Source organism: Polyangium sp. 15x6 (genome assembly GCF_029960785.1).
Classification (GTDB): Bacteria; Myxococcota_A; Polyangia; order Polyangiales; family Polyangiaceae; genus Polyangium.
Map to the genome: position 1 here is coordinate 1 of NZ_JASBQE010000029.1, position 56,668 is coordinate 56,668.

Consider the following 56,668-nt stretch of genomic DNA (forward strand, 5'->3'; position numbering starts at 1 on the left):
ATGCCGCCCGCGCCGCCGGTGCCCATCATGCCACCCGCGCCGCCGGTGCCCATCATGCCGCCCGCGCCGCCCGCGCCGCCGGCACCACCCGAGCCGCCCATGCCGCCCGCGCCGCCGGCACCGCCCATGCCGCCCATGCCGCCCATGCCGCCCTGGCCGCTGCTGCCGACCTGACCGAGGCAGAGGCCGGCGCCGCCGGGGTACTGACCCGACGTGTCGCACTTCGCGCCGTCGCCGCCGCAGTCCGCGTCGTTGCAGCAGTAGCGCGCGCACTTGCTGCCGCTGCAGGTCTTGCCGCCCTCGCAGAACGGACCGTTCGAGGCGTCGCACTCATCGCAGAGCTTGGCGGTGTTCGGCGCCGGCCAGCACTGGTAGCCGCCGCCGCTGTTGATGTCACACGCCTCGCCCGCGGCCGTGTTGCAGGGCGCGTTCGTGATCGGGTTGCACTTGATCGTCGCGTCGAGCGTGATGCAGGACCCGCCCGAGGGCGCCTCGGTCGGCGGGTTGCACGTCCAGTCCGGCGGCGGCGGGAAGCACTCCGTCTCGCACGAGCCCTGGAGGCACTGCATCAGGTTGTTGTAGTACTGCGGGTCCATGTCGTTGCAGGAGGCTTCGTCGCCCGTCAGACAGTCGAAGCAGCCGAAGGCGCACTCGCTGCCGTAGCACTCGGCGAGCTGCTCACAGCAGTTCGCCTCGATGCACGTGCCGCACTCGTTCGGGTTGAGCAGGCCCGTGCAGGTCGGGTCGAACGTCGGATCGCACATCCCGCCCGACGACGAGCTCTGCGCGACCGAGCTCGACGAGCTCGACGACACCGTGGAACCCGCGCCGCCCTCGCCCCCGTTGCCGCCGGTGTTCCCCCCGGGGTTCGTCTCGACGGTACAGGCCCACATCGACAGGGCGCCGAAGCCCGCCATCACGAGGAATCCAATCGTTCGCATCCGAAAGCTCCTACTTCACCGACAACGGACGTCGCCGGGTCACGAGAGACCTGGGGTTGGCCCCGAGTGCGGGCCGGGCAAACGCGTGGTCGGCAGACGACCGGAGCGTACGCCACTGGTGGCCCTATATCCGAAATCGTGACGGGAGCGAAGCGGATGTCGCCGGTTCGGGCCGTTCTTCGCGGGACGAAGCGTTCCAACGCGGCAAACCGCGCTACGGCGCGCCGCGTTCGTGCGGTGAAACGCGGAAAATGCGGACCTAAGGTTTGGACTTTCCCGAGTCCGAGGAGCCCTCGGGTGTGCACACGAGGCAGTCGAGGCCCTGGATCTCGATGGAGACCTTCTGCGCCACGCCGAGCCCGTACGGGCAGTGCCGGCACTTCGAGTGGCAACAGTAACCGCGCTTCAGATGGTAGACCGACGTGAAGACGACCTTCTGGTCTTCCTTGTAGAAGTCCACGCCTTCGAGAAGCTGGCTGAACTTGGGAAGCGCTTTCGACAAAGCCACCGCCTCACGGGTCCACGTCGCTCGTTCGATCAAAGCACGAACGAGGACGTCACGGTAGCTCTGTCGAAAATCGGGACTCGTGCGCGGGGAGGGGCGTCTTCAGCGGTTCACGCGCTCGAGGTACTTGCCATCGGCGGTGTCGACCTTGACCCACTCGCCTTCCTTCACGAAGAGCGGGACGTTGATCACCGCGCCGGTCGAGAGCGTGGCGGGCTTGGTGGCGCCGCTCGCGGTGTCGCCCTTCACGCCCGGCTCGCAGACCGTGATTTGCAGGACGACGCTCGGCGGGATTTCGACGCCGATCGGCTGCTCGTTGAAGAGCGTGACGTCGACCATCATGCCGTCGGACAGCCACTTGGCGTCGTCGCCGACCTTGTCGCCGGGGACGGTGATCTGCTCGCCCGTGTTCTGGTCCATGAACACGAAGTCGGAGCCTTCCGGGTAGATGTACTGGAACGTGCGCGTCTCGACGTTCGCCGGCTCGAGCTTCTCGCCCGACTTGAACGTCCGTTCCAGGACGTTGCCGTTTGCCATGTTCTTCAGCTTCACCCGGGTGAAGGCCTGGCCTTTGCCGGGCTTAACGAACTGGAACTCGATGACGGAGAAGGGGTCCTTGCTCCCATCGAGCATCATCTTGAGGCCTTTACGGATGTCGCTCGTGTCCATGCGGGGCGCTTCCTGGTAGCTTGACTTGGGCGCCCCCCTTAGCACAGGCAAGGGGGTGGCGCACAAGGGGCGAGGCGACTACCCCACCCTTCCGACGAAGATCATGGATCAATTCGACGACGAGTTGCGGGAGATCAAGCGTGAGATCGTCGAGTCTCGCGGGCTCATCATCAAGACGAACAACCTGACGAACGCCCTGGCGGCCGATCTCAAGACGATCTCCAAGCGCCAGCTCGGCTTCGAACGGCGGGCTTTCTGGAACAGCGCGAGCGCCAACCTGCTCTTCGTTCTGGTGGTGATCGGCGTGGTCAAGCTCGCCTGGGATGCGCGCATCGACTCCGTTCAAGCCGAGACCAAGCAGGCGAAGGACAAGATCACAAAGCTCGAGTCCGACGTGAAGGAGATGCAGCGGCGCGCGGACGATCGGACGCGGGCGGAGTCGGCGGCCGCGGCGTTCTACGAGCTCGTACGAGCAGGCAGGCGGCAGGAGATCATCGACGGGTTCGAGGCGCTCCGGAAGGAGCCGCTCTCGCGGGCCGAGCTCGCCTTCTTCACGGACGCGGTGGACACGGCGCGCGCCGAGCTCGGCATCAAGAGCTACCAGCTCGGGCTCGACCACCTGCGCACGGGACGCTGGCACGAGGCGGCCGTCGCGTTCGAGGACGCGATCCGGATGAAGGAGAACGCGGCGCACACGCCGTCGGCGCGGCTCAACCTGGCGCGCGCCTACCGCAAGCTGAACCGGCAGCGCGACGCGATCCCGATGCTGATGCAGCTCTCGGAGGCCTCGCCGGACAAGGAGATCACCGACGACGCGATGTTCCTGCTCTGCGAGTGCCTCGTCGACATCCAGGCCTGGAACGACGCGAAGACCACGCTGCGCGCCTTCATCCGCCGCTTCCCCGACAGCCCGTTCCTGAACGACGCGCGGATGGAGCTCGCGGATATCTCACTCAAGCATTGAAGGCGGGATCGTTGGGGCAGCAACGATCACCGGGCGGGCGCCCGGCGCATGTTCACTTGCCGCCGCAGGGAGCCAGGATGGCTCCGAACGTGCCGGAGAGGCAGTCCGAGATCATCGCGCACGGCTGGGACAGACACGCCGTCAACTCGTCGATCACGCTGTCCTGCGCGAGCTCGAAGCCGTAGCAGTAATCATCCAGAAAGGGGTTCCCCTCCATGTTGCACTCCGCGAGCCGCGGGAGGCACGCGGCCTCGAAGGCCTTCGTCGAAGCCGTTTCGGGCATCGTCGCAGCGACGGTCGAAACACAAGAATCCATCGACGTCATGCAATCGCGCTCGACGATGCATTTCTGGCTGGGGGCGACCGCCTCGGCCCGGTAGAGATTCCTGTTGCAAACCCATTTCGCGGTGCATTCCTGCACCTGGCTCGGCTCCGGCATCAGGCCGCACGCCGTGTCCCGATCGAAGAGCGCCTGGCAGAACTTCGAATCATCCGCCGGCTTCTGATCGTTGTTCTCCGTCTCCGGGTCGTCGCTGCACCCGGGGAGACTCATCGCGGCGACGAACGCGCCGAAGGCCACACCAAACATCGTTCGCATCTTCATTTCACAACCCCTTGAACAGATCCATCGGCCGAAATACCCGCGCCCGCCACGCCGCCTCGTTGTGCGGCGCCCCCGCTTCCCACCAATGGTACACGTCCGTCTGCAGCGTGTAACCCACCGAAACCAGGACGTCCCGCATCTGCGCATTCTCGCAGGCGTTGTCGCCGAGCCCGACGTCGTCCTCGATCCCGTCGCCATCCGTGTCCTTGCACTTGGCCTCATTTTCGGCCTGGCCGAGCGCCGGATCGCCGCCACCCGAATCGAGGTAGAGCACCGTCGTGCGATGGCCGTGCGCGGCATACCGCTCGATCATCGTCTCGTTCTTCGACGTCTCGCCCATCTTGCCCCAGCCCATCGTGCCCGAGAGGCTCGCCGCGTACTCGTATTCGCCCGGGAAACGGTCCGCGATGTGGAATGAAATGAGCCCGCCGAGCGACGAGCCCATCGTGCCCACCTTCGGCGGCTCGCCGTATCGATCCGCGACGAGCTTGCGGACCGTGCCGTTCACGAAATCCGCATAGGCGTCGCCCTTGCCGCCCCAGGGCTCGACCATGCCGTCCTCGTCGAGATCGATGATGTCGGGCACGTGCGTGTACTCGTCCATTCGACCGATGCCCGTGTTGTCGATTCCCACGAGCATCATCCCCGCAGGCACGCTGCTTTGCAGCATCCAACCGCCCCACACCGCCGCTGGATCGAACAGGTTCTGCCCGTCGTGCACGTAAAGCACGTGCGTCGCCGCGCCCTCCGGCACCCACACGTTCACCGTGCGCTCCGGCATCTGCGCGTCGCCGATCCGGAAGAATCGATCGAGGTGCGCCGCCTTCGGCGCGACGAGGCTCATTTCCCCGTTGTCGTCGTACGTGTACGAGCGCGCCCACGGGTCGGCCTCCCAGATCGTCTTGTTCGTGAACTTGTAGCGACTGCCCGCTGCCAGCTCCTTCAGGTGCAGAAAGCGAAAGCCCGCGTTGTCGATCTTCATCGGGCTGCCCACCCAGCCGTCGTGATCACCCGCGACGAGATCCAGGCTCGGGTTCGTCGAGACGAACAGATGCCCGCCCTCCACCCACACGGGCCATCCGTCGCTCGCGGCGTACTTGTCCATCGTGCCTTCGAGGTCCGCGCGGAGCTCGGCGAGCAGGCCGTCGAGGCTCGTCGCGGTCGAACCGCCTTGCCCCGCGCCGCCCGCGGCTCCGGTGCCGCCCGCGCCTCCGAGTCCGCCGCCGCCTTGCCCGTTTCCTCCCGCGCCTCCGCCGCTCCCTCCGTCCCCGCAGCCGACGATCATCGCCGCGAGCGCGACGAACGCAGGGAAGAGCATCCACGACCCGCAAACACGAGCACCCGAGGAACGAGGGTTCGTCATGACGTACCGCCTCCCGAAGTAGCGAACGAAGAGCGGGAGTGTGGGCGTGTGGCTCCGCGAAGGCAACGGCCGCGGCGGCGTCAGCGCCGACGTGTTTTGCGTCCCTCGCGCTCCGCCTCCGCGGCCTCTTCCTCGGCGAGTCGCTCGGCTTCGGATGCGTCCTTCGTGTCGCTCACGTCCACGCGCACCTTCGGCGCGCTCGGATCGCTCACGTCCCGCACATCGATCCGCGCGCCCTCGACCTTCAGCGCCTGCGCGCGGCTGCGGATCACGCCCTTCGCGCGTTCGAGCGCGGCGTGCGCCGTCTTGCCCGCCTCGTTCACGTTGCTCGCCGTCTCGCGCATCACCTTGCCGAAGAACAGCGACAACATTTGCAGCACGAAAGGCGCGACCACGCGCACGCCCACGAACACCGCGATCTGCGCGATCGTGAGCCCGAACAGGATGAACCCGGCGATCGGCCCGGGGATCACGTCCGAGCCCCCGTGACGCTCGTACTCGCGCGCCCAGCGCTCTTGCCGCTCTTCCCAGCGCTCTTGCCTCCGCGCCCAGCGCTCGGCCCTTCGTTCGGCTCTTCGCTCGGCCTTCTCGGCTTTGCGTTCGGCTTTGCGTTCGTGGTGCTCGGCCTTCTCCTCGCCCTTCGCCGCGTGTTTGTCCGCCTTCTTCGACGGCGCCTCGCCGAGCTTCTCGACGAGCGGCGCGAGCCTGCTCGCGCGTTTGTCCGGGTCGGGCTCGAGCATGGCCACGAGCGCGGTCACGAGCGCCGGGCGCGCGGATCGACCGAGCGCGGCTTCGACGTCGATGGCGAGGCCTTTGTGCGGCAAATCCTCGGGTTGCATGCCCGTGAGCATCGACACGGCCGTCGCGCCGATCGCGTAGACGTCGGAGGCGGGCATCGCGCGGCCCTGGAACTGCTCGGGCGCCATGAACCCGAACGTGCCGACCACGGTGCTGCCGCCTTGGGGCTTCATCTTGTCGCGCACCGCGCCGAAATCGATCAGGGCAAACGATCCGTCGGGCCTCCTGAGCACGTTGCTCGGCTTGATGTCGCGGTGCACGACGGGCGGCGCGCGGCCGTGCAGGTAGTCGAGGATCGCCGAGGCGTCGCGCAGGAAGCGGATCACGTCGGCCTCACCGAGCGTCGCGCCGCGCTGCTGCATCGCGGCGAGGCTCTCGCCCTCGATTTTCTGCGTGACGAGGAAGAGCTCGCCGCCCTCCTCGAAGTGCTCGACGTAACGGGGCAGACCCGGATGCGACAAGCTTGCGAGCACACGTGCCTCGCGCTCGGCGAGCTCCACCTCTTTCCAGCTCTTCGCGCCGCGCACGCGGAATCGCTTGATCGCGACGGGCTGGCCTTCCTTCTTGTCGACGGCCTCGAACGTCGCGCCTTGCCCACCCTCGCCGAGGAGGCGCACGACCGCGTATCGACCCTCGCGCAGGTTCTCCGGTGCGTCGTTCATGAAGTCCGCGGGCACGGACGATAGCGCGGAACAGCGGCCCGGGTGGCAGGAGATTCGGTGGCCTCCTCTACGGTTCGCCCGGTTGTCAGGGCTCGAAGAACGCTCCGGCCGCGTTCACGTTCTCGCGGGCCCATTCGAGGTTCGGCAGGCCGTCCGTAACATCGGCGGGGGCAACGGCCGGGGCGGCGCGGACACGCGAGCGAGCGCTCTCCTGGAGGTTCGAGCCTCCAACGCTGGAGGCGTACGCCTCCATCTTACGCCTCCGGGAGAGCGTATCTCTGCTGCACATCCCTCGGAAACGGCCTTCTTCCGTCATGGCATGGCCATTGCTGAAGCCAGGTCACACGCGGCCAACGATACACCCGACCGTAGGGAGGATTCCCCCATGATGACCAGCACGCTGCACGAGACCTTCGTCGTCCTTCTGTTCAGCGCAGCCGCCGCCGCCGCCGGCTGCTTGCCCGATTCCGCGGGACCCGCCACGCCGGCGAAGCCGCTCGTCGAGATCACCGAGATTGAGGGCGCGGTGGCCGCCGAGGACCAGAGCGCGCTCGCGGACCAGATCCCGTGCGCGGGCGCGGCCGATTGCCACTCCGACAAACCCGCGCTCGCGAGCGTCGACGCGTGCATTCAAGATTCGGCCTGCGCTGCGAGGCTCGGCAAGCTGCTCCAGGGCCTGCTCGTCGCCGAAGGGACGCCCGTGCACACCGCCGTGGAGACGGGCGACCACCGGCGCGTGGTGGCGGCGCGGGGCTCGCGTGCGCATTGAACGACGCGAGTGGAACGGAGTTCCAGATCGAGAGCTACGACGACGATAAAACCTTCTGCATCGACAAGCCTTCCCTGTTCGTGACCCGCTTCACCACCGCTCCGACTCGTGATAGGAAGGGTCCATGCGAGGACGGAAAACGAATTGGCTTGGGATGGTCGTGGGCGGTTTGTCGCTCGGGCTCGCGCTCGTGGGTGCGTGCTCGGCGTCGGGCGGGAGCGGGACCGGGAACGGCGCGAGTGAAGGCGCGGGCGCTTCTGGCGCTTCGGGGCAAGGCGGCGCGGGCGCGTCGGGCGGCAATGGGCCCGGCCCGGGCGGCAGCGGCGGCGGCACTTTCGTCGGGTCGTCGAGCAGCGGCACGGGCGGCGGGCTCCCGGACGCCGATACGTGTGCGAGCGTCTCGTCCGAGGCGACGGCGGGCAAGCAGCCGGCGGATATCATCATCGCGGTCGACACCTCGGGCAGCATGGACGAGGAGATCGCCGAGGTGCAGGCGAACCTGAACAAGTTCGCGCAGCTCATCACGGCGAGCGGGATCGACGTGCACGTCGTGATGATCGCGGACGCGACGATGTGCATCCCCGCGCCGCTCGGCAGCGGGAGCTGCAATGGAATGGACGAGAAGCTCCCGGGCTACCGGCACGTCGTGCAGACCGTCGCCAGCACGGACGCGTTCCAGCAGATCCTGAACACGTATCCGCAATGGAAGGACGTGCTGCGGCCGAACGCGGTGAAGACGATCGCCGTCGTGTCGGACGACAACTCCGACATGGCCGCGAACACGTTCGTGAACCAGCTCCTCGCGCTCGACCCGACGTTCCAGGGCTTCAAGTTCGACGCGATCGTCTCGTTCGAATCGGGCGAGCAATGCATCTTCCAGTGCGCCTTCGGCAACTGCGCGAATTGCCCGTTCACCTGCTGCAACAAGCAGTCGTTCGCGTGTGAGCCGATCTCGGCGGCGGAGGGCACGGTCTACAAGCAGCTCGTGCAGCAGACGGGCGGCGTCCTCGGCAACCTCTGCACCCAGAACTTCGACCCGGTCTTCAACGACATGGCGACCGCCGTCGTCTCGGAGGCGAAGATCTCCTGCGATTACCCGATCCCGGTTCCGCCCGACGGCACGACGATCGACCCGAAGAAGGTCAACGTCGTCTACACGAACAGCAATGGCACGAAGACCACCATTTACAACGTGCCCACGGGTCAGGCCGATTGCGGGAACACGGGCGGCTGGTATTACGACGTGCCCGGCGCCCCGACGAAGATCTCGATGTGCCAGAATACCTGCGCCGCGCTCCAGGGCGACGCGGGCGGGAAGGTCGAGGTGCTCTTCGGCTGCGAGACGCAGATCAAGCCGCCGGAATGATCGGATTCAATCCTCCGGCGACGCCCACGCGTGGCGCCGGACCCACGTGCCCACCAGCGTCGCTTGCACGACCGCCGCGGTCGTGATCACGAGCCCCACGAAATACTGCCCGAAGAACGGGATGAACCCCACCGTGTAGGCCGCGAGCAGGATGGCCGCCATGCCTGCCGCGGTCGACGCGACGAAGAGCCCGAGGAGCTTTCCGTAGGCTCGTGGCGAATGCGAGACGATCGCTACCCAGGCGACCGGCCAGAGGCCATTGATGGCGTGCCCGGTCATCGAAATCGCGAGGATCACCGCGGGCGTCACCGCGATCCCCACGAGGGTGAGGGCGAGCGTGAGCCACACGTTTCCGGGCAGGAGGATCGCCGAGAGGAGCGCCGGCCAGAAGCCTCCGAGCACGCACACGAGGCCGCGGAGGAACGAAAGAAAAAGATCCCAGCGCGAGGTGAAGCTCGCCGAGAAAGGGAGGCCCGGCGCGTCGCGGCCCACGTGCTCCACGATCTGGAAATACGCGGCGGAGAGCGTGCCGAGGTAGATCACGTTGAAAAACGTGGATATGGAGGCCACCGGGATCGCGGTGAGCCAGTAAGGCACGGCGAGCGCGGCGAGGAGGAGCATGCCCTCCTCGTCGAAGGGGCGTCGCAATGCGAGGGCGAAATCCTCGCGCTCGGGGCGCTCGGGCTCGGGCAGGGGGCTCGCGAGGGCGCCGCAGCGCGGGCACATCGTCAAGGGACGCGGGTTTTGCTCCGTGACGAAGAGCTTTAGGCACGGCGTGCAATGGAGCGCGCCGCATTGCGTGCACGCGTGCGTCGCGCTCGTCCCGGGGTGTGCCTGGCAGGGGCCCGCCATCGAAGGGGGATCGTTACCCGACCTGGGCGGAAAAGGCAATGACGAGCCGTCAGGCGCCGCGCCCGAAACGCAATCGTTCTCCGGGCCGAAGCCGCGCGAGCGTGCCGAGGGACGCGCGTCGCACGACGGCGAGGACCGGATACCCGCCCGTCGTCGGATGATCCGGCCCGAGCACGATGGGCGTGCCGTCCGTCGTGACCTGCACCGCGCCCCGTAACATCGGGACGGGCAGGGCGAGATCGGGCCGATCGCGCGGTATTTTCGCGCCTTCGAGCCTTTGCCCCACCCGATCGCCGAGGCGCGAGACGGTGAACGTGGACGCGAGGAGCACATCGAGCGCGTCCGCGGGAAAACGGCCTCGATGCGGACCTTCGTCGATCACGATCGTCGCGATTTCGTTCTCTGCGGGCGGCGTGGAATGGCGCGAAGGCCGCGCGGCGGTGGATTCCAAATCGCCCACGGGCACGACGTCCCGCCGCCGGAGCGCGCGTCCCGCGGCGCCGCCGAGGCGCGCGACGAGCAAGGTCGCCCGCGCGCCGAGCGCCATGGGTACGTCCATCCCGCCGCGCGCCGCGAGATAACGCACGGCGCGGGGGCCCTCCTCCACGCGGAACGAGTCTCCCTCCGCGAGACGAACGGGCGCCGCGCCGTCCACCGAAAGGATGACCTCTCCCCGGGCCCGCACCGAAAGCGCGCCGAGGGGCACCTCGATCGCCGCTGCACCGGGCGCATTGCCCACGGCCTCGTTCGCGGCCGCGTGCGTCTCCGGATCGAGCGGCCCCGACGGCGGGAGCCCCCGCGCGAGTTGCCCCGCGCGTCCTCCATCCTGCACCGTCGCGCACGCGGGTGCGGCCTCCACGACGAGGGCGCGGATGGATTGTTCATTTGGGACAATCTCCTTCCGCGCCGGCACCGGCTCCGCCTCGCTCACCGGCTCGAACCGCACCCGATCCCCCGGCGAAAACAGAATCGGCGAATCACGGCCTGGATCAAAGAGCGAGGCCCCGGGCGCGCGGCCGAGCAGATTCCATCCCCCGGGCGAATCGAAAGGATAGATCCCGGTGAACGTCCCCGCGATGCCCACGCTGCCCGCCGGCACGCGTGGGCGCGGCGAGCTCCGGCGCGGCAAAACCAGCCTGGGATCGATCGGCCCGCAATACCCGAATCCCGGCAAGAACCCGACGAGCTCGACCGTGACCTCACGCTCGGCGTGCAGGCGCACGACAGCCTCCGTCGATACACCGAGCGCACCCGCGATCGATTCCAGATCCGGCCCATCGTACACCACGGGGATCACGTGCGTTCGTCCGGACACATGTGCCCTCGCCGCGCCGGAAACCGCGGCCGTGATCGTCCGGACAACCTCGTCCGAGCACGCGACGTTCGCCACGACGACCACGCCGCCGCCGACCACCACGTCGCTCCCCGGAAAAACCTCGCGCAACGCAGCGGCCGCCGCATGCGTTCGCGCGGCCCGATCCGGCGCGCTCTCCACGCCGAGATCGACGTACACCGCCGATTCCCCGTACGAAAGGACGCCCGCCCCGCCGCTCACGCCCGCCCCCGCGTTTCCAGGAGCCCCGCCAATTCGAGCCCTCCCCGCACGGCCCGCGCAATCGTGAGCGCGCCGGGCGTATCCCCGTGCACGCAAAGCGTTTCGAACGTGCCCGCGGCCGCGAGGCGCAACGCCTGCGCCCGCGCCGACGCCGGATCCGTGATCAACGCGCCCGCCTGCGTGCGTGGCACGAGTTTTCCCTCGGGCCCGTACGCCCGATCGGCAAACCCCTCGCGCAGATACGCGCGCCCCTCCGCCGCCGCGAGGCGGGCGAGCGCGCCCTCGGGCGGACCCACGAGCGCCACCCGAGCCCCGAGCCCCGCGTCGATTCCCGAGGCGACCGCCGCCGCGATCGCCGGATCCCGCGCCGCATCGTGATAAAGTGCGCCGTGCGGTTTCACGGCCTCGATCGCAATGCCCACCCGCCGCGCCACCCGGGCGAGCGCCTCGACCTGCGACCGCACGGACGCCGCGAGCTCCGCGCTCGTCATCACCACGCTCGTCCGGCCAAACCCGGCCCGATCCGGGTAGGAGGGATGCGCGGCGAGCCGGGCGCCCGCGCGGCGCGCGAGCTCGCACGCACGTTCCATCGTGGCCTCGTCGCCCGCGTGCCCGCCGCACGCGACGTTGACCATCGTCGCGATCGAATAAAGCTCCTCGGGTTCGCCCGGTAGCTCGCCGAGGTCCACGTTCAGTGAGACGGCCATGATTCCCTCACCCTGCCATTCTAGGGATCCGAACGCACCACGGTCCACGTGAGCGCGTGCCAGAACGCGCCCGCCGCAATGCCCGGCTGCGCGCCCACCGCGACGAGCGTGAACGCCCGCCCGTCCTCGAAGTCCGCCTGCGTGAGCCCGCCCCGCGAAAGGGCCGCATCGAGCGGCGACGCCGAGGTCTTCACGATCTGCCCCGGCACGAACGTGAGGATCTCCGCTTGCGCGATCGATCCCCATTCGAACCGCGCGAGCTGCCGGAACGGCGGAACGGGCCCGACCGCCCCCGCCGTGAGCGAGGGCGCGACCTGCTGCGGCATTCCTCCTTCGGTCCCGGGCACGAGCCGCACGTCGACGGAAGGCATCGGCTGCGCCGCGTGCGCGGCCTGGAGCGAGAGTTTTCCCTCGGCCGTCACGCGCGACATGGCCGCGGCGAGCAGCCCCGGATTGGGCGTGTCCGCCGAATACGTCGGGCCACACGCCTCTTTTTCGAGCGGATCGGTATGACCGGGCCCGCCCACGCAGCCCGTCGGCACGAGCAAAAGGCTCCGCTTGGCGACGAACGCGGAGGCCGGAATCACCGCGACCGGCGCCACCACGACGCCCGCCGGCGCATTGCCCTCGGTGAGCGTGGCGCATCCGAGATCCTTGGTTTTCGCGAGGTCGCCGGCGATGACGTGCAGATACACGTCCTCGTCCGCGGGCAAGAGGCTCGCCGGATCGACCCGCGAGGCCGCGGCGAATGCGAGCCCCGACGGATCGGCGGGATACGGCGCGGGATCACCGCCGTCGGGGTAGGGGACGAAGCAGAGCCGGATCGCCTCGTGATCGTTCACGCCATTGACGATCGTGAGCACGGGCGGTCCGTCGGGCTCGGGCACGACCTCGCTTCCGCCCGCGCCGCCGCCGCCGGTGCCGCTCGACGACGAGGAGCTCGAAGAAGCGCTCGTCGACGGCTCTGGCGGCGCGTCCGTGCCTTCCGCGCAGCCGGAAGCGAGGCCAAACGCAAGGGGCGCAAGGGCGGCGAGGAGGAATGTCGTCGGGCGGAGGAGGGCGGTCATGCGCCGAGTTTAGCGCGCGCCGGGGGATTCAGCGTCGGATCGAGTAGAGGAAGCTCGCCTTGGGCTGCCGGAGCCATCGATCGGTGATCGTCTTCTTCAGATCCGCGTACGCGCCGGGCGCGTCCACGTATTTCGCGACGAGCGCCTCGGCCCCGGGTTTGTCGCCGCTGCCCTTGATCTTCGCCACGATCCCCATGAGCTTCTTGCTCGCCGCGGGGAACGCATCGAGCTTCACCGAGAAGCAGCCCGCATCCGTACCATTCTGCGCTTTTTCGTTCGCGTTCCAGACGAGCACGCCCTCGTCGAGCAGAAAGCCCACCTGGATCGCCGCGAGCTGGCTGTAGTTGAGCGGGTGCTTGGCTTCGTCGTACATCCCGCGCGAGATGTGGCCGAAGCCCCAGGCGATGTCTCGCACGTGCGCGAAGTTCGCCTTGGTCTTGTCGATCGTGCCCCGCTCGACGAGCCAATCCGTGAAATAGAGCGCAGCCGACTGGGCCTTGAGCTCCTCCAGCGTGCTCGCGAGCGGCCCGCCGAAGATCTCGCTGTCGATCTTGCCATTCACCGCGTACTGATGCGAAGGCCCGAGGTTGTGCGCCGCTTCGTGCAGGACCGTGCTCATGAGCTGCGGCCCCGGATCGTCCGTGTACGACGTCATGGTCTGCGCGCAGAACAAGGACGCGGCGAGCCCGTGCTGCGAGGCGATGCTGTCCGGGTCGGTATAAAAGTTCGTCATCGCGACCGTGCGGCCGCGCCCCTGGTTGCCCACGGGGCCGAAGTTCGGCAGGCTCTGGCCGATCGTCGCGCCAAACGCATCCCGCGAGTCGCCCGCGTTCAAGATGACCGTGATGAAATCGGGCAGCTTGAAGGAGACCTTCTGCGCTGCATACGGCGGCCCGGCGAGCGCCGCGAGCGCCTGCTCCATGTCCTGCTTCAGCGGATCGAGCTTCTCCTTCCATTCGATCGAGCCCTGGTCGATCCGCGCGAAGCTCACGTGAAAGCCCGCCTTCTCGCTGCACGGCTCGAAATACGTCTCGTCCGGGCCGATGCGTAGATACCATTTCGAGTTGAACGTGCTCATCCGCGCCCACGCCTCGTCCGCCTCGAACCAGCTCCCGTCGCGGAACGCCTTCGCGGCGGCACGCAAATACGTCTGGAACGAGGCCTCGTCCGGATTCGTGATCGCCTCGGCCGCCGCGTCGAGCTCGCGCGCCACGGCCTGCATGTCGTTCTCGTAGGCGCGGTGGTACGGCACGGCCTTGAGCGCGTCACCCTCGCCCGTCACCACGACGAACGGATCCATGAGCGCGCGGGCGTCCGGGCGCGCCGCGAGCACCTTGCAGAAATCGGGATTCGATTGCAGCTCCGCGGGATAGAGCCCCGACGGGACGCGCTTCTGCTCGCCCGGCGGCCGCGGGATCGCGTAGCAATTGACGTCGCCCTTCGTCGGCGGCGCCTCGCATTGCGGGCCCTGGTTCCGATAGAAGAGCCGCCGGCTCGCCGGATCGTCCGCGGGGACCCTCGAGGCGAGCGAGAGCGTGCCGGTCTGCTTCTGGTAGATCTTCTCGACGAGCCGCGCCGCCGCGAGCACGTGATGCACGATCGCCCGATCCTCCTCGGTCGCGGCGCCCGCGTGAAAGTCCGAGGCCACGAGCGTCGGCCGGCCCGCGTCGAGCTCGCGCAGGACGGCCTTGCGGCGCTCGACCTCGCCGGGCGCGAGGCCCTGGAAGCTCGGGCCGTTCTTCACGAAGGACACGATCGAGGCGTACGCCTGGCCGAACGTCGGGTTGAAGCCGCCGGCCGAGACCCAGTGGGTCTCCTCCGTCTGCGTCGGGCCCCAGAGCACCGCGAGCTCGTTCGGATCGAGGGTCTTGTCCTGATCCGCGTCCGCGGTCCAGAAGAGCGGCAGATCGAGGGCGACCGCGGCGCGATTGAAGTCCGCGCGAGGTACCGCATCGAACGTGGCCTGCCAGACCCCGTCCGGCGAGACGGCCGGCGGCGCGCCGCCGCACGAGGCAGTGAGCGCGAGGACCAACGGAAACGCGAGGCGAGGCCAGGAAAAACGCATGCGCCCTTCTATCACGAGAGGCCCGGAAGTAGGCTTCCCAAAGCCCCGTGACCGCACGCGATTCGAAGACGCTCCGCCTCACCCGCTCCGCCGCCGCCTCCGTTCGCCGAGGTCATCCCTGGGTGTACCGCGAAGGCCTCGCACGGCCGCCCAAGCTCGACTCGGGCACGCCCGTCGCCCTCGCGAGCGAGGAGGGCCAGCCGCTCGGCGTGGGCCTCTGGGACGCGGAATCCCCCATCGCAGTGCGCGTCTTCGGCCAGAGCGGGCGCCTCGACGAGCGCGCGCTCGTCGAGCGGATCGAGCGCGCGTTCGCCCGTCGCGAGGCGTTCGTCGGGCCCGACACCGACGCCTACCGACTCTGCAACGGCGAGGGCGACCACGTGCCCGGCCTCGTGATCGACAGGTACGCGCACGTCGCGATCGTCCGCCTCGACGGCGATCACCTCGATCCGTGGATCGACAAACTCGCGCCGAAGCTCGCGCGCTCGCTCGCCGCACGCGGCGTCCGCAGCGTCGCGCTCCGCCGCGCCCGCGACGAGGCCGGCGATCGTCGTATCCGCCCGCTCGCCGGCGACGAGCCCGAGGACCGCGTGATCGTCCGCGAGAACGGCATGGCGATGGAGGTCGACCTCGCGCACGGGCAGAAGACGGGCGCGTTCCTCGATCAGCGCGACAACCGCGCCCGCGTCCGCGCGTTCGGCGCCCGCCGCGCCCGCGCGCTGAACCTCTACAGCTACGCAGGCGGCTTCTCGGTCGCGGCCGCGCTCGGCGGCGCCGCGCACGTGACCTCGGTCGACGTGGCGGCCGCCGCGCACGCGACCGCGCAACGCTCGTTCCGCGCGAACGGGCTCGACCCGGCGAAGCACGCGTTCGTCACGGCCGACGCCTTCGCCTTCCTCGAAGCCGCGGCGCGTCGTGGTGAGAAGTTCGACCTCATCGTCTCGGATCCACCGAGCTTCGCGCCGAACGAGCGAACGAAGCCGCGCGCGCTCGCCGCGTACCGCAAGCTCCACGGCGCGCTCGCCAAGGTCTTGGCGCCGGGCGGGCTGCTCTGCGCGGCGTCTTGTTCGAGCCACGTCTCGGCCGAGGAGTTCCTCGGGACACTCGACGACGCCGCGCTCGGGCGGGACGACCTCTCGCTCGTGGCCATGCACGGCCAGCCGCCCGATCATCCCACGCTGCCCGCGTGGTTCGAGGGCCGGTACCTGAAGTTCGCGGTCCTCGCCTGACGGTTCGTCGAGGCGAACCCGTTGGACGTCCAACGATCAGGCGCGCCGATCAGAAGCCGGGATCACGCACCTTGGGCAGGTTGTCCGGGCTGCCCGATTTCGTCGTGCCGGTGCTCTTCGTGCTCGGCGCCTTCGTGGTGGTGGGCGTCGTCGTGGCCTTCGTCCCCGCGCCGTGGTTAGGCGCCCCGGGCTGCGTCGCGGCGCTCGTCGCGGGCGCGGCGCTCGCGACGGGCGGGGGGAGGGTGGTCGGCGTGGGCGCGGGCGTGGGCGCCGCGGGCGCCTGCGTGGCGGCGGGCTGCGTCGCGGCCTCCGGCAGCGTCGAGTTTTGCGAGAACGCGATGACCGCGCCGCCGATCGCGAGCGCGCCGATCGCGCCGAACACCACGGCGAGCTTCTTCTTTCCGCCTCCCGTGAAGGCCGCGGCGTCGACGTCGGCGACGATCGCGGCGGTCGTCGGCGACGAGGGCGCGCCTTGCGTCGCGGTGAGCGCGCCCGGCATCAGGCTCGCGCGGCCGTGCGCGATCGTGGCGATGTCGGTCATCGTTCCGGGCGGCGGGATCGACTGCAGCCCCGGCGGGATCGTGGGCATGCGATTGCCGAGCAGGCCCGGCGGGATCGTCCCGCCGTTCGCCCGCGCCTGCGCGAGGAGCGCGGCGCGCTGCGCCTTGAGCTGCTCGCGTTGCTCGGCGCGCTCGTCGGCGACCTTGAGGCCCTCGCGGATCGCCGTGCGGCGCTTCTCGGCGCGCTCGCCGAGCATGCCCTTCACGAACGCGACCACGTCCTCGTCGGGCTGCCCCGCGAGCTTGAGCTCCGTGATCCCGCGATCGATCGCGCGCGCGAACTCCGCCATCGTCGGGTAACGCTTGTCGGCGTCCTTCTCGAGCGCCTTCATGACGATGTCGTTCAGGAGCTGCGGACAGTTCGGCATCTCCGAGATCAGCGAGGGCGCCGGCTCTTTGTCGCAGATCCGGCGCAGCGTGATCATGTCGTTGTCCCCGCGGAACGGGTGCTTCGAGGCGAGGAGCTGGTAGAGCACGATGCCGAGCGCGAAGATGTCCGTGCGGCGATCCACGGCCTTGCCGAGCGCCTGCTCGGGCGACATGAACGGCACCTTGCCCTTGAGCTGCCCGTCCTTCGTCGCGCCCGTGTCCGAGACGGCCGTGGCCTTGGCGACGCCGAAGTCCACGATCTTCACGACGCCGTCGTACGTGACGAGGATGTTCTGCGGCGAGACGTCGCGATGCACGAGCCCGACGAGCGTGCCGAGCTCATCCTGCAGCTCGTGCGCGGCGTGGAGCCCGAGCGCCGCGTTGAGGCAGATGCGGAGCGCGATGAGCATCGGCACGCCGCCCTTCTGCCGCGACGCGCGCGCGAGCTGACTGAGCGGCTCGCCGTCGATCCACTCCATCACGATGTAGATCAGCCCGTCCTGCTCGCCGAGATCGAGGATCTCGCAGACGTGCGGATGCCGGATGCGCGAGGCGAGGCCCGCCTCCGCGAGGAACATCTCCTCGAACTGCGGATCCTGCGACAGCTCGGGCAACATCGTCTTGACCGCGACGATTTTCTGAAAGCCGCGCGTGCCCTTCATGCGCGCGGCCCACACGACGGCCATGCCGCCCTGCGCGATCGGTACGAGCAATTCGTACCGCCCCAGCGTGTGTCCCGCCCCCACGTCCCCGAGCGAGCTCATGCGTCCCCCCTCAAACCCCCGCACGCGCACAAAACGAGGCCGCCCGAGCACCTCGCCCGGTCTCGCAGCTCGTACCTCGCCGGACCCTGCACGGTTTTCGTCCGTCAGGATCGCAGAAGGACGGCCGCGCCTCAAGAAGATCGCAACGAGCCGTCCCTGTCGAACTTCTGCATGCAGCTCAGCAAAAACCGCACGATCGCCTCCGCCTTCGGCACGAGCGTGGCCACCTCGATCTGCTCGTCGTGCGTGTGAAAGCCCGATCCGCGCGGCCCGAGTCCGTCAATCGAGGGGATGCCGAGCGCCGCCGTCGTCGCCGCATCCGAGCCTCCACCCACGAGCGGCGCCTCGCCGTCTCCGAGCCCCGCGGCCCGCGCGCACGCGGCGTACGTCTCGTAGAGCGCCGCGGACGCCGCGGTGCGCTCGAGCGATGATCGCGCGATGCCGCCCGTCACCGTGACCGTCGTCCCCGACACGGCCGCTTCTTTCGCGGCCTCGGCGAGCGCCACGAGGAGCGCGTCTCCGTCGGCGCGCCGCTCGTAGCGGAAATCGAGCTCGGCCTCGGCCCGAGCGGGCACCGTGTTCTTCGAGTGTCCGCCGCGGATCGTCCCCACGTTCACGGTCACGCCGCGCGTGTAGTCCGTGAGCTTTTGCGCGTGATCGATGAACCGCGCGAGCGCCCAGATCGCGTTCGCGCCGTCTGCATGCGCGTTGCCCGCGTGCGCCGCTTTGCCCGTCGCGACGATATGCGCGCTGCCCGTGCCCTTGCGCGACGTGATCACGAGATCCTTCGCGCGCCCGGCTTCGAACACGAGCGCCGCGCGCGCGCCCGCGACCTCCTCGGCGATCACACGTTGCCCCTCGGGCGAACCGACCTCTTCGTCCGACACGATCACCACGCGGATCGGCACGCGCGCGAGCAGCCCCACGTGCGCGAGCGCGCGCAGCGCTTCGAGCACCACGACGAGCCCGCCCTTCATGTCGAGGACCCCGGGGCCCCGCGCGATCGGCCCCTCGCGCCGGAACCCCTCGAAGGTCCCGGGCGGAAACACCGTATCGAGGTGCCCCACGATCGCCACGCACCCCGCGGCCGACGCTTCCGCTGCCTCCGTCCTCGCGACCCAGTGCGGAGCGTACCTTGCGCTCGCGTGGGACCGCACCGAGCTCACGCCTTCGATCCCGCGCAGCTCTGCCGCGAGCATCTCGCCCACGCGTGTCCCGCCCGGCACGTTGTCCGTGAACGAATTCACCCCGACGAGCGCTTCGAGCAGCACGAGCGCCGCTTCTTCCCGCACGCGGAGGTGCGCTTTCGCCGCCTCGATCATGCGCGGAGCTTCGTCCAAAACGCCCGGATTGACGAGCCCCCCGCGCCTTGCCCGTGTGACGGCGTGCGCTACATGACAGGGAATCTGGGCGAGGCGTGGTTGTTGGTCGGGGCGGGGTGCGCGGCCGGATGAATTTGCTCCATACGTTGGAAATCCACGCATCGCAGATCTTCGTGGGCGTGGGTGTCTTCGGAGTGAGCCTCGCGCTCAGCCTGGCCGTGGTGGCGCTCGTGATCGTCCGGCTCGATCCGGATCATTTCGAGGAGACACGAGGCCCGGGTCGGTTCCTCGCGGATCGCCCGGCCTGGCAGCGCGCCCTCGGGATCGCCGGAAAGAACCTGCTCGGGTTTTTCCTGGTCATTCTGGGGATCGTGCTCTCCTTGCCCGGCGTGCCAGGCCAAGGGCTGCTCACGATTTTCATCGGGCTCGTGCTCCTGGACGTTCCGGGCAAACGCGCGATCGAGCGGCGGATCATCGCGGTGCCGGCGGTCTTTCGCGCGTGCAACCGACTGCGCGCTCGTTTCGACAAACCGCCGTTCACCCTAACGACGGGGCGGCGCGCGAAGGAACGCGACGAGCTCGCGGACGAACGGGTCCGGCTCGGATTCGATCCGCGCGAGGGCCTCGGCGCGCGGAAGATCCCTCACGAAGAGCGCACGAAACGCCCGCTTCAGCGCGACACGTGATTCGAGCGGCACGCCCGTTCGTTCGAGCCCGACGCGGTTCAGAGCTCGCACGCGCGCCCGGTTTCCCTCGGCGATCACGAACGGCGGCACGTCGCGCTCGACCATCGATCCGCCCGCGAGGAACGAGCGCGCGCCCACGCGGACGAACGGCGCGACAGCGACGTGACCGCCGGTCACCACATAATCCTCGAGCACGACGTGCCCCGCGAGCAGCGTCCCGTTCGCGAGCGTCACGCGATCCCCCACGATCGCGTCGTGCGCGACGTGCACGCCCACCATGAAGAGCCCCGCGCTCCCGATGCGCGTCACGCCGCCGCCATGCCCGGTGCCGCGGTGTGCTGTCACGTGCTCGCGAAATACGTTGTCGTCGCCCACGACGAGCGTGGTCGGCTCGCCCGCGTACCTTCGATCCTGCGGCGCGCCGCCGATCACCGCGAACGAATGGACCACGTTGCGGCGTCCGAGCCTGCTGCCCGCCGCGATCACCGCGTGCGCGTCGATGCGGCAGCCGTCGCCGATCTCCGCGTCGCCCTCGAGGACGGCGAACGGGCCGACGACGACGTCCGCGCCGAGCTTCGCCCCGGGATCGACGTGCGCGAGCGGATGGATCGAGACGGCCACGGGCGGCGCATTCTCGTGACCCGCGCCGCGCTTGGCAAGGCGAACGCCCGCAAAGTTGTGCCGCGCGAGGGCCGGCCGGCCGAAGCCTGCACGGCGCCTCGCGCGGCCCCGCGATCCGTCACGGGTTCGAGAAGTGGTAGCGCGCCGTCACGGTCGCCGTGATCGTGAGCTCACCGGGCTCGACCGTCGTCTTCAGCTCGAGCGACGCCTTCGCGATGCCCGCGTCGAGCCAGATCGGCGACAGGCGGCCCTGCGAGCCATCCAGGCTGTGCAGCCCGAGCAGCCGGACGCCCGACGAAGCCGCGAGGATCTTCGCGTTCCGCTCCGCGTCCACAGCCGCGAGGTGCAGCGCCTTGGCCTGCGCCTCCTCCGGGCGCGCGAGGAAGAACGAGATCCCCTGCACCACGTTTGCGCCCGCGCCGACGGCCGCGTCGATGACCTTCGCCGCCTGCCCTCCGAGCGCCTGCGCGTCCGCGAGCCGCAGCGTGATCGACAGCGTGTTCTGCGCGCGATAGCCGACGATCCTCGGCGCGCGGTTGGCCTCGGGCTTGTCATGGACCGGGTAGATCTGCAGCGTCGTCGTCTGCAACGTGAGGCCCTCGAGGCCGAGCTTCTCGATCGCGCTCGTCACGAGCGCCATCTTGCGCGCGAGCTCGCTCTGCGCCTGATCCAGCGTCTTCGCCTGGACCTCGACGCCGAGCTCGGCGCGCATCGCGTCCGGCTTCGCCACGATCTCGCCCTGGCCGCTCGTCGTGATGAACTCCGTGAGCTGCTCTTGCAGGACGATGTTCGACTGCGCCTTCTCGCCGACCTGCGCCCCGGCGCCGCTGCTCTTCACCTCGGCCTTGGCCTGCGAGAAAGCGGCCGGGAAAACGAACGACAGGACTCCGAGCGCCATGCCCGCGAGCCGCCGCGAGCCGCTCCGGAGACGTTTCGTCATTGCCATGATGTCCCCCCTTCACGGCGCGGAGATGGCTCTCCGCGCGTTATTTCCCATGGCGGACGAGCCGCCACGTGCAACCAGGGCGAGCGTGGGGCCCGAGCCGTGCTTTGACCAGGTGGGGACGGACGGACGGCGCTCCGAAATGGAAACAGCCCGCTACGAAGGGAAAACGTAGCGGGCCGCCTCGGGGGAAACGCAGAGCCGAGAGATTACTTGCACTTCTTGAAGAGACCGACCCCCGTGCATTTCGTGCCGGTCTTCGCCGTGCTCGTCGGCTTCGTCGTCGGCGTGGGGTTCGTCTTCGTCGTGCTACCGCCGCCGCTGCCGCTCGACTTCGCGGTGTTCGCGGCCTGCGCCGTCTCTTTCGGGGCCTCGGCGAGCTTGAATTCCTTCTCGAACTTCTTGCCGGCCTCGATCGTGATGTCTTCGCTCTGCGTGACGTACCCGGCCTTCGAGAGCTCGACCTTGTGCGCGCCCGGCGCGAGCTTGAGCTTCGATGGATCCTCGATCGCCTTGTCGTCGACCTTGATCGTGTCGCAGCCCGGGTTGCACTTGATCGCGACCTCGACCTCCTCGGCCGCGGGCGGCGGCGTGGGCGGCGGCGTCTCGCCCGTGCTCGGGGGCGCCGCGGTGCTGTCACCGGTCGTGGTCGGCGCGCCCGTCGGCGTGATGGCGATCGGCGCGTTCGGGTCGTCGCCCTCTTTCTTGTCCTTGCCGCCCGCGATGATGAACGCGCCCACCGCGCCGCCGATGAGCAGCACGGCCGCGACGCCGATGATGATCGGCAGCTTCTTCGAGCCGCCGCCGGCATCCATCGGCAGGCGCGGCGCCGCCGTCGTCGGCGCCGCCGGGCCGGGGCCCATGCCCATGCCCATGTCCGCGTTCGTCGGTCCGCCCGGACCCATGCCGGGACCACCCATGCCGCCTCCGGGCGGAGGCGGCGGCGGGTAGCCCGAGCCATCATTCGCGCCGACGGGCTGGTACACCGGCACCGCGGCCGTCGGGCCCATCGGATCGGCGCCGCCGATCGCGGGGAACGCGATGGTCGCGCTCGTGGCCATCTCGGGCATGTTCGCCGCGGCGGAGAAGGCCACGGCGAGCTCGCTGGCCTGGCGGAAGCGCTCGTTCGGATCGAGCGCGAGCGCGCGATTGAACACCGCGTCGAGCACGGGCGAGACCATCGCGCCGAGCTCCTGCGCGCGCTGCGACGCGGGCTGGCGAGGGCCGACGAGCTCGTGTTGCCACGAGGCGAGGTCGGGCTGCGCGCCCTGGCAGGAGCGCCAGTACGGCCGGCCCGTGAGCGCGTAGAAGAGCACGAGGCCCATCGCGAACACGTCGGCCGCGGGGCCCGCGGGCGCGCCGCCTTGCATTTGCTCGGGCGCGACCCAGGGCGCGGCGATCGCGTAGCCCTCGTTCGTCTGGACGTAGCTCCGCGCGAGGCCCGCGCCGAAGTCCATGATGCGCACGGCGAAGCCTTGCGGCGCGACGAACACGTTCGTCGGCTTGAGCGCGTGATGCATGAGCTGCCGCACGTGGGCGTTGTCCAGCGTGCGCGCCATGTTCTGCGCGATCTGCGCGACCTCCTGCGGCGAGAGCGGGCGCTGCGAGACGAGCTGCGCGAGTGACGGCGTCGGTGACAGCTCCGTCACCGTGAAGGGCGCGGCGGTCTGCGGATCATAACCCGCGTCGAGGACCGGCAGCACGGCGTCGGGCGGCAGCCCGTTCGTCGCCGTGTAGATCTGCTCGATCATCGTCATCACTTCGGGGCGCTGCGCGATGTTCGGCGAGTAGATACGCACCGCCATCGCGCGCCCCGTCGCGTCGATGACGCGGTAGGTGGCCGAGGAGCCGCCGTTGCCCAGGAGGGCCTGGACCGAGTATTTTCCCGCGATGACGTAGCCGGGGGAGAGCTGGGGCGCGGTCACGACGTTCCTTATTCGGCCTTGATGGACTCGATCGCCTTGCTCACCGCGCCCATGCCGGCCTCGTCATCGTCGGCCGCGAAGCCCAGGCCGAGCAGCGCGGGTTCGCCGTCCTTGAGCGGCGCCTGCAGCACGAGCAGCGTGCCCTTCTTCTTCGCGCGCTCCGAGCCCGCCGCGGTCCAGACGTTGAGCTTGACGCCGTTGACCTCTTGCGTGTTGTCGGGCTTCTTCCAGTTGACCTTGTAGCCCTTCGGCAGGGTGACGGTGGTCGTCTTGATGAGCTCCGCGAGCGCCGCTTCACGCGCCGCAGCGTCCTTCTTCGCGTCCTTGTCCGGCGTGTACGAGCCGAACACGACGATCGCGCCCTCCTCCGAGGCCTGCGCGATCGTCTGCGCCTCGCCTTGCGCGTACGTCCACTTCTCGGCGGGTTGGAAGACGACCTTGGCGCTCTTGACCGTCGCCGTCGTGCCCTGCTTGGCGGCGCACTTTTCGTCGAGCGACTCGCACTTGGGCGGGGGCGGCGGCGTCTCGACGGTTTTCTCGGCGCCATCGCCTTCCGGCGGCTTGGGTTCGGGCGTGTTCCCGCCGCAGGCCGCGGCCACGAGAAGCAGTGCGAGGGGAGCGATTGCTTTGAAGGTGCGGTAGACCATGCGCAAATCCGAGCGTGTCAGATGCCGGCCGGCGTCCGCAAGTATTTCGGGTCTCGCCCCCCCCACCTTCGCCGCCGGATCCTGGGGCGCGGGGAGCGCTCGGGAGACGAAGCTCAGGGCTTCTTCTTCATGCCGGGCAGGTAGGCCTTCTCCGGCGCCTGCTCGAGGAACTCGATCTTCTCGGCCGTCATGATCCCGTACTTCGGGTTCGCGGCGGCGCCCGAGCTCGCCTTCGTGAACGTCACCGCGTAGGTGCCCGTCACCTTGACCTTCGCCCCGACATTGGGGATCGGGTTCGGCAGGTCCGCGCCCCAGAACTCGTCGGCGAGCTTCGCCTCGCCTTCCTTGCCCTTCGGCTGCTTGTCGATCGCCTCGATCAGCGTGAAGACCTGGGCGAAGTTCGAGGCCCAGCCCATGACGTCGATCATGTCCTTCGTCTCGCCCTTCTCGTCCGCGATCGCGAAGGTCGGGATCGGCGCCTTGCAGTCCGGCGGATCGCCCTTGCCCGTCTTGTGGATCGAGCACGCAGGCGCGTCGGCGTAGTTCGTCTTGACGATGTAGCCGACGATCGAGACCTGCTTCGCGTTGACGTCCTCGAAGTGCACGCGGCTGCGGAGATCGTGCGTGATGCCCCAGACCGTGTACGCGCCGTCCGGCGTCTTCTTCTGCTTCTGCGGGAGCGTCGGCACGGCGGGCATCGAGGCCTTCTTGCCGCTGACGGCGGGCTTGGCCTTGTACGGCTCCTCCGACGGCCCGCAGCCGAGCACGGCCGAGCCTGTCACGGAGGCGAGGGCGAAAACGAGTGCATGTCGGACGTTCATGAGTCTCTCCGGGCCGCTCGAGGGTACGCCCTCGGGCACAGGCTGCCGCCCTGGGCAGGGGGATTGGGCTGGAAAGGGCTAACACGATGGCGCACGGCGCGTAAAGAGATTCGCCGAAGGAGGGGAGCCGAGGCGCCTCGGTCCCTCATAATGAGGCGCTCGAGCAGGCCGACAGGCCCGTCCAAACCTGCTGGCGACGTCGAGCGTCGCCTGGGCCACGAAGGTAGGGTAGTCTCCACGAACCATGCGCGAGACGAAGCTGCGCGCCCCGTTCGAGACTTCACGCGTCCTCGTCATGATCCTGGCGGGTGGAGAGGGCCGGAGGCTCGGTCCTCTCACGTCGGATCGCGCCAAGCCGGCGGTTCCGTTCGGCGGGCGCTACCGGATCATCGACATCGTCCTCTCGAACTTCGTCAACTCGGGGCTGCACAAGATCAAGATCCTCACGCAGTACAAGAGCGCGTCGCTCGACGAGCACATCGCGCGTGCGTGGCGCCTGTCGCCGATGCTCGACAACTTCATCGAGACGATCCCGGCGCAGCAGCGCACCGGCAAGAGCTGGTTCAAGGGCTCGGCCGACGCCGTCTACCAGACCCAGCACGTCATCACGGACGAGTCGCCCACGCACGTCTGCATCTTCGGCGGCGACCACGTCTACAAGATGGACATGCGCCAGATGCTCGACGAGCACCTCGAGCGCTCTGCCGAGGTCACGGTCGCGGCCATCCCCGTCCCGCGCAAGGAGGCCACGCAGTTCGGCGTGATCGAGGCCGACGCGAGCGGCCGGATCATCGCCTTCCACGAGAAGGTCCCCGACCCGCCGCCGATGCCCGGCCACCCCGATCTCGCCCTCGCCTCGATGGGCAACTACATCTTCAACACGGGCCATCTGCTCGACGCGCTCGAGCAGGACGCGAAGAACGAGCAGAGCGCGCACGACTTCGGCCGCGACATCATCCCGTACATGGTCAAGAACGGCAGGCGCGCGTTCGTCTACGATTTCCAGACGAACCGCGTGCCCGGCGAGGACGAGGGCTCGAACGCCTACTGGCGCGACATCGGCACGATCGACGCCTACTGGGCCGCGCAGATGGATCTCATCAGCGTGCAGCCCGCCTTCAACCTCTACAACCAGCGCTGGCCGATCCGCACCGCGATGAGCCACGATCCGCCGGCGAAGTTCGTCTTCCGCGACGAGTGGAACGCGCGCGTCGGCATCGCGACCGAGAGCCTCGTCTCGCTCGGCTGCATCATCTCCGGCGGCCGCATCCATCGGAGCGTCCTTTCGAACCGCTGCCGTGTGAACTCCTTCAGCCACGTCGAGGAGAGCGTGCTCTTCGAGAATGTCGTGATCGGCAGGCATGCCAAGATCCGCCGCGCGATCATCGACAAGGACGTCGAGGTCCCGTCGGGGGCCGAGATCGGCTACAACCTCGAGGAAGACAGGAAGCGCTGGTACGTGAGCGAGGGCGGCATCGTCGTGATCCCCAAGCGCGCGAAGATCGGCTGAGCGGGAGCGATGGGTCGAACGGTCGTGGTTGGCGACCTGCACGGATGCAGGTACGAGCTCGAAGATCTGCTCAGCCACGTCGGTTTCGGCGCGGGCGATCAGCTGGTCTCCGTGGGTGATCTCGTCGTGCGCGGGCCCGATCCGGCGGGCACGATCGACGTGCTCCGCAAGCTCCAGGCGCGCGCCGTGCGTGGCAACCACGAGGATCGGCTCCTGCGCTACCGGCAGATGCCTCCGAGCATCGCGCCGCAGCTCGGGAGCCTGCAGCGCGATGTCGTGCGGGCCCTGCGCCGCAAGCACTGGGAGTTCCTCGCGTCGCTGCCGCTCTGGATCGACTTGCCGGAGCACGGCCTGCGCGTCGTGCACGCCGGCGTCGATCCCGCGCTGCCGATCGAGCGCCAGAGTCCGCGTACGCTCATGTACGTGCGTTCGCTCAACGTGAGCGGCGTGCCCGAGGAGCGGCGCGGCTCGATCCTGTGGGGCGAGCGCTACGTCGGGCCGCCGCACCTCGTCTTCGGGCACAACGCCCTCGAGCGCCCGCAGATCCACCGTGACGCGACGGGCATCGACACGGGCTGCGTGTACGGCGGCCGCCTCACCGCGATGGTGCTACGCGCGGGCGAACATCCGCCTCCGCCCGAGGATCGGATGAGCGTCCTCGTGAGCGTGCCGGCGCGAAGGACCTACTACCCGCGCTGAACGAGCGATCGCACGGCGCTCGCCAACGGCGCGCGTTTCCGGCTACCCTCAGGCCCATGCGCTCCGTCTGGCTTCGCCTCGCCGCGACGCTCGCCCTCACGGCTGCTTGCCATTCTGCGTTCGTCGTCGCGACGCCCTCCCTCGCGTTTGCGCAAGCCGCTGCCAAGGGCGACAAGGCCAGCGTCACCTCGCTCATCCAGCGCGGCAGCGCGCTCTTCGACGACGCCGAATACGAAGAGTCGATCCAGACGCTCTCCGCCGCGCTCCTCCGCCCCGGCACGAGCAAGCAGGAGAAGATCGAGATCTACCGCCTGCTCGCCTACAACTACATCGTGCTCAAGCGCGTGGACGAGGCGGACGCCGCCGTGCGCGGGCTGCTCGTGCTCGACGAGACGTACACCTTGCCGCCGACCGAATCGCCGCGCTTCAAGGACTTCTTCAAGGCGACGCGCGAGAAGTGGGAGGCCGAGGGCAAGCCGGGCCGCGAGAAGATCGACTCGCCCGTGGCCGAAAAGCCGATCCGCATCATGCACACCTCGCCCGCGCAGGTGCCGCCGGGGACCTTGATCAAGCTCACGGGCCGCGTCGAGGATCCGGACGGCCGCGTGCGCGCGATGCAGCTCGCGTATCGCGCGGGCGCCGAGGGCAAGTTCGTCCTCGTGCCCGCGAGCTACACGCTCGGAGAGTTCCGCGCGCAGATCCCGAGCGACGCGGTCAAACCCCCGCTCGTCGAGTACTACCTGCAGGCGATCGACAAGGGCGGCTTGCCGCTCACCTCGCGAGGTGATGCCGCGACGCCGCTGCGGATCGCCGTGCCTGCGGCGCAGAAGAGCGGTGTCTTGTCGAGCCCGTGGTTCTGGGTGCCCGTCGGCCTCGCGGTCGTGGGCGGCGGCGTGGCTGCGACGTACTTCCTTCTCAACCAGCGGACCTCGACCGTGACGATTCGCGTGACGGAGTAGCCGATCTCGGGTGGCCCGAAGGCCCGATCCGCGCCAGAACCTCGACCTGAAATGACCGAGCCCGTTTATCCGTTCGTCGCCGTCGACGTCCCCCGCGATCGAGCCGAAGAGCTCGGCGCACACCTCTTCGATCTCGGCGCCATGGGCGTCGAGGAGCGCGACGAGCAGACGCTCGCGAAAGGCGCGGGCTCCGGACAGGTGACCCTCGTCGCGAGCTTCTCCACGCGCGAAGAAGCCGACCAGGCGATCGCGGCGCTCGTCGAGGAGGACCCCTCGCTCGCGCCGCGCATCGAGGAGATCGTGGGCGACGCCTGGCGCGACGCCTGGAAGCAGCACTTCGAGCCGTTCCAGTTCACGTCCGACATCGTCGTGGTGCCGCCGTGGGTCGCTTACGAGAAGAAGCGCGCGGACGAGCACGTGCTCGAGCTCGAGCCGGGTCGCGCCTTCGGCACGGGCCTGCATGCGACGACCGCCCTCGTCGCCGAGATTCTTCACGATCGTAAGAGCTCGCTTCCGGGCGCGCGTGTGCTCGACGTCGGCACGGGCAGCGGGATCCTCGCGCTCGTCGCGCTGATCTACGGCGCCGCGAGCGCGCTCGCGATCGACAACGACCCCGAGGTCATCGACGTCGTGCGCGAGAACGCCGAGCGCAATGGCCTCGTCGATCGCGTCGTCGTCCGCGAGCAGACGATCGAGCACGTGACCGAGACGTTCCCCGTCGTGCTCGCGAACATCGAGACGCGCGTGCTGCGTCCGATCGCGGAGGATCTTGCGCGCGCGGTCGCGCCTTCGGGGCTCTTGATCCTCTCGGGGATCCTCGCGGCCGAGCACGACGAGATCGTCGCGCGGTACACCTCGCTCGCGCGTTCGCTGCGCCACCTCGAGACGCGACGCCGCGGCGACGGCACGGGCGACGACTGGGTCGCGATCGCGTTCGCTGCGTCATGAGGGGCCCGCTGCGTGTCCCCGTCGCCCGCGTCGAGGCGGGCTCTTCGATCCTCGACGAAGACGCCTCCCGGTACGTCGCGCGCGTGCATCGCAAGCGCCTCGGCGATCGCGTGGTGCTCTTCGATCCCGACCGCGCGATCGAGGCCGACGCCGAGATCACCGCGATCGATCGCGCGAGCGTCTCCGTCGTCGTCGAGGAGCCCCGCGCGGCCACGTTCCTGCCTGCGCGCCGCGTGACGCTCCTCCAGGCCACGTGCAAGAGCGACAAGTTCGACGCCATCGTCCGTGACGCGACCGAGCTCGGCGCGAGCCGCGTGGTCCCGATCGTCGCCGAGCGATCCGTGGGCCGCCCCGCGGACGGCCGCGCGGCGCGGTGGCGCCGCATCGCGGTCGAGGCCGCGCGGCAATGTGGTCGCGGCGACGCTCCGGCGATCTCATCGCCGATGGAGCTCGTCGAGGCCGTGCAGCTCTTCGCCTCGGGCGAGGGCGTTCATGGCTTCTGCCTGGATCCCGTGGCCGACGCGCCGCTCGGCCCGGCGATCCGGCGCCTCGGCCCGGAGGTCGAGCTCGCGTTCGTCGTGGGCCCCGAGGGGGGTTTGTCGCCGGCCGAGATCGAGGCGTGCACCTCGGCCGGCCTCTCGCGTGTCTCGTTCGGCCCGCTCACGCTCCGCGCCGAGACGGTATGCGCGGCGGTGCTCGGCGGCGTGGTGCTCCTCTCGCGATAACGCCTCGCGCCGGGGACAAACGCCGCGGACAAACGCGGGCCGCGGACAAACCCCGCATCGGACTTGACAAACCCGGGCGCCCGGCATCACCTTCCGGCGTGTCTTTCCTCGACGACGTGCGCCGCACTCTCGATCGCCCGGAGGGCTCCTCGTGGGCGCTCTCGGGCCTCGGCGCGCATCGGAAGACGCTGCTCGACGCGCTCGAGGTCCTCGAGGCGCGCGGTGAGCCCGAGGAGAAAATCGAGCGCTTGCACGACGTCTGGTCCGACAAGCTCGGGGCGTTCGTCCAGGAAATGCAGCGATTGCTGGAAGGAGGCCTCGCGTTCGGCGCGAGCGCCGCGGAGCAGCATGCGCTCGTCGACGTCGCCCTCCGCCGCCGGCTCGGTTTGTCCGATTCGGCTGGCTCGCGCATCCGCGATCGCGAGCTCGATCGCCTCTCCAGCGAAGTCCTTTTCTCCATCCAGCGCCCCGAGCGCACCCCGACCCTTTGGCCCGAGCGGTATGCGCTCGAAGTGCGCGCATTGCGGCGCGCCGAGGGCGAGACGCTCCTCACGCCCATTGGCCGGCTCGTCCTCGGCCTGCCCGAGCGGGATGCCGTCCGCTGGCTGCTCGCCGTCGAGGTCGCGCAATCGCGCGGGCCCTCGGATCCTTGGCGATTGTCGCGCGCGGCCGCGGCGCGCCTCGTCGCGGCCCGCAGGCTCCGTGTCTTCTGGTATGGCAGCGAAGTGGCCGCGCATCCGCAATCGCTCGATCGTCTCGCTGCGCTCGGCCTCCTTTCGTTCGAGGACGAGGCCGAGGAGGCGCTCACCACCTACGAGCTCACCGAGAATGGCGCCGAGCTGCTCGCCGAGGTCGCCTCGGGCGATACGCCGATGGTCCTCCTCGCCGGCGCGCTCATTCAGGACGAGACGGCCGCCGTCCTCGGTCGCATTCGCGCTGCCACGACATTGATCCAGCGCGAGAGCGCCGCATTCGCCATGACGCGGCACGCGCGCATGGTCGCGCACGAGATCCGCAATGCCCTCGTCCCCGTGCGCGAGGCCATCGACGACCTCTTCGCCTCGCTCCAGCGCGACGGCCGCGGCGCGCTCGTCGATCGGCACGGCGCCACCATCACGGGCGGCGTGGATCGCATCTTCCGATTCATGACCGAAATGGCGCAGGTCGTCGAGCGCGCCGGCCCTCCGCCCGAGCCTTTCGACGTCGCGGCGGCCATCGAGGACGCGCTCGCCGCCCTCGCCGAGGAGCTCGGCCGCGTCGCGTTCTTCGACCGGCCTCGCTTCCTCCCGCCCGTTCGTGGCCGCCGGGATCGGTTCGTCCTGGCCATCGTCGATTTGCTCCGCAATGCGGCGCGCGCCCGCGACGACCGTCCGGCCGAGATTCGTGTGGCCGCCGCGCTCGACCCCGACGGCGCCATCGTCGTCACCGTCGACGACGACGGCCCGGGCGTCCCACCCGAGTATCGAAAAGCGATCTTTGCGCCCGGGTTTTCCCTGCGCCCGGGTGGGACGGGGCAGGGGCTCGCGCTCGTGCGCGAGGTCGCGCGCGCGGAGCTCGGCGGCGAGGCGCATTGTGAAGAGAGCCCGCTCGGCGGCGCTCGATTCGTCCTCCGCCTGCCCGTGGATGCCGGAAGGAGCGCCGCGTGAGACCGATGGGCCGCATTTTGATCATCGACGACGACCCGAGCTTCTTGCAGCTCTATCGCGCGCGGCTCGGCGCCGAGGGGTATCTCGTCGAGACTGCGAACGAGATCGAAACGGCGCTCGTGCGGCTCGACCAGGGCGGCTGGGACGTCGTGCTCGTCGATCAGAAGCTCGACGGCAAGACGGGCCCGGACACCGGGCTCGACCTCGTCTCCGAGGTTTCCCGACGCGCGCCGCTCGCGAAGACCATCCTCGTCACGGGGTATGCCACGGAGGCGGCGGTCACGCGTGCGTTTCAGGACGGCGCTTACGATTACCTCGAAAAAGGCCCGATCTTCCGGGTCCTCTTGCTGGCGAAACTACGCAATGCGCTCGAGGCCGTGCGGGCACACCATTACGGCGAGCTCTCCTCGGACGAGGCCGAGGCGGCGATTCGCGACACCTGGGCCGCGGCCGAGAGCGAGACGGATCCGAACCGCAAGGGCAAGCTGCTCGAAGACCTCATGGTCCTCGTCTTCAAGACGATCCCCGGCTTTCGCCACGCCTCGGCCCGGCGCCGCAACGAGGAGGAGGAGATCGACCTCGTCATTCGCAACGAGTCCACCGATCCCTTCTGGGTGAACGAACGCACCTCGTACATCCTCGCCGAATGCAAGAACTGGACGCGGCCCGCGGGCGCCACGGAGATACGGAGCTTCTTGTGGAAGCTCTCGCGCAAATTCAATCGATCCCGCCTCGGTCTTTTCATTGCGCCGGGCGGTTTTTCCGCGCCCTTGCGCAGCGATCTGCACGGCGAGCGCCGGGATGATTATCTCGTTTTGCTCATCGGAAAGGCCGACCTCCGGGAGCTCGTCCTCGCGCCGGATCGAAATGCCTTCATGAAGAAGTTGCACGAACGGGCCGTGCTCGAATTGCACGGCGAGGTCCGTTGAGAAACCGTCAGCGCTTGCGTGCGCCGATCAGCTTCCGCAGGGCCTCGGCCAGCGTCGGGTAGGTGCGGCGCGATTGCATGTCGACGCCGAGGTCCACCATCGTCTTCGCCACGCTCGGCCGGATCCCCGAGAGCAGCCCGGTCGCGCCGACGAGCTCCACGCTGCGCATCACGTTCGAGAGGTGCTGCGCCGCCTCCGCGTCGACCGTGTCCACGCCCGTCAGGTCCAGAATCACCGCGCTCGATTGCCGGCAGACGACCTCCGTGAGCAGCCGTTCGAGCAGGATGCTCGCGCGGGCCTGGTCGATCGAGCCGATGAGCGGCACGACGAGCACGCCCTGCCAGACCTCGATGATCGGGCTCGACAAACCGATGATGGCTTGCTTTTGCGATTGGATCAGCGCGACCTGCTCTTCGAGCCGCCGCTGGTTGTCCACGCGTTCCGTCACGTTCTCGGCCACGGAGTAGATACGCACCACGCGGTCGCCGAACGTGTCGCGCACGGGGATGATCGTGTTGCGCCAGTGCGTCGTGACATGCGATATCTCGGAGGCGACCTGCTCCCCAGCGAATGCCCGCTCCATGTCTGCGCGGAAGTCCTCGCGGCCGCCATAAACCTCATAGAGGTTTTTTCCGACGAGCTCGCCGGGCGCGAGGCCGAGGTCCTTGAGGCCGTTTCCCAGGGACATCTTGCACGTCCCGTCCGCGTCCATGGCCCAGATCGCGAGGGGAAGCTCCGAGAGCGCCCGGATCAAGGCCTTGGCCTGGAGGGTCTCTTCCGAGTTCTCGTTGGCGCGGAGCGAGAATCCAACGATTGCGGTGACGTCGCCGGCCGCGTCTCGTACGGGCGTGAGACGGCGTATCCAGTCGGACATGCCTTCGATGCTGTCCCCGTAGAGCTCCTCCCCTGCGAGGGCGCGCTCGGTCTCCTCGCGTGCGACCGATCCGGCGGGATAGAGCTTGAACGCATTCATGCCGACGAGCGCGCCCGGCTTGACGCCGAAGTGGGCGAGCCCCCTGCCTTCCGAGACCAGGATCGTCCCATCCTTGGCGATCGACCAGAGGATCCCCTCGAATCGATCGAAGATCTTGCCGAGGAGCACGCTCCGGAGCGGGACGGGCTCGTCTTTCGTGAGGAGCGGCGCCAGTTGCGCTGGAACGTCCGCGCGGGGCTCCGCGGGGCCGTCCCTCCGAACGCATACTCCGCCGTTCCCGACCGACCACGCGGTCCAGCGTTTCGTCATGCCTGCCGCGGGGCGCGCCAAAAACATCGATTTCGTCGATTGCCCATCCGCCACGGCCGCGCAGGCCGATGATACAACGCTCCGATCCACCGGATCGAAGAGCGCGAGCAGCGATGAGGCCTCGCCGAGCTCTGCGCGGGCCGCTTCATTTCGCGCCACCACGACGTCGCCCTCGACGAGCAGCAGTGGATCCGGGCACCCGTCGAACATCCCGCCGAGGTGGCGGTGTATGTCCCCTACCATGGGCCCGGATTTAACAGAGATGCGAGAGGGATACAACCCGAGGCGTCCTCCGAGCGCGCGTGATACGAACAACACGGAGGTCCCCCATGAATCCGGCCGTTCAGAGCGGGTGCACAGGCTCGTGCGCCGCATTCTTGCCGGCGAGGAAGCCGAAGACGAGGGCGGGTCCGATCGTCCCGCCCGCGCCCCAGTATCCGCGGCCGGCCGGCGATGCAATGCAATTGCCGGCGCCGAAGAGGCCGGGGATCTCCGAGCCGTCGGGGCGGAGCACGTGCCCGTCCGTCCCGACGATCGGGCCGCCGCACGTATCGAGCGTCCCGGCGCCGAGGATCACCGCGTAATAAGGCCCGCTCGTCGACATCGGGTGCATCGTGCGATTCGTGGTCACGCTGCGCGACGGCCCTTGCCAGGCATTTTCGAAGGACGTGGCGCCACGCTGGAAATCGAGGTCCACGCCCGTCGCGGCGAATCCATTGAAGCGCGTGATCGTGGCCTCGAGGTTCGTCACGAAATTCGGATCGAGCGCCGCGGTGGGCACCACGGCGCTCGCCGCGAACCGCTGGCCGCGCAGCGCATCGAGTCGCGCGTCGATCGCTGCGGCGAGCTCCGCGCGTGTATTCGCCTTGATGACGAACGAGGGCAATGTCCCCGGCGTCGGCACGACGCCGCGCCACGGCCAGGCCGTCGGCTCCTGGGCCACGGCCTCGTCCCAGATCATGAACTGGAGGAGGTTCGGCTCATCGGTCCCGAGCGCCAGGAAATGGCTCTGCGCCCGGATGTGGTAAGGCATCTTCTCGTTGACGCAGCGGCGCCCGTACTTGTTGACGAGGATCGTGCTGTCGCCGTAGACGCTGAATGCGATGGCGCCGAGGTTCGTCACGTGGCCATTCTGCGCCGCGGCTTCCTCGATCGCGAGCTGGAAGTAAAATCCATTCGATAGATTCCCGAACGCGGCGCCGAGGCTCGCCGCGATGTCCAGGAAATCGCCCTTGCCCGTGGGGACGCTGCCGGTGCCGAAGAGCGGCCCGCGTTGCAACCCGAGCACTTTTTCGCGCGTATGGGAAAAACCGCCGGTCGCGAACACGACCGCGCGCCGCGCCCGCGCCCGCTTGCGAACGCCGTTGTGCTCGATCTCCACGCCGACCACCTCACCGTCCTTCTTCTGGATCGCGCCGACGACCCGGTGTTTCGTGCGAATGGGCACGTGCCTCGCGTCGAGCCAATCGATCATCGACTGCGTCAGAAGGAAACCCGGCCATCCGGCCAGGCCCGGAGGCGCATTGCCGAGCACGCGGCCATAAGGAGAGACGTTCTCGGGCAGGCCGGCGTGGTAGTCCGGATCCGCGATCGGGCTCGGAGAGAAGCCGAATCCCGGGTAGATGTAGGGGAACAGGGCGCCGAGCTGCGTGAGCTCGTCGATCACGTCGGAGCCGCGATCGTAGAACGTGGCGAGGAGGTCGTACTCGCGTTTCGGCAGGCCGAGCCGCGGCGCTGCCGGGTCGTAGAGCGACGGATAGGAGAGGCGGGCCATGAGCTTCAGCGCGTCGGGACGCGGATCCGTGAGGCCCTGCGCCCGCATCAGCGAGTTGTTGGGGATCCAGAATGCGCCGCCCGATATCGAGGTGGTCCCCCCGGGCTCGGGACCCGCCTCCAGCAAGAGCACGGATACGCCCTCGTGCACGGCTGCCACCGCTGCGGCGAGCGCCGCGCCACCAGCCCCCACGATCACCACGTCCGCATCATAGTGCCATGTCATGCGAGTGCTCCCTGTTCGAGGAACGAGTCAAAGATCCGGCCAGGATTGATCCATCTAACCGATATCACCCCACGCCCGCGGAGAATTTCCGTCCAGTGAGCACGATTTTGCTCCCGTTGCCATTTTGTGCCAGGGATGCGCGCCATGGAGCGTCAGGAGTGCCAGGGGGTTTTCGGCGGCCGTCGCGAAAAGCCGCGCTTCCCCGGCTGGAACGGCCCTTGCCGTGCCGGGGGTCGAGGTGCTCATGGCCAGGTCCAATCGAGTCGGCAGAATTCTGCGTCACGTCCTTTCTCTCTCGATCGCCCCCGCCGCCGTCGCTTGCGGGATCGATACCGATGGCTTCACCGCGGTCACGTGCGGGTCCGATCGTTACCTCTCCGATTTGCGGACCGCCGAGGAGCTCGATTACATGGAGCTCATCAACATCGGCGAGGGAACGTCGGACGAGCGGCGCGTGGTCGCGACCTCCGGGGACAAGTGCGGCTCCGCGAGCAACGTCGCCATGTGCGAGGCCGCGATCGCAGCCGCCACGTCGTCCCAAGGTTTTCGTATCGGCCAGTGCGTCGATTCTTGCCCGCGCCACATCCTGGTCACGAACAAAGGCGACGAGGTCAAGGTCCTCGATACGAAGGAGGCCGTCCTCGCCTTGATCCGACCCATCGACACGGCCGGCGAGGCCGTGCTCGCCGCCGAGCTCGCGGAGTATCACGTCGCCTGCGACAACACGGACGAGGGCGGCGTCCGGGCCTCGGGCTCCGGCTTCGACGTGCTCGGCACGAGATACACCGAGGTCTGCGATCCGATCGAGCGCGAGCTCTACCTCCTCGGCATCAATGCCGACGGGAACGTCCAGGAGATCGACTCCGAGGTCGTCGAATGGGAGTCCGGCACCTGCATTGGCCGGCGCCCCGCGGGGCTCGCGCGCCGCAAAGCCCGCGGCTCGACACGCGTGGGCGTATATCTCGCGAGCGTCGCGCACCTCGAAGCCGCGAGCGTCGACGCGTTCGAGGCTCTCGCCGCGGAGCTCGCCCATCACGGCGCGCCGCGCGCGCTCATCGAGCGTGCCGGTATCGCGCGTCGCGACGAGGTCCGGCACGCGCGGGTGATGCGCAGGCTCGCGTCGCGTCATGGCGGGCAATTCCGCGCCCCGAGCGTCGCGAAGCAAGCCCCGCGCTCGCTCGAGGCCATCGCGCTCGACAATGCCGTCGAGGGTTGCGTGCGCGAGACGTTCGGCGCGCTCGTCGGCATGTGGCAAGCCCGCGTCGCGAAGGATCCTGCCGTCCGCCGCGCCATGCGCCGCATCGCGCTCGACGAGGCCCGGCATGCCTCGCTCGCGTGGGCCATCGACGAATGGATTCGTCCGCATCTCGACGACGCGGCGCGAGAAAGGGTGGAAGCCGCGCGTCGGAATACGCTCGAAATCGTGGCGGCCGAGGAGCGGGCTGGAAATGACCCCGAGCTCGTCTCGACCCTGGGCCTACCCGATGGTCCTGCCGGCGAGCGGCTCGCTCTTCATTTCAAGGAAGCCGTACTCGCGCTCGCGGCGTGAAGCGCGGACGATGGGCTCGCGGGGCCGCCGCGCGGACTTAGATTTCCTGGGCGGGCGCGCTATCGTGGCGCGTTTGCCCAGGAGGTCCACGATGCCCCGGATTGTCAGGATGTTGTGCATCACCGCCGTCGCGGGCGGTTGCGTCGGAGCCCCGGCGATCGCACAGCACGATATCGGTGGACGGATGGATTTCCTCCCGCCCGCGCGGGAAGTGAATCGCCTCGCCGAGGCCCCTCCTGGCCGAACCCTGGCCATCACGGGCGCGACGCTCTTCGATGGTCGCGGCGCGCCGCCCGTGCCCGACGCGGTGGTCGTCGTCCGCGAAGGACGAATCCTCGCCGTCGGTCCGCGCGTCGCCGTGGAAATCCCCGCGGGCGCGGAGATCGTCGATGCGACGGGACAATCCGTTTTGCCCGGCCTCATCGACGCCCATTTTCACCTCGATGGCGACATTCCCCTGCCGTCCCTGTTCCTCCAGCGCGGCGTGACGTCCCTGCGCGACCCGGGCGCATGGATCGAGGCGTATGACCCGGTGCGCTCTTCCTCCGCACCGATCCCGCGCCTCTTTTTGACCGGACCCCACCTCGACGCGCCGCCGCCCGCGCACCCGAAGGACGCGCTCATCGTCCTCGATCCGGCCGAGGCGCGCGCCGCCGTCCATCGCCTCGCAGACCAGGGCGCGTCGGCCATCAAGGTTTATTATCGATTGCCCCTCGCCACCATCCGGGCCGTCAACGAGGCCGCCCACGAGCGGGGCCTCATCACGACGGCGCACCTCGAAATCGTGGACGCGGGCGACGCCGTGCGCGCTGGGCTCGACGGCGTCGAGCACGTCACCTCGTTCGGCACCGCGATCGCACCGCTGCGCGAGGCCGAGGCTTTCCGGCAGGCCGTCCTCGCGGACAACGCCGCCCGCGGCCCGGGTCGTTATGCGCTCTGGAGCAACGTCGATCTGGATTCCCCGCGCGTCCGCGCGATCCTCGACCTGCTAATCTCCGAGGGCACGTTCTTCACGCCCACGCTCGCCATTTTCGAGCGCCGCCCGGGCGATCGAGATAGCAATGACGCCGAGGCCCGCGCCTTCACCAAGATGCTCGGCTTCGTCCGCCGCGCGCATGGCGCCGGCGTCCGGATCGTGGTCGGCTCCCATTCCGACGTGCCCCACGCCGAGCGCGGAGGCGCATACGTCCGCGAATTGGAACTTCTCCACGAGGCCGGCCTCTCGCGGGGTGAGGTCCTCTCGGCCGCCACGCTGGAGAATGCGAGATTCTTTCGTATCCAGGACCGGCTGGGGAGCCTCGAACCCGGTAAAATCGCCGATTTGATCCTCGTCGGCGGCAACCCCGGCGAGGACCTCTCCGCCATGCGCGACGTCCGCCGGGTCATGCTGAACGGGGTATGGGTCAGGCCTTGAGCGCCCCGGCGCGTGGGTCGAGACGGTCTTACGTCAGCGCGGGCCGAGGGACAACGAGAGCAACGCGAGGAACGCACCCTCGCCGTATTTCGTATTTGGATCGAATCGCGCCACGTACCTCGCAGGGTCCGCGGTCACGACGGTGCCAGCGCTCACGAGCGTGAGATCGGGGTTTTGCCAGCGCGGCAGGAGCGCGGAGAGCGTCTCCGCCGCGACGCACGCATACCCTGGTTCGGGAAGCCAACCCATACGAGCGCCAACGCCCATTCCATAAGCGATGAGCGAGGAAGCCGACGTCTCCTCGACATTCCCTTCGAGGTCCTCCGCCCCGAGGACCGTCATCCAGAGGCCGGAGGGCCTTCGTTCGGCGAGCAGCGCCGCGGCCGTTCGCCGGTAGCTCTCAAGAATGAAGGAATGGGAAGGGTGGCTCTCTGGTAGGTGAAGGAGCACCTCGGAGAGGCCGGCCAGGACCCAGCCATTGCCGCGTCCCCAGAAGACCGGGCTCCGCCCGGTGCTCGGATCGGCCCACCCGGGCAGCGTTCCCTCGGCGCTCCGCTCCGCCCAGCCGTGCACGTGCAAGCCCGTCCGAGGATCCACGAGGTGCTGGATATGCAGGACCGTTTGTCGCGCGGCCTCGTTGATGAAGGCATCGTCGCCCGTGGCCGCCCCGAGCCGCGCGAGGAACGTGAGGAGCAGGAAATCCGAGTCGACCCAGAGCTCCACCGAGCCCTGGTACCCCTCCAGCGCGGAAGAAATGTGCGAAATGCTCCCGTCCTCGGCCCTCTGAAAGGTCCGCCGCATGGAGTCGTGGATGCTCTTCGCCGCCGCGAGATACCGGACTTCGCCGGTCTCCTGGTACAGGAAGAGCACGTTGAGCCCGCAGGCGATGAAATCGACGTCGGGCGAGGCCGGCTCGAACGACCCATCCTCGCCGATGGCCGTGTCCAGGCTCGACTGGAGATATTCGAGCCACGCCGCCCGCGCCGTCGGATTCGCTGCATACACCTTCTCCACGCCCCACAAGAGCGTCGCGTCGCGCCAGTAACAGCGGGCGCTCGAAGCCGGGTATTTCGAGCGGACCGCGGACAGCACCTCGCCCGCGACAACCTCCACGCGCGCGGGTGGATCCGGGCAGGCGGCACCTTGAAATGGGGGAGGAACGAGCAGGACGACGAGAACCAACGTGAGCAGGGTTCGCATGGTCATTCCCTTCTTTCCGGCAACCCGGACGCCGTTCAGCGGGCCTTCGCAGTCGATGCGGGAGCCTGCAAGGAGCGTGACCCGGCCGCGCTCGACCACGCGGGCGCTCGGCCGGGCGCCGCCCATCCCGCCCCGCGCACGGTCGCGACCTCCTTCGCCTCGCCGCCGCCTTCGTGTACACTCCGCCCCGCATGCGCGGCGCCATCCTCTTCAACGGCAATGCCGAGTCCGACGAATGGCTCGTCCGGGCCGCGGCCCCATTCCTCGCGACGTCGCGGCACAAGGATCCGGCCATCGCCGCCGCGCGCCGCACCCTGCTCGTCACGGCCGGCTGGGCCGACCACGAGTACGACGAGGCGCACGTCAAGCGCGCCCTCAACGCCGCTGGCTTCCCCTCCGTCTTCGAGGACGGCTTCGATCGCGCCCACGAGAACCTCTCCCTGCTGACCGAGCTCGACGGCGTCCTCGCCGAGGCGCCCGAGCTCGCCGAGGCGTTCCGCGAGCTGCGCCGCGCCGAGGCCACCGCGCGCAGGTTTTACCTCGAGCACAATGCGCACACGATCGACCTCTTCCGCCGCACCCTGCGCGAGGCGAAATCCGAGGCGCCCGACACCGATCTCCAGAGCCTGCTCGCCGATATGACGCACCCCACGGGCCCCCGCGCGCTCGCCCGCCACGCCCTCGCGCGCGAGCTCCGGCGCGCCTTCCACACGCTCGAATCGAACGACGACCACCTCTTCGAGCTCTTCGGTGATATCGAGCGACGCGCCTTCGACGCCGCCGGCGCCCTCTACCACCCGGCGTTCCGTGCCGCGAAAGAGCGGCTCGAAGCGCGCATCCTCTCCGCGAGCAACATCTTCCTCTTCGGCGGCCGCCTCGATCTCTTGCTCGGCGCGCTCCGCTTCTTTCGCCTGCGTGACGTCTTCGTCGAGGCCTTGCGCCGCGGCGCGCAGATCGTCGCCGTCTCCGCGGGCGCCATGGTCCTTTGCGAGCGCGTCATCGTCTACGACGATTTCGCCGAGACCCCGCGCGATTTCCAGCTCTACGACCGCGGCCTCGGCATCGTGCAGGACATCCAGATCTTCCCCCATTGCATGGAGCGCATTCAAACGGACGACCCCGACAACCTCGCCTACCTCGCGCGAAGATTCCGCCATCACGCGTGCGTGGGCCTGAACCAGCGCTCGCTGCTCCGGCTCGACCTCTCGCCGCGCCGGGCCGTCAGCGTCGGCGCGGGCGACGGCGTCTACGTCTTCGGTCCCGACGGGAGGAAGCGCTGCCATCACGCCGGCGAGGAGGTCTCGATCTCGTGAACGGCATGGTCGACCGGAAGAATCGGGTATTTTCGTTCCTCGGGCACTGGTTCACCATCGCGCCGGTCGCGCGGCACACGCTCGCGCCGCGCCGCGTTTCGGCTTCCGTTCCGTTTCGGCTGACGGTCCCGGACACGAAATACGGCGAGGTTCGCCTCTCGGGCCGATTGCACCACGCGGCGTCCGACACGCTGCTCGTCGTCGTCCACGGCCTCGGGGGCGACGTCCGCAGCCATTACGTGCTCTCGGCCTCCGCTGCCGCCGAGGCCGCCGGAATCGCGAGCCTGCGCGTGAACCTGCGTGGCTCCGACCGCACGGGCGAGGACATTTACCACGCGGCCCTCACCCAGGACCTCCACGCGATCCTCGCGAGCGCGGAGCTCTCCCGCTATTCGCGCATCCTCCTCCTCGGATACTCGCTCGGCGGGCACATCGTCCTCCGGGCCGCCACCGAATCGCTCGATCCCCGCGTCCGCGCCGTCGCCGCGGTGTGCCCCCCGCTCGATCTCTTCGTCGGCGCGCGCGCCATCGACGAACCGGCGCGGCTCGTGTATCGACGCCACGTCCTCTCGGCCATCAAGGAGATTTACGCCGAGGTCGCGGGCCGCCGCCCCGTGCCTTTGCCGCTCGCCGAGGCGCGCCGCATTGCCACGATCCGCGACTGGGACGAGCACATCGTGGCCCCGCGCTTCGGCTTTCGCGGCGCGGACCATTATTATGGGGAGTCGAGCGTCGCGCCGCGCCTCGCGACGCTCGCCGTCCCCTCGCTCGTCGTGGCCGCCGCGCACGACCCCATGGTCCCGGCCCACACGCTCCTGCCCATTCTCTCCGGCGCCCGCCCGCCGCTCGAGGTGCGGTGGATCGATCGCGGCGGGCACGTCGGTTTTCCGGCCCGCGTCGACCTCGGTTTTCCCGGGCCGGGCGGGCTCGAAGATCAGGTCGTCGCGTGGCTCCAGGGCCGCGCGGGGGCTTGACGCGCGGCCCTTCGGTTCATTTGGGGACGCACGTCCCCGGCGTGTCCGGGTTGAAGCACATCTGGCCGCACGGGCAGACGCTCGCGCCGTCGCATGTGCCCCCCAAGCAATCCGCGTCGGACCAGCACTTCGGCAGCAGCACCTTCTCCTTGCAGCGGTTCATGACGCACGTGGCGACGAGCGGGCAATTCGACGTCGTCTGACAGCATTGGTCCAAGCCCGGGCATGTCGAAATATCGACCGTGCCCTCGGGACACTCCCACTTCCCGCTCATGCAGACGGGGGGCACGGTATCCCCGGCTTGGCACGATACCTTGCACGTTGGCCCAACGGCGCCACACGGGACGGATACTCCGCCCGTGCCACCGCTCCCGTTGTTGCCGCCTCCGACGCCCCCCGTGCCGCCGCCGCCGGCGTTGCCGCCGCTCGCGCCGTGGCCCGCACTGCCGCCTTCCCCGTCACCCCCTTCGCCCCCGTTCCCCGAGGGCGGCTCGTAACTCCCGAGCGCACAAGCCGTGAACATCAAGGAAACGAACGCGATCGAAACGAAGCCAAGTCGATGGTTCATGCCCCGGATGATACCATGAGATCAGGTCGCCGCGTGGCTCCGGGACCGCGCGGGCACGTGAGCGTCGGGGCCGTTGTTGTCAAGACGGCACACACTTGCCCGGCGTATCCTCCGTGAAGCAGTCCTGTCCGCATGCGCAAACCATGGCGCCCTCGCAAACCTCTGCTTCCGTGCAATTCGCGTTGGACCAGCATTCCCCGGGGATCAGCGGCTCCTTGCACACCTTGTTGACGCATGTGAACGTCGCCGGGCATTCCGACGGCGTCGTGCAGCAACCGGACTGCATCGGGCAGTTGCTCGCATCGGTCGAGCCGGTGGGACAGACCCACGCGGCGGCGATGCATTCGGGGTTCGCCGGCATGTGCGGCATGCAGTCGTACCAGCAGACGGGCGGAATCTGACCGCTGCAATCCACACTCGACCCCCCATGGCCGCCCGTGCCAGGGATGCCGCCGCTCCCGCCGTTTCCACCATTACCGCCATTTCCACCGCTGCCGCTCCCGCTCGCGGTGATCGCCCCGCCGCCTCCCTCGCCGCCGGCGCCCCCCACGCTCGGGCCCTCTCCCCCTTCGCCCCCGTTCCCCGTGGGCGGCTGGTAACTTCCGAGCCCACACGCGGCAAGCCCCAAGGAAACGATCGTGATCGAAACGAAAGCAAGTCGATGGTTCATGCCATCGATCGTATCACGGAATGGCGAACGACCATATGACCGTGAGCGGCTTTCCCTCGAATGGTTGCACGATCACCTGCCGGAACGCGCGATCCACGCACGCCCCGACCTTCGTCCCCACGAAACGCTCGTCGAGCGAGACGGCCGAGACCGTCCCCTTCGGATCGAGGACGAGCGCGACCTTGCCGTTGCCCTTCGGCTGCTCCTCGTCCTCGCGCTTGCAAGAGGCGGCGACCACCTTCGCCTGCGAGAGCTTCGAGTACGCCTCCCCGAGCACCACGGACCGCGCCACGGGCCCGCCGCGCGGCTGCGGCAACGCCGTCACCGGCCCCGTGAGCCCGGGCTCGACGACGGGCGGCGGGATGTTTTCGGTCTCGCGCAGGAGGTCTTCGAGCGGCTCGGGCAGCTTCGCGTTGTCGCGCTCCTGCTTGACGAGATACTCGTCGAGCTGGCGGACGACGCTCGAATCGAGCGCCGTGGGCTCCTTCGGCTCGGAGGGCGACGCCTTCGCCTGGAGCGCGAGCGAGCCCTGCACGAGCTTCAGCGCCGTCAGCGCCGCCTTCGCCTCGGCCTCGCGCTTCTCGGCCTCCTTTTGCCCCGAGACGGCGCGCTCCCGGTCGGCCTGCGCCTTCGCCTCGCGCGCGAGCGCGAGCGCCGCCTCGGCCTTCGCCATGGCCGTGTCCGCCTCGGCCTGCGCGCGCTTGGCCTCGAGGTCGACGTACACCGTCCCCGCCGCGAGCGCGATCGCCCCGGCGAGGATGCCGAGCACGCCCACGATGATGCGGCTCCTCTGCGTCGCTGCGACGCTGGCCGCGTAAAACCGTTTTGCCGCGCCTTCGAGGCGCATCTGCCGCACCCGCAGGATCTCTTCGAGCATGAGCAGGCGGCGCCTTCGCCAGAGGAGCTCGGGGTCGGGTTTTTCCTCCCAAACCTTCGCGGCTTCCTCGAAATCCTGGATGACGAGCCGCTCCTCGCGCTCGCTCGCGACCCAGTCCCTCAGCCTGCCCCAGTGCACGAGCAGCGCCTCGTGGGCGAGCGTCACGAGCTCGACCTCGCCGTCCTTGCGCCGCTCGGTCTCGCGCAGGACGAGCCGCGCCTCCGCAAAGACCTGCACGACCGCGCGCGCCGCGGGACCGAGCTCGCGCACGAGCTCTCCGATCCGCCGCGTCATGCGCGCCCCCGCGGGCGTCGTCAGCGAGAGCAGGATGCGCTGCACCACGCGCTCGGTGCCCGCCTCTTTCACCGCGCGATCCATGGTCTCGTTCGCGTGCCGCGAGAGCGCCCCGGAGAACTCGATCGCGCGGAGCGACGACCGCGTGATGAGCTTCCTCGCGCGGTCGCGGCTGTGCCAGAGCTCGCGCAGCGCGAACTCGACGAGCGGCATCGATCCGGCCGTCGTCTCCAGCGCTTCGAGCAGCTCCTTGCGCAGCCGCGGATCCTCGAACGTGTAGCCGTAGCTCTCGAACGCCGCGTCGATGACCTCGCCCCACGCGGCCGGTCCGAGCGGCGAGACGAGCACCGCGCCGCGCGTGATCACGCGGCCCACCTGCTCGTGCGCGAGGATCGGATCGAGCAAATCGCGCCGCGCCGTCACCACGACGCGCAGGCCCGGCCAGGGGCGTTCGCCGAGCCGCGCGAGCAGATCGAGCGTCCACGTCTGGCTTTTTCCGCCGGGGCCCTGCGCGAGCGTGGCGATTTCTTCGAGCTGATCGACGAGCAGCACGAGCCCGCGCTTGCTCTGCGAGAGCCAAGCCGCGACCCGCGCGGCCGCCTCCTCGGGCGAGCGCTTCGGATCGAGGCCCATGTGAAAGAGCGCCGTCGTGAGGACCTGCCGCGGATCGGTACCGGGCGAGATCAAGACGGTCTCCCATTGCCGCGGGCCGCCGAGCGCGCCGTCGGCGATCGCGGGCAGGATGCCGGCGCGCGCGAGGCTCGATTTGCCGCTCCCGCTCGGGCCGAGCAGCGCCGCGAGGCCACGCGTGCGCAAGACTTCGAGCGCCGCCGCGACCTCGACCCTGCGGCCGAAGAACACGTCGCGGTGCTCCTTCTCGAAGCGCTCGAGCCCACGGAACGGGCCGTCTTCCTCCGGCGGCAGCGCGCGCCTTCGCCCGACGAGCGCGCTGCGAATGCGTTCGAGCTCGATCGCCACGATCTCGGCGGATCGAGGCCGCTCCTCCGGCTCGGGGGCGAGCAGCGCGTCGATGAGATCGCCGAGCGAGGCCGGGATCTCCGACACGAGCTCGGCGACGCGCGGCGGCCCTTTTCGCCCGTGGAGGACGTCCTCGTCGAGCGAGCCCCGACCCGCCGCGGGCGTCCGACCGACGAGGCAAACGAAGAGCACCGCGCCGAGCGCATAGAGATCACTCGCGCTCGTCGCGGGCGAGAGATCACGCCAGCAGACTGGATCGACGAACCCCCGTTTTCCCCCGATCGCCTCGAGCGGCGATCGAAAACCTCGATCACTCGGGCGATCCCGCGGCGTCCCGGGCGCGCTCGGGATCTTCGATCGTATCGAGGGAATGGTTTGTCCTGGCGTGGCGTTCGACGCGGCCGAGATGCCGAAATCGATGAGCTTGTAGGCCGCGGGCGTGCCGAGCAGGGCGACGTCGACGACCACGTTCGCGGGCGAGATGTCGCGGTGCACGAGCCCGGCGCCGTGCACCGCGACGAGCGCCGAGGCGATCGCGATGCCGGCGTCGATCGTCTCGCGCACCGAGAGCGTCTGCTTGTCGCGCAGCCGCTCGCCGAGCGACTCGCCCGCGACGTACTCCATCGCGAGGCCGATCACGCCGCGCGCCTCGTCGACGGGGAGCTGGTAGAAGCGCACGACGTTCGGGTGCTCGACGCGGCAGAGCCGCGCCGCCTCGTCGATGATCGCTTGCCGGCCGGCCTCGCCGCCCGCGTCGAGCGAAAAGAGCTTCACCGCCGAGAGCCGGAGCTTCGTCGTGCCCGCGGTCTCTTCGGCCAGCCAAACCGGCGCGAAGCCGCCGCGACCGAGCTGCCGCACGAGCCAGAACGCCCCGATGCGCCGCTCGGCATCGGAGAGATCGGTCAGCCGACGGACGGCTTCGGGCAGGGCGCTCGACATGCCAGGGCGGACATTGTCACGAGGCCAGGGCGGCGTGTCAAATGGAGCCGACGCGGGATCGAGTCAGGTGCGTGTTCGCCGGAAGAGAGCCTGCACCTCGTCTACCCGATCGGCGACGATGCAGAGCATCCAGTGGCGCACGCGATGGTCGGGAATCGTATACGCAATGAGGCGCAGCTTGCCGGAGAGACCCCGCGGCGGCAGCGCCGTGCTGAAGATGGGCGTCTTGCGGGTCGTCTCCATCTCCGGCCGCGTCCGCGCCGCCTCGTCGAGAGGCTGCTGTTCGGGCTGGATCCAGTGCGCGTTTCCCATCGGGCGCGGCGACACCTCGCGCGGCACGCCCGGCCTGTCCATCAGGTCGCGGTCGGCGCCCCAGAAGGGCAGGTCGTTCGGTCGATGTTCCTTCCTTTGCATGTTCGCCTCCCTCCTGGAAAATCACTTGGCCCCTGGTGGAATGAGCGCCACCTTGAGGACCCCGTCCGTGCGGGCATTGAAGATGCGATACATCTCGGCGGTCTCCTCGAGCGGCACGCGATGGCTGATGAGCGCCTTCGGGTCGATGCGACCCTCCCGGATGTGCTCGACGAGGCGGGGCATGTAACGCTTGACGTCGCATTGCCCTGCTTTGATCGTCAGGCCTTTGTTCATCGCGGTGCCCACGTCCACGAGGTTCCACGGCGGCCCGTAGACGCCGATGATCGAGACCCGCCCGCCGCGCCGCGCCGCCTGGATCGCCCAGTTCAGCGCCACCGGCGATCCGGCCTGGACACGGAGCGCTTTGCCCAGGACGCCGTGCAAGAGCGACCCTTTCGCTTCGAGGCCGACGGCTTCGATGCACACGTCCGGACCACGACCGTCCGTCATTTCGAGCAGCCGCGCGACGACGTCGGGGTGCTCCTTGAAATCGATGGTCTCCGCCGCGTTGTACGTCCGTGCGAACGCGAGGCGATCCTCGACGGAGTCGATCGCGATGACCCTGCGCGCGCCCAGGATCCATGCGCACCGCTGCGTGAAGAGCCCGACGGGCCCGCAGCCGAAGACGGCCACGGTGTCCTCGGGCGTGATGTCGCCCATCTCCGCGGCCTGATAGGCCGTGGGGAGGATATCCGAGAGAAACAGCACATCCTCGTCGGAGAGGTCGTTCGGGATCTTCATCGGCCCGACGTCGGCAAACGGGACACGCACGAGCTCGGCTTGTCCACCCTGGTACCCGCCGGTCGTGTGCGAATACCCGAACACGCCGCCGACGACCTTCGTCATCGGATTCGTGTTCTCGCAGAGCGAGGTCCGCTCGCGCTGGCAAAAGAAACACGTGCCGCAGGCGATGTTGAAGGGCACGACGACACGATCGCCGCGCGAGAGGCTCGCGACCGAGGGGCCGACCTCCTCGACGACGCCGGTGAACTCATGGCCGAAGATCGTGCCGACGCGGGTATCGGGGATGTAGCCGTTGTACAGGTGCAGATCGGAGCCGCAGATGGTCGCGCGCGTCACCCGCAGAACGACGTCGTTCGGATGTTCGATCCGCGGCTCGGGATTTTCCTCGACGCGGACCCGCCTCGGGCCATGGTACGTGAGTGCCAGCATGCGTGATCTCCCTCCCGAGGGTCACGAATGCAAGAGGCAGACCGGCGGTCAGCGAGGCCCGGACGATTCCGAGAGAATCGCGTCAAGCTGGAAATGCCGAGGAATCGATCACGGCTTCGTGAGCACGCCCTCGATACGCACGGTGACGGGAACCTCGAACACGCCGGAGACGCCGCCGCTCGTGTAGGCGTAATGGCGCATGACGAAGGCGCCCTCGGCGTCGGTGCGCGTGACGAAGCGGGTCGTGACCTTGCCATTCTGGTTGAGCTCCGCGGTCATCCAATCGGGCCCTTCGAGGCCGCCGCCGAGGGCGCCCGGGAAGGTGTCCGCGGTGGCGCCGACCATCACGTGAAACCACCGATACCCCTGGGGCGTCTCGAACGGTGGCAAATCGAAGACGAGGGTACCGACGACGCCCACCGCCTCCGGCAGGCCGGTGGTGAAGCGCAGGTCCTGGTCGTTGTGGGTGAGCACGGGCGCGGGCGTCTCGAGCGGCTTTTCGAGAGGTCGATACACGAGGCCGTCCACTGGGGAGGGCGAGAGGAAGCCGACTGCGTCGATCCATGGCTCGATGCCGCTCTCGGTCCCCGGCTCGGTCTCCGAGCTGCTGCGAAGCTCGACCTCGCCGCCCTCGGCGCCCACCATGAAGAGGCTCGTATATCGCCAGGGAAAATGCGAATCGGCGGGAGCGCTTGCCCAGCGCGGAAGGGCATTGTCGGCCCCCGCCGGTTGCGCAGGCCCCATGTGGAACGTCACGGGGGCTTCGCGCCAAACACCGGGGCCGAGGTGCACCGCGCCGAACATGCCCGTGGCCCCCTGATCGGCGCCGAGCACGGGATAACGATGCACGGTATCGAGCGTCGGCCACGGGTCCTTCCAGCCGTCGTCGTTCGGATTCGCCGCGTAAAACCGCACGGGTTGGTCGAGCAGGTGCACGTAATGCCCGCCGGCCGCCTCCGGGACGAGGAACGCGCCGAGCTCGACGAGGACGTCCGCGTTCGCATTGCCAGGCACCTCGACCACGAACGCGCCGTCCGCGCCGCGCATCACGAGGAAGCCGTGCGTCGCCGAGACGAGCGGCCCGACCGTGTGCGGCGCGCCGGGGATCGCCGCGTCGCTCGGCTCGACGCGCACGTCGATGTCCTCCGGGGACGTCGTGCGCACCGTGACCGAGCCGATGACGCCCACGACGTCCGCCGTCGCCGCGCCGAGATCACAATCGTCGAGGTTGATCGCGATGCGCCTGGAATTGCCCTGAATGGGCGGAAACACACCGCATTTCGCGCCCGCGGGGTTCGTCGTATCGACCAGGACCGCGGGCGCCGTCTCCCGGAAGACGAGCGGCGCGCCGAGCTCGGGGGGCGTCGAGGGGCCGCCACCCGCGCCGCCTGCGCCTCCATTTCCACCGCCCGCGCCGCCGATTCCCCCGCCGCCTGCGCCGCCGGTGCCGCCGGATCCGCCATCGCCGTCGCTGGACGGCCCGCCGGTGGGGTCCACGCCGGCGGCGCACGCCGCGAGGGCGAGGCCGAGCGCAATCGAGAGGAGCGAGGGGGCAAAAGGAGAATGGCGGTCGTTTTTCATGGCCATCGACCATTGCAACGGCGATGCCACGCCCTCCGGGGACGCCCCCGCCTTGCGCTGCGCTCGGCGGGCAGCGGCCCGCGTGTGCAACCTTTGGCCCGAGGATGAGCAACTCGTTGCACACGCGCTCGCGCCGTTGACCGCGGCGCACGAGGGCGGCTACCTTCGCGGAGAGCCGGAACCCGAAGCGAAACGCATGCTTGGAGGTTGTCTGGGCAACGAGTTTCTCCCCGGCGACCGTTTGGGGCGATACGAGCTCCTCAAGGTCATCGGCCGCGGCGGCTTCGCGGCCGTTTGGCGCGCTCGCACCGTGGGTCCAGGCGGATTCGAGCGCCTCGCGGCCATCAAGGTGATGCAGCCAGCGCGCGCCAGCCTCAAGCGCTTCCAGGACATGCTGCTCGACGAGGCGCGGCTCGTCGCGCGGATCCAGCATCCGAACGTCGCCCAGATCTGGGACGTCGGCGAGGACCCGCGTTCCCTGTACTTCGTGATGGAGCTCGTCGACGGCGCCTCGCTCGACGAGCTGCGCTATCGGGCCGAGGCCGAGGGCAACGTGCTACCGATCCGCGCGGTGTTCCGGGTGCTCGCCGACGTCTGCGGCGGCCTGCACGCCGCACACGAACTCGCCCAGGAGGGCGCGCCGCTCGGGCTCGTGCACCGGGACGTCTCGCCCCAGAACATCCTCGTATCGCGCCTCGGCATCGGCAAGCTCATCGACTTCGGCATCGCCAAGGCCAAGGAGCGGCTCGCCGCCGACACGACGACGGGGTTCATCAAGGGGAAAATCAGCTACATGGCGCCGGAGCAAGCCCGCTCCGAGGACCTCGATCGGCGCGCGGACGTGTGGGCGATCGGCGCCGTCGCGTTCGACCTCGTGGAGGGACACCCGCCCTTCGAGGGACAAACCGAGGTCGGGCGGCTCGCCGCGCTCGTCGGCCCCGCCCCCGCGCCCGCCCTGCATGAACGCGTGCCCGCGCCGCTGCGCGCCGTCGTGGATCGCGCGCTCCGCAAGGACCCGAACGAGCGGCTCCCGACGGCGCTGGCCCTCAAGGAGGCCATCGAGGAGGCCCTCATCGAGGCCGAAATGGAGACGTCCACCGATGAAGCCGCGGCCCTGCTCGCGCCCTACTTTCTCCCCGCCGAGGGCGCAGCCGCGCCGTTCGAGGCGACCGTCGCGGAACGCCCCCTCGGCTCCACCGTCGCGGTACCGAGCCCCGTGACCGAGGTGGTGCAGATCCCGATGAACCGCGGGAGGTCCTTGCCTCTGCTCCTCGTCGGGCTCCTCGGGCTCGGCGGCGCCCTCGCGGCGCTCCGCGCGATCCTGTCGCCCACGTCGCTCCCCGCGGTCGAGGCTCCCTCCGAGGCCGCCGCCGCGCCCCGACCGGCCTCGCCGCCGACGGTGGCCCTGGCACCGGCGCCGTCGATGTCCGCGCCCCCGCCCACTTCTTCTGCGTCCGCTCTGCGCGCCCCTTCGCCGCCTGCGCGCACGGCTCCATCGACGACCTCGCGTCCGGCGGCACCACCCGTGCATGGGTCGTCCACGCGACCCCGCACGAGCCATCCAGACGATGACGATGCGATCGAATGACCGAATCCGCTGGGCCTGGTGTTTCCTTTTCGTGGCGAGCCTCGTGGCCGCACCCGCGCGCGTGTACGCCGGGGATCCCGCGGCGGACCGCGACGAGGCCAAGCGCCTGTACGTCGAGGCGAAGCGGCTCCGCACCCAGGGCAAGCGCGCCGAGGCCCTCGAGCGCTTCCGGCAGGCTCACGAGCTCGCCCCGACGCCCGTGCTCCGCCTGGAGCTCGCGCGCATGCTCGAAGGCGAAGCCAAGCTCGTCGAGGCGCACCGGCTGCTCGCCTCCATCGAAGAGATGCCCGTCTCGCCCACCGAGACGCAAAAAGGAAAGGACGCGCGGGCCGAAGCGCGAACCCTCGCGGCGTCCGTCGGCGCGCGCATCCCGAAGGTGACGATCTCCGTCGCGCCGAGCTCCCAGGGCGCGCAAGTCCTCCTCGACGGCGCGCCGCTCCCGAGCGACACGCTCGGCGCAGAGATCCCGCTCGATCCCGGCGAGCACCGGGTCTCCCTCGTCCGCGGCGACGTGACCGCGGAGAAAACGATCACGCTCGCGGAGGGCGAACGCGTGCCTGTCGAGCTCCGAGCGCCCGACCCCGCGCCCCCGCCCGCGCCGGCACCTTCCGCCTCCGTCCCCGTGCCGACCACGACGACCACGGCGCCGGCCGCCGCCCCTCTGCCTCTCGCGCCCCGTCCCACGCTGGCCGAGCCCGCGCCTCGACGTGCCCTCACGCCGTGGGTCCCCGTGTCCTTTGCCGCGGGCGGGCTCGCGCTCGCGGCGGGGCTCGTCACCGGCGGGCTCGCCATGTCCCAGGTCGACAGGCTGGAACGTGGCTGCCCGAGCAACGCGTGCCCGCCCCCGTATCACGACCTGCTCGCCGCCCACCAGGCGCTGACGACCACCTCTTCCGTCACCATCCCCGTCGGCGCCGCGCTGCTCGTGGCCGGCGCGGTGACGTGGGTCGTCACGAAAAACCGCAGCGCCTCCCCCGTGACCGCCACGTTGCGATGGACCGGCGCGGGTCTTGCTGTGGACGGCGCCTGGTGAGCCTCATGAAGACCTTCGCGACGACGGTGATCCTCTTCCTCGCCACGCTCTCCGGCTGCGCCCAGATCCTCGGGACCGACGACCTCGAGCCCTGCGACGCGGATCGCTGCGGCGACGACCGAACCTCCGGCGGATCGAGCTCCTCCGGCAGCGGTGGCGACGGCGGCGGCGCCCCTTGCGACGCGGCCGACATCGAGCTGACCGTGCACGTCAGTGGATCGGTCAAGATCGAGATCGACGGGACCGACATCGACTTCGAGCTCGACCATCCTGGCCCCGCCTGCGTCTCCAAGGGCACGACCACGCTGCGCGCCACCTGCGATCAGAGCGGCGGCTCGGACCCGGAGATCGTCGTCGCGTGGGGCCACGATGTCTGCTCCACCGACGCCACGACCTGCACGCTCGATCTCCAAGAGGACACGACACTCACGCTCGTCGCGAAAGACCCCTGCCTCTGAGCGCCGCGCGGGTGCGCGCCCTCGAACGGCGGTACGATGACCTGCCGCCATGGACCGCAAACCGCCGCAGCAGACCGAAGACCACGCCTACGCCGCGCGACCGCGGGAGACGCGCCTGTGCCTCACCGTCGCGCTCGGCCCGCAAAAGCCCTTCGTGGTCGTGCTGCCCCCGGACGGCGCCGTGAGCGTCGGCCGCGACCCGCAAGCATCCCTCGGCCTCGCCAATCCCACCCTTTCCCGCCTGCATTTCGCCCTCGATGGGCTCGCCGGGGACGTCACCGTCCGCGACCTCGGCTCCCGCAACGGCACCTTGCTCGAAGGCGCGCGGCTCGGCGAGGCGCCCGTGTCGCTCCCGCTCGGCGCGGAGATCATCGCCGGCGAAGGCCGCTTCTCCCTCATCCGCAGGACTAGCTTGCCGCACGGCGCGCGCGCCTTCGAGCTCGTCGCCGGCTTCGAGGTCGGGCTCGTCGCCCTGCGCGCCGCGGGGAAGAGCCCCGTCACCATCGCCGCCGTCGAGCTCTCCGCGCCGTTCCACGAGTCTCCCGACGCGCTCACCGTCTTCGCGCAGCTCCCGCCCGAGGCGCTCCTCGGCCTCGTCTCCGACACCACGCTCCTCCTCGCGGCGCCGTCCGCCACCGCCGCCGCATGGCTCGTGGATGCCCTCGCGCAGCGCGGCGTCGCCGCGTCCCGGCACGCCACGCTCCTGCTCACGGACGATCGCACCGACGCGGTCCCTCGCATCCTCCGGCAGCTTCACGCAGCGCCGCCGTCCTCCGCGGCCGAGGACGATCACGACGTACCGCCGGCATTCCGCTACCCGTCGTTGCGAAAGATCCACGCCGACTTGCGCCGCATCGCGCCGCGCCCGATCAGCGTGCTCGTCACGGGCGAGACGGGGACGGGCAAGGAGGTCGTCGCGCGGGAGATTCATCGCCTCAGCCGGCGCAAAGGACCGCTCGTCGCCGTCAACACCGCGGCGCTGCCCGAGGCGCTCATCGAGAGCGAGCTCTTCGGGCACGAGCGCGGCGCTTTTTCCGGCGCGCTCGGAGCGAAGGCGGGGCTCCTCGAAACGGCGGACAAGGGCACGCTTTTTCTCGACGAGATCGGCGAATTGCCCCTCGCGCTCCAGGCGAAGCTCCTGCGTGTCCTCGAAGAACAATCGGTCCGCCGCGTCGGCGCCAACGTCGAGCGGAAGGTCGACCTCCGGATCGTCGCCGCGACCCACCAGGACCTCGAAGGCCTCGTCCGGGAGCGCCGCTTTCGTCAGGACCTTCTTTTCCGCCTGAATGGCGCGCTCGTCCTCCTGCCGCCGCTTCGCGAGCGCCGGGACGAGATCCCCGCCCTCGCGCGGCACCTCCTTGCGGAGCTGACGAACGGGTCTCCGCCGCTCCTCTCCGCGTCCGCGCAGAGCGCGCTCTCGGGGTATACGTTTCCGGGCAACGTGCGCGAGCTCAAGCAAATGCTCTCCCGTGCGCTCGCGTTCGCCGATCACGGCGTCATCGAGGTCGAGCACCTCCCGCAAACCGTAAAACCCTCGTCGTGCGTCGAGGCGACCGAGCGACACGCGGCGGCCGACGTCCGCGCCTCCGTCCGGGATTTCGAGCGTGATCGCATCGTCGAGGCGCTCGCGCAGGCGGGCGGCAACCGCACCCGCGCTGCGGAAATCCTGGGCCTGCCGCGCCGAACGTTGCTGTACAAACTGTCCAAGATGCGCCTCTCGCAGGAGTGAGGGCGCTCTCAGGCCGCCGGCCGGTGTGCAACGCCTGGCGCACCGCCCTGTGCAAGCCATTGCATACCGCGGCCGATTTCCCCGGCAAACGGGCCCGCGTCCTCCTGGTACGGATCGTGTTCATGGGAAAGCCAGCGCCTCGAACGGCGCTCGCACCGAAAGGGAAACCCATGAGCCTGTATTCGAAGACGCTCGCGCTGGTGTTCGCCTCCACGATCCTCGCCACGGTCACGCCCGCGCTTGCGGACCAAGCGGACAAGGCCGCCTGCGTGGGCCTCGCGGAGGGGGACGATTGCACGGACGGCGATGGCAGGGCCGGATATTGTATCCCCGACGAGAGTGATTCGGGGGTGCTCACCTGCGAGGACCTGCGCTCGGACGGCTCGGGCGGCTCGGGTAGCTCGAACCAGCCCATCATCGCGTGCTCGACGACCCCGGGTGTCCCGGCGCCGCTGCCCCTTTCGCTCCTCGCCGCGGCTGCGCTCGCGTGGGGGCGCCGGCGGGCTCGCCCGCGCTGAGCCCCGTCGCTACGTCACTTCGACGGCGGCGGCACGTCGAAAAAAAGCGACATGAAAAAGACCCGGTCGTGGGTCCAGCCCGAAGCATCCTCCCGGCTCCGGAGCATGAAGCCCGCGTCGAGGCGCGTCTGGGGCGAGAGCATTCGCGCGAGGCCGATCAGCGCGCGGTTCTGGTTCAGGCCGAGCCCCGAGAGGTCCACGAGCACCTCGTCCCAGACGAACGGCAGCCATTTCGCGCCCTTCGGCGCGTAGTTGATCCGGAGCTGATTGCGATACCGGTACCTCGTCTCCGTATCGCGGAACCTCGCCTCGAACCGGTTCCGGTCGTTCCACGTGAAATCACCGATACGACCGAAAAAGTTCGGCTCGAACTCGAAGCGCGCCTCCTGCGCGAATGCGCCCGTGGCCAGGCGATCGGCGTAGATCGTCCCGTGGACGCCGACGAACAGGAAGTCGGTCAGAAAAAACAGAGGCCCCGTCCGCAGGAACGACTGGTGCAGGCCGCCGCTTCGACCGTTCATGCGCGACTCCGCATACACGCGGAGATCGATGCGCGGGAACGTCGGCTTGTCCGCGCGGACGATCGGCACGCGGTTCTCGGACCAGAGCCAGACTTCGTAATCGGCGTGCGCCTCGGACGCGAGGCAGAGCGCGAGGAGGGCGGCAGGGACGGCGAGGGCGCGCTTCATGCCCTGCAGTCGAGCCACAGGTTTCGTTGGTGGTCAAGCGATCGGGCGCGCCCTAGCCCTGATCGAGCACCGCGGACGTGCTTTGCCAGCTCCCGATGTCCCGCGGCACGAGGTTCGCCCCGCCACCACGCGCGTCCATGACACGCGCCCCCTCGTGCGTGAACGTGATGCCGACGAGCGGCGGCGCCCCCGGATCCTTTTCGTAGTACGTCCGCCACACCGGCGACGTCGAGCCCGCTTGCCGACGCATCACCGAGGACATCGTCACGATCCACGGCAGCCCCACCGGATCGAGCGCCATCGCCACCGGCCGATCCTTGGCCTCGACCTCCTCGGGGATCACCGCGCCTCGATCCAGGCCGAGCACGAAGCCCTCGCCCGCGGCCCACGAGAGCCGCTCGCCGCTGCAGAGCGCCGCGTACAGCGCGGGTTTGTCCTGCACGCCCGTCGCGTACACCGTCGTCTGTCCATCGTAGCTCGCGAACAGCGCGCGCCCGCGCGTGCCCTTCGCGTTCGCGCCCACGACGAGCATGCCGTAAGGACCCGAGGACAGCGCGAGCACGTGGCCCGAGAGCGGCAGCGCGACGGGCGCGGACCAGCCCTCGTCGTTCCACAGCCAGAGCTCGGGCAAGCTGTCCTCGTCGCCCTCCACGGCTGCCGTGACGACGGCGAACGTCTGCCCATCCCCGAGCGCGGCTTCGATCGGCGTCTCGCGCGGAGGGAGCACGAGCGGGACGATCTGACCCGGCCGCACGAGCCGCACGTGCGAGGGGCCGACGAGCGCGAAGCCCGCGTGCGGGCCGCGCACCACGAACGTCGTCGCCGCGACGATCGACGCGTCCTTGGCCCCGATGGGGATGGGCAAGGCGCGCGGGCCCCAGAGGTACATCAGCCGCCCACCGAAGCGCGCGAGCGCGCGGCCGTCGGGCTGGAACGCGACGTTGCCGGGCCGGAGCGGCGGCAGCATCACGCCTTTGATCTCGACGGGCAGAAGCTCGACGATCTCGGCGGTCGGCTCGAGCGTCACGGCGGGGCTCGCGAGCGCCTGTGTCGTGCGGAACGCGGTCGTCGCGCGGTCCTCGCGCGCGGCGCGGGCCTTCCAGCGCGCGGCGGCCGCTTCGAGCAGGGGCAAGAGCGCATCGGCGAAGGCGCGGGCCGAATCGAACCGCGAAGGCGCCTCGCGCGGGGCGAGCGCGCGCGCGGCCTCCTCGTTTCGCAAGGGATCGGGCAAGGCCGGCGAGGCGCCCTTGCCGAGCACACGATCGAGCTCGCCGAGC

Annotated in this window: 49 protein-coding genes and 1 pseudogene (1 of these 50 cut by a window edge); 20 read left to right on the top strand and 30 right to left on the bottom strand. The window is 69.4% G+C overall.

Annotated elements, in window-relative coordinates:
• From QHF83_RS22020 to efp, 3 genes and pseudogenes are all read right to left on the bottom strand, one after another.
• Positions 1 to 941, bottom strand: a pseudogene (locus tag QHF83_RS22020) (hypothetical protein); the annotation flags it as partial.
• 259 nt (positions 942 to 1,200) lie between these two features.
• Positions 1,201 to 1,449, bottom strand: coding sequence for a DUF5522 domain-containing protein (locus QHF83_RS22025; protein ID WP_282419864.1), 249 nt, complete (start codon positions 1,447 to 1,449; stop codon positions 1,201 to 1,203).
• Positions 1,450 to 1,548: 99 nt separating this feature from the next.
• Positions 1,549 to 2,115, bottom strand: coding sequence for an elongation factor P (gene efp, locus QHF83_RS22030; RefSeq protein WP_282419865.1), 567 nt, complete (start codon positions 2,113 to 2,115; stop codon positions 1,549 to 1,551).
• Positions 2,116 to 2,218: 103 nt separating this feature from the next.
• On the opposite strand from efp, the gene QHF83_RS22035 reads away from it, so the two are divergent.
• Entirely contained in the window at positions 2,219 to 3,079 is an 861-nt protein-coding gene (locus tag QHF83_RS22035) for a tetratricopeptide repeat protein (protein ID WP_281312980.1), read from the top strand.
• Between the two features lie 52 nt (positions 3,080 to 3,131).
• On the opposite strand, the gene QHF83_RS22040 is transcribed toward QHF83_RS22035, so the two are convergent.
• The 4 genes from QHF83_RS22040 to QHF83_RS22055 form a co-directional block, all read right to left on the bottom strand.
• A complete protein-coding gene (locus QHF83_RS22040; RefSeq protein ID WP_282419866.1) occupies positions 3,132 to 3,683 on the bottom strand; it encodes a hypothetical protein in 552 nt (183 codons plus the stop codon).
• 1 nt (position 3,684) lies between these two features.
• Positions 3,685 to 5,046 carry an alpha/beta hydrolase-fold protein gene (locus QHF83_RS22045; protein ID WP_282419867.1) on the bottom strand — a complete coding sequence of 454 codons (1,362 nt, stop codon included), beginning with the start codon at positions 5,044 to 5,046 and terminating at the stop codon, positions 3,685 to 3,687.
• Positions 5,047 to 5,126: 80 nt separating this feature from the next.
• A complete protein-coding gene (locus QHF83_RS22050) occupies positions 5,127 to 6,506 on the bottom strand; it encodes a serine/threonine-protein kinase (protein ID WP_282419868.1) in 1,380 nt (459 codons plus the stop codon).
• An 85-nt stretch (positions 6,507 to 6,591) separates the two neighbouring features.
• Positions 6,592 to 6,759, bottom strand: a complete 168-nt coding sequence (locus QHF83_RS22055; protein WP_282419869.1) for a hypothetical protein — start codon at positions 6,757 to 6,759, stop codon at positions 6,592 to 6,594.
• A gap of 132 nt (positions 6,760 to 6,891) precedes the next feature.
• Here QHF83_RS22055 and QHF83_RS22060 point away from each other — a divergent pair, with 132 nt between their 5' ends.
• Both QHF83_RS22060 and QHF83_RS22065 read left to right on the top strand, forming a co-directional pair.
• Entirely contained in the window at positions 6,892 to 7,275 is a 384-nt protein-coding gene (locus QHF83_RS22060; protein ID WP_282419870.1) for a hypothetical protein, read from the top strand.
• A 124-nt stretch (positions 7,276 to 7,399) separates the two neighbouring features.
• Positions 7,400 to 8,641, top strand: coding sequence for a vWA domain-containing protein (locus QHF83_RS22065; RefSeq protein ID WP_282419871.1), 1,242 nt, complete (start codon positions 7,400 to 7,402; stop codon positions 8,639 to 8,641).
• A 6-nt stretch (positions 8,642 to 8,647) separates the two neighbouring features.
• Here the strand turns inward: QHF83_RS22065 and QHF83_RS22070 are convergent, their stop codons facing one another.
• The 5 genes from QHF83_RS22070 to QHF83_RS22090 are packed head-to-tail and all read right to left on the bottom strand — an operon-like array spanning position 8,648 to position 14,887.
• Complete coding sequence (locus QHF83_RS22070) at positions 8,648 to 9,493, bottom strand: hypothetical protein (protein WP_282419872.1); 846 nt, start codon at positions 9,491 to 9,493, stop codon at positions 8,648 to 8,650.
• A 49-nt stretch (positions 9,494 to 9,542) separates the two neighbouring features.
• Positions 9,543 to 11,048 (bottom strand): 5-oxoprolinase subunit PxpB, encoded by a 1,506-nt coding sequence (gene pxpB / locus QHF83_RS22075; protein WP_282419873.1) that lies wholly within the window; start codon positions 11,046 to 11,048, stop codon positions 9,543 to 9,545.
• Positions 11,045 to 11,755, bottom strand: a complete 711-nt coding sequence (locus QHF83_RS22080) for a LamB/YcsF family protein (RefSeq protein WP_282419874.1) — start codon at positions 11,753 to 11,755, stop codon at positions 11,045 to 11,047. The genes pxpB and QHF83_RS22080 overlap by 4 nt, the downstream gene beginning before the upstream one ends.
• A gap of 20 nt (positions 11,756 to 11,775) precedes the next feature.
• Positions 11,776 to 12,822, bottom strand: a complete 1,047-nt coding sequence (locus tag QHF83_RS22085) for a hypothetical protein (protein WP_282419875.1) — start codon at positions 12,820 to 12,822, stop codon at positions 11,776 to 11,778.
• Between the two features lie 28 nt (positions 12,823 to 12,850).
• Positions 12,851 to 14,887 carry a hypothetical protein gene (locus QHF83_RS22090; RefSeq protein WP_282419876.1) on the bottom strand — a complete coding sequence of 679 codons (2,037 nt, stop codon included), beginning with the start codon at positions 14,885 to 14,887 and terminating at the stop codon, positions 12,851 to 12,853.
• 47 nt (positions 14,888 to 14,934) lie between these two features.
• On the opposite strand from QHF83_RS22090, the gene QHF83_RS22095 reads away from it, so the two are divergent.
• Complete coding sequence (locus tag QHF83_RS22095; protein ID WP_282419877.1) at positions 14,935 to 16,116, top strand: class I SAM-dependent rRNA methyltransferase; 1,182 nt, start codon at positions 14,935 to 14,937, stop codon at positions 16,114 to 16,116.
• Between the two features lie 49 nt (positions 16,117 to 16,165).
• Here the strand turns inward: QHF83_RS22095 and QHF83_RS22100 are convergent, their stop codons facing one another.
• The 7 genes from QHF83_RS22100 to QHF83_RS22130 form a co-directional block, all read right to left on the bottom strand.
• Positions 16,166 to 17,809: a serine/threonine-protein kinase gene (locus QHF83_RS22100; RefSeq protein WP_282419878.1), complete on the bottom strand. Its 1,644-nt coding sequence runs from the start codon at positions 17,807 to 17,809 to the stop codon at positions 16,166 to 16,168.
• A gap of 131 nt (positions 17,810 to 17,940) precedes the next feature.
• Positions 17,941 to 19,131, bottom strand: a complete 1,191-nt coding sequence (locus QHF83_RS22105) for a M20 family metallopeptidase (protein ID WP_282419879.1) — start codon at positions 19,129 to 19,131, stop codon at positions 17,941 to 17,943.
• A gap of 542 nt (positions 19,132 to 19,673) precedes the next feature.
• Positions 19,674 to 20,438 (bottom strand): acyl-ACP--UDP-N-acetylglucosamine O-acyltransferase, encoded by a 765-nt coding sequence (gene lpxA / locus QHF83_RS22110; RefSeq protein WP_282419880.1) that lies wholly within the window; start codon positions 20,436 to 20,438, stop codon positions 19,674 to 19,676.
• A gap of 118 nt (positions 20,439 to 20,556) precedes the next feature.
• Entirely contained in the window at positions 20,557 to 21,384 is an 828-nt protein-coding gene (locus tag QHF83_RS22115) for an SIMPL domain-containing protein (protein ID WP_282419881.1), read from the bottom strand.
• A 206-nt stretch (positions 21,385 to 21,590) separates the two neighbouring features.
• Entirely contained in the window at positions 21,591 to 23,306 is a 1,716-nt protein-coding gene (locus tag QHF83_RS22120) for a protein kinase (RefSeq protein WP_282419882.1), read from the bottom strand.
• An 8-nt stretch (positions 23,307 to 23,314) separates the two neighbouring features.
• On the bottom strand, positions 23,315 to 23,953 hold the full coding sequence (locus tag QHF83_RS22125) for a hypothetical protein (RefSeq protein ID WP_282419883.1): 639 nt from the start codon (positions 23,951 to 23,953) through the stop codon (positions 23,315 to 23,317).
• 113 nt (positions 23,954 to 24,066) lie between these two features.
• Positions 24,067 to 24,774: a hypothetical protein gene (locus QHF83_RS22130; protein ID WP_282419884.1), complete on the bottom strand. Its 708-nt coding sequence runs from the start codon at positions 24,772 to 24,774 to the stop codon at positions 24,067 to 24,069.
• A gap of 244 nt (positions 24,775 to 25,018) precedes the next feature.
• On the opposite strand from QHF83_RS22130, the gene glgC reads away from it, so the two are divergent.
• From glgC to QHF83_RS22165, 7 genes are all read left to right on the top strand, one after another.
• Positions 25,019 to 26,284, top strand: coding sequence for a glucose-1-phosphate adenylyltransferase (glgC, locus tag QHF83_RS22135; protein WP_272419704.1), 1,266 nt, complete (start codon positions 25,019 to 25,021; stop codon positions 26,282 to 26,284).
• Between the two features lie 9 nt (positions 26,285 to 26,293).
• Positions 26,294 to 26,983, top strand: coding sequence for a metallophosphoesterase (locus QHF83_RS22140; protein ID WP_282419885.1), 690 nt, complete (start codon positions 26,294 to 26,296; stop codon positions 26,981 to 26,983).
• Positions 26,984 to 27,039: 56 nt separating this feature from the next.
• On the top strand, positions 27,040 to 27,942 hold the full coding sequence (locus QHF83_RS22145; protein ID WP_282419886.1) for a hypothetical protein: 903 nt from the start codon (positions 27,040 to 27,042) through the stop codon (positions 27,940 to 27,942).
• A 51-nt stretch (positions 27,943 to 27,993) separates the two neighbouring features.
• Complete coding sequence (locus QHF83_RS22150; protein ID WP_282419887.1) at positions 27,994 to 28,890, top strand: 50S ribosomal protein L11 methyltransferase; 897 nt, start codon at positions 27,994 to 27,996, stop codon at positions 28,888 to 28,890.
• Positions 28,887 to 29,615 carry a 16S rRNA (uracil(1498)-N(3))-methyltransferase gene (locus QHF83_RS22155; RefSeq protein ID WP_282419888.1) on the top strand — a complete coding sequence of 243 codons (729 nt, stop codon included), beginning with the start codon at positions 28,887 to 28,889 and terminating at the stop codon, positions 29,613 to 29,615. Before QHF83_RS22150 ends, QHF83_RS22155 begins: the two co-directional genes overlap by 4 nt.
• A gap of 98 nt (positions 29,616 to 29,713) precedes the next feature.
• Complete coding sequence (locus QHF83_RS22160) at positions 29,714 to 31,261, top strand: sensor histidine kinase (RefSeq protein ID WP_282419889.1); 1,548 nt, start codon at positions 29,714 to 29,716, stop codon at positions 31,259 to 31,261.
• A 5-nt stretch (positions 31,262 to 31,266) separates the two neighbouring features.
• Positions 31,267 to 32,190: a response regulator gene (locus QHF83_RS22165; protein WP_282419958.1), complete on the top strand. Its 924-nt coding sequence runs from the start codon at positions 31,267 to 31,269 to the stop codon at positions 32,188 to 32,190.
• Between the two features lie 7 nt (positions 32,191 to 32,197).
• Here QHF83_RS22165 and QHF83_RS22170 read toward each other — a convergent pair whose 3' ends face one another.
• Positions 32,198 to 33,676 carry an STAS domain-containing protein gene (locus tag QHF83_RS22170; protein ID WP_282419890.1) on the bottom strand — a complete coding sequence of 493 codons (1,479 nt, stop codon included), beginning with the start codon at positions 33,674 to 33,676 and terminating at the stop codon, positions 32,198 to 32,200.
• A gap of 100 nt (positions 33,677 to 33,776) precedes the next feature.
• A complete protein-coding gene (locus tag QHF83_RS22175) occupies positions 33,777 to 35,432 on the bottom strand; it encodes an FAD-dependent oxidoreductase (RefSeq protein ID WP_282419891.1) in 1,656 nt (551 codons plus the stop codon).
• Between the two features lie 244 nt (positions 35,433 to 35,676).
• On the opposite strand from QHF83_RS22175, the gene QHF83_RS22180 reads away from it, so the two are divergent.
• On the top strand, positions 35,677 to 36,981 hold the full coding sequence (locus tag QHF83_RS22180; protein ID WP_282419892.1) for a ferritin-like domain-containing protein: 1,305 nt from the start codon (positions 35,677 to 35,679) through the stop codon (positions 36,979 to 36,981).
• Between the two features lie 184 nt (positions 36,982 to 37,165).
• The gene (locus QHF83_RS22185; RefSeq protein WP_282419893.1) at positions 37,166 to 38,395 is read left to right on the top strand and encodes an amidohydrolase family protein; all 1,230 of its coding nucleotides are present in this window, start codon (positions 37,166 to 37,168) and stop codon (positions 38,393 to 38,395) included.
• Positions 38,396 to 38,428: 33 nt separating this feature from the next.
• Here QHF83_RS22185 and QHF83_RS22190 read toward each other — a convergent pair whose 3' ends face one another.
• Complete coding sequence (locus QHF83_RS22190) at positions 38,429 to 39,595, bottom strand: glycoside hydrolase family 88 protein (RefSeq protein WP_282419894.1); 1,167 nt, start codon at positions 39,593 to 39,595, stop codon at positions 38,429 to 38,431.
• Positions 39,596 to 39,786: 191 nt separating this feature from the next.
• Here QHF83_RS22190 and QHF83_RS22195 point away from each other — a divergent pair, with 191 nt between their 5' ends.
• A complete protein-coding gene (locus QHF83_RS22195; RefSeq protein ID WP_282419895.1) occupies positions 39,787 to 40,908 on the top strand; it encodes a Type 1 glutamine amidotransferase-like domain-containing protein in 1,122 nt (373 codons plus the stop codon).
• 5 nt (positions 40,909 to 40,913) lie between these two features.
• Positions 40,914 to 41,882, top strand: a complete 969-nt coding sequence (locus tag QHF83_RS22200) for an alpha/beta fold hydrolase (protein ID WP_282419959.1) — start codon at positions 40,914 to 40,916, stop codon at positions 41,880 to 41,882.
• A gap of 16 nt (positions 41,883 to 41,898) precedes the next feature.
• Here the strand turns inward: QHF83_RS22200 and QHF83_RS22205 are convergent, their stop codons facing one another.
• From QHF83_RS22205 to QHF83_RS22230, 6 genes are all read right to left on the bottom strand, one after another.
• The gene (locus QHF83_RS22205) at positions 41,899 to 42,450 is read right to left on the bottom strand and encodes a hypothetical protein (protein WP_282419896.1); all 552 of its coding nucleotides are present in this window, start codon (positions 42,448 to 42,450) and stop codon (positions 41,899 to 41,901) included.
• Positions 42,451 to 42,529: 79 nt separating this feature from the next.
• Positions 42,530 to 43,120 carry a hypothetical protein gene (locus QHF83_RS22210; protein ID WP_282419897.1) on the bottom strand — a complete coding sequence of 197 codons (591 nt, stop codon included), beginning with the start codon at positions 43,118 to 43,120 and terminating at the stop codon, positions 42,530 to 42,532.
• Between the two features lie 13 nt (positions 43,121 to 43,133).
• Complete coding sequence (locus QHF83_RS22215; protein WP_282419898.1) at positions 43,134 to 46,208, bottom strand: serine/threonine-protein kinase; 3,075 nt, start codon at positions 46,206 to 46,208, stop codon at positions 43,134 to 43,136.
• Between the two features lie 63 nt (positions 46,209 to 46,271).
• The gene (locus QHF83_RS22220; RefSeq protein WP_282419899.1) at positions 46,272 to 46,622 is read right to left on the bottom strand and encodes a hypothetical protein; all 351 of its coding nucleotides are present in this window, start codon (positions 46,620 to 46,622) and stop codon (positions 46,272 to 46,274) included.
• A gap of 21 nt (positions 46,623 to 46,643) precedes the next feature.
• Complete coding sequence (locus QHF83_RS22225; RefSeq protein ID WP_282419900.1) at positions 46,644 to 47,795, bottom strand: zinc-dependent alcohol dehydrogenase; 1,152 nt, start codon at positions 47,793 to 47,795, stop codon at positions 46,644 to 46,646.
• Positions 47,796 to 47,903: 108 nt separating this feature from the next.
• The gene (locus QHF83_RS22230) at positions 47,904 to 49,376 is read right to left on the bottom strand and encodes a hypothetical protein (RefSeq protein WP_282419901.1); all 1,473 of its coding nucleotides are present in this window, start codon (positions 49,374 to 49,376) and stop codon (positions 47,904 to 47,906) included.
• A gap of 196 nt (positions 49,377 to 49,572) precedes the next feature.
• Between QHF83_RS22230 and QHF83_RS22235 the strand changes: the two genes are divergently transcribed.
• The 5 genes from QHF83_RS22235 (at position 49,573) to QHF83_RS22255 (ending at position 54,702) form a co-directional block, all read left to right on the top strand.
• Complete coding sequence (locus QHF83_RS22235) at positions 49,573 to 50,964, top strand: serine/threonine-protein kinase (RefSeq protein ID WP_282419902.1); 1,392 nt, start codon at positions 49,573 to 49,575, stop codon at positions 50,962 to 50,964.
• Complete coding sequence (locus QHF83_RS22240) at positions 50,951 to 51,997, top strand: hypothetical protein (RefSeq protein ID WP_282419903.1); 1,047 nt, start codon at positions 50,951 to 50,953, stop codon at positions 51,995 to 51,997. Before QHF83_RS22235 ends, QHF83_RS22240 begins: the two co-directional genes overlap by 14 nt.
• A gap of 5 nt (positions 51,998 to 52,002) precedes the next feature.
• A complete protein-coding gene (locus tag QHF83_RS22245) occupies positions 52,003 to 52,455 on the top strand; it encodes a hypothetical protein (protein ID WP_282419904.1) in 453 nt (150 codons plus the stop codon).
• 49 nt (positions 52,456 to 52,504) lie between these two features.
• Positions 52,505 to 54,184 (top strand): sigma 54-interacting transcriptional regulator, encoded by a 1,680-nt coding sequence (locus QHF83_RS22250; protein WP_282419905.1) that lies wholly within the window; start codon positions 52,505 to 52,507, stop codon positions 54,182 to 54,184.
• A gap of 170 nt (positions 54,185 to 54,354) precedes the next feature.
• Positions 54,355 to 54,702, top strand: coding sequence for a hypothetical protein (locus QHF83_RS22255; protein WP_282419906.1), 348 nt, complete (start codon positions 54,355 to 54,357; stop codon positions 54,700 to 54,702).
• Between the two features lie 14 nt (positions 54,703 to 54,716).
• Here QHF83_RS22255 and QHF83_RS22260 read toward each other — a convergent pair whose 3' ends face one another.
• On the bottom strand, positions 54,717 to 55,391 hold the full coding sequence (locus QHF83_RS22260; RefSeq protein ID WP_282419907.1) for a DUF2490 domain-containing protein: 675 nt from the start codon (positions 55,389 to 55,391) through the stop codon (positions 54,717 to 54,719).
• A gap of 52 nt (positions 55,392 to 55,443) precedes the next feature.
• A protein-coding gene (locus QHF83_RS22265) for a protein kinase (RefSeq protein ID WP_282419908.1) crosses the window boundary here: on the bottom strand, positions 55,444 to 56,668 show its 3' portion. It continues 902 nt past the right edge of the window; only the last 1,225 of its 2,127 coding nucleotides appear in the window; its start codon lies off the right edge, out of view — the gene reads right to left on this strand; the stop codon is at positions 55,444 to 55,446.

Excerpts from the sequence above, each read along its gene's own strand:
- efp (WP_282419865.1), bottom strand. The coding sequence starts at position 2,115 with ATGGACACGAGCGACATCCGTAAAGGCCTCAAGATGATGCTCGATGGG.
- QHF83_RS22035 (WP_281312980.1), top strand. The coding sequence starts at position 2,219 with ATGGATCAATTCGACGACGAGTTGCGGGAGATCAAGCGTGAGATCGTC.
- QHF83_RS22040 (WP_282419866.1), bottom strand. The coding sequence starts at position 3,683 with ATGAAGATGCGAACGATGTTTGGTGTGGCCTTCGGCGCGTTCGTCGCC.
- QHF83_RS22045 (WP_282419867.1), bottom strand. The coding sequence starts at position 5,046 with ATGACGAACCCTCGTTCCTCGGGTGCTCGTGTTTGCGGGTCGTGGATG.
- QHF83_RS22050 (WP_282419868.1), bottom strand. The coding sequence starts at position 6,506 with ATGAACGACGCACCGGAGAACCTGCGCGAGGGTCGATACGCGGTCGTG.
- QHF83_RS22055 (WP_282419869.1), bottom strand. The coding sequence starts at position 6,759 with ATGGAGGCGTACGCCTCCAGCGTTGGAGGCTCGAACCTCCAGGAGAGC.
- QHF83_RS22060 (WP_282419870.1), top strand. The coding sequence starts at position 6,892 with ATGATGACCAGCACGCTGCACGAGACCTTCGTCGTCCTTCTGTTCAGC.
- QHF83_RS22065 (WP_282419871.1), top strand. The coding sequence starts at position 7,400 with ATGCGAGGACGGAAAACGAATTGGCTTGGGATGGTCGTGGGCGGTTTG.
- QHF83_RS22070 (WP_282419872.1), bottom strand. The coding sequence starts at position 9,493 with ATGGCGGGCCCCTGCCAGGCACACCCCGGGACGAGCGCGACGCACGCG.
- QHF83_RS22080 (WP_282419874.1), bottom strand. The coding sequence starts at position 11,755 with ATGGCCGTCTCACTGAACGTGGACCTCGGCGAGCTACCGGGCGAACCC.
- QHF83_RS22085 (WP_282419875.1), bottom strand. The coding sequence starts at position 12,822 with ATGACCGCCCTCCTCCGCCCGACGACATTCCTCCTCGCCGCCCTTGCG.
- QHF83_RS22090 (WP_282419876.1), bottom strand. The coding sequence starts at position 14,887 with ATGCGTTTTTCCTGGCCTCGCCTCGCGTTTCCGTTGGTCCTCGCGCTC.
- QHF83_RS22100 (WP_282419878.1), bottom strand. The coding sequence starts at position 17,809 with ATGAGCTCGCTCGGGGACGTGGGGGCGGGACACACGCTGGGGCGGTAC.
- QHF83_RS22105 (WP_282419879.1), bottom strand. The coding sequence starts at position 19,131 with ATGATCGAGGCGGCGAAAGCGCACCTCCGCGTGCGGGAAGAAGCGGCG.
- QHF83_RS22115 (WP_282419881.1), bottom strand. The coding sequence starts at position 21,384 with ATGGCAATGACGAAACGTCTCCGGAGCGGCTCGCGGCGGCTCGCGGGC.
- QHF83_RS22125 (WP_282419883.1), bottom strand. The coding sequence starts at position 23,953 with ATGGTCTACCGCACCTTCAAAGCAATCGCTCCCCTCGCACTGCTTCTC.
- QHF83_RS22130 (WP_282419884.1), bottom strand. The coding sequence starts at position 24,774 with ATGAACGTCCGACATGCACTCGTTTTCGCCCTCGCCTCCGTGACAGGC.
- glgC (WP_272419704.1), top strand. The coding sequence starts at position 25,019 with ATGCGCGAGACGAAGCTGCGCGCCCCGTTCGAGACTTCACGCGTCCTC.
- QHF83_RS22140 (WP_282419885.1), top strand. The coding sequence starts at position 26,294 with ATGGGTCGAACGGTCGTGGTTGGCGACCTGCACGGATGCAGGTACGAG.
- QHF83_RS22145 (WP_282419886.1), top strand. The coding sequence starts at position 27,040 with ATGCGCTCCGTCTGGCTTCGCCTCGCCGCGACGCTCGCCCTCACGGCT.
- QHF83_RS22150 (WP_282419887.1), top strand. The coding sequence starts at position 27,994 with ATGACCGAGCCCGTTTATCCGTTCGTCGCCGTCGACGTCCCCCGCGAT.
- QHF83_RS22155 (WP_282419888.1), top strand. The coding sequence starts at position 28,887 with ATGAGGGGCCCGCTGCGTGTCCCCGTCGCCCGCGTCGAGGCGGGCTCT.
- QHF83_RS22165 (WP_282419958.1), top strand. The coding sequence starts at position 31,267 with ATGGGCCGCATTTTGATCATCGACGACGACCCGAGCTTCTTGCAGCTC.
- QHF83_RS22170 (WP_282419890.1), bottom strand. The coding sequence starts at position 33,676 with ATGGTAGGGGACATACACCGCCACCTCGGCGGGATGTTCGACGGGTGC.
- QHF83_RS22175 (WP_282419891.1), bottom strand. The coding sequence starts at position 35,432 with ATGACATGGCACTATGATGCGGACGTGGTGATCGTGGGGGCTGGTGGC.
- QHF83_RS22180 (WP_282419892.1), top strand. The coding sequence starts at position 35,677 with ATGGCCAGGTCCAATCGAGTCGGCAGAATTCTGCGTCACGTCCTTTCT.
- QHF83_RS22185 (WP_282419893.1), top strand. The coding sequence starts at position 37,166 with ATGGATTTCCTCCCGCCCGCGCGGGAAGTGAATCGCCTCGCCGAGGCC.
- QHF83_RS22190 (WP_282419894.1), bottom strand. The coding sequence starts at position 39,595 with ATGCGAACCCTGCTCACGTTGGTTCTCGTCGTCCTGCTCGTTCCTCCC.
- QHF83_RS22195 (WP_282419895.1), top strand. The coding sequence starts at position 39,787 with ATGCGCGGCGCCATCCTCTTCAACGGCAATGCCGAGTCCGACGAATGG.
- QHF83_RS22200 (WP_282419959.1), top strand. The coding sequence starts at position 40,914 with ATGGTCGACCGGAAGAATCGGGTATTTTCGTTCCTCGGGCACTGGTTC.
- QHF83_RS22205 (WP_282419896.1), bottom strand. The coding sequence starts at position 42,450 with ATGAACCATCGACTTGGCTTCGTTTCGATCGCGTTCGTTTCCTTGATG.
- QHF83_RS22210 (WP_282419897.1), bottom strand. The coding sequence starts at position 43,120 with ATGAACCATCGACTTGCTTTCGTTTCGATCACGATCGTTTCCTTGGGG.
- QHF83_RS22215 (WP_282419898.1), bottom strand. The coding sequence starts at position 46,208 with ATGTCGAGCGCCCTGCCCGAAGCCGTCCGTCGGCTGACCGATCTCTCC.
- QHF83_RS22220 (WP_282419899.1), bottom strand. The coding sequence starts at position 46,622 with ATGCAAAGGAAGGAACATCGACCGAACGACCTGCCCTTCTGGGGCGCC.
- QHF83_RS22225 (WP_282419900.1), bottom strand. The coding sequence starts at position 47,795 with ATGCTGGCACTCACGTACCATGGCCCGAGGCGGGTCCGCGTCGAGGAA.
- QHF83_RS22230 (WP_282419901.1), bottom strand. The coding sequence starts at position 49,376 with ATGAAAAACGACCGCCATTCTCCTTTTGCCCCCTCGCTCCTCTCGATT.
- QHF83_RS22235 (WP_282419902.1), top strand. The coding sequence starts at position 49,573 with ATGCTTGGAGGTTGTCTGGGCAACGAGTTTCTCCCCGGCGACCGTTTG.
- QHF83_RS22240 (WP_282419903.1), top strand. The coding sequence starts at position 50,951 with ATGCGATCGAATGACCGAATCCGCTGGGCCTGGTGTTTCCTTTTCGTG.
- QHF83_RS22245 (WP_282419904.1), top strand. The coding sequence starts at position 52,003 with ATGAAGACCTTCGCGACGACGGTGATCCTCTTCCTCGCCACGCTCTCC.
- QHF83_RS22250 (WP_282419905.1), top strand. The coding sequence starts at position 52,505 with ATGGACCGCAAACCGCCGCAGCAGACCGAAGACCACGCCTACGCCGCG.
- QHF83_RS22255 (WP_282419906.1), top strand. The coding sequence starts at position 54,355 with ATGAGCCTGTATTCGAAGACGCTCGCGCTGGTGTTCGCCTCCACGATC.
- QHF83_RS22260 (WP_282419907.1), bottom strand. The coding sequence starts at position 55,391 with ATGAAGCGCGCCCTCGCCGTCCCTGCCGCCCTCCTCGCGCTCTGCCTC.